The organism is Mesorhizobium sp. BHbdii (assembly GCF_053848045.1).
In genome coordinates this window covers 114,133-170,751 of the sequence record NZ_JBSPKX010000004.1, presented here as the reverse complement: position 1 = coordinate 170,751, position 56,619 = coordinate 114,133, and the positions used below count along the sequence as shown (strand labels likewise).

At 63.0% G+C, this 56,619-nt stretch carries 54 protein-coding genes, 1 other RNA gene and 1 pseudogene (2 of these 56 cut by a window edge); 14 read left to right on the top strand and 42 right to left on the bottom strand.

From position 1 onward, the window contains the following. From dnaA to ACWTU8_RS21460, 5 genes are all read left to right on the top strand, one after another. A protein-coding gene (gene dnaA, locus ACWTU8_RS21480) for a chromosomal replication initiator protein DnaA (protein WP_245316063.1) crosses the window boundary here: on the top strand, positions 1-366 show its 3' portion. The gene continues 1,107 nt to the left of window position 1, outside the view; 366 of the gene's 1,473 nt are visible here — the last part of the coding sequence; its start codon lies off the left edge, out of view; it ends in the stop codon at positions 364-366. Between the two features lie 191 nt (positions 367-557). Next, positions 558-1,676 carry a DNA polymerase III subunit beta gene (gene dnaN, locus ACWTU8_RS21475; RefSeq protein WP_455849750.1) on the top strand — a complete coding sequence of 373 codons (1,119 nt, stop codon included), beginning with the start codon at positions 558-560 and terminating at the stop codon, positions 1,674-1,676. 25 nt (positions 1,677-1,701) lie between these two features. After that, a complete protein-coding gene (gene recF, locus ACWTU8_RS21470) occupies positions 1,702-2,868 on the top strand; it encodes a DNA replication/repair protein RecF (protein WP_455849749.1) in 1,167 nt (388 codons plus the stop codon). A 120-nt stretch (positions 2,869-2,988) separates the two neighbouring features. Then, a complete protein-coding gene (locus ACWTU8_RS21465; RefSeq protein WP_455850019.1) occupies positions 2,989-3,744 on the top strand; it encodes a molybdopterin-synthase adenylyltransferase MoeB in 756 nt (251 codons plus the stop codon). A gap of 3 nt (positions 3,745-3,747) precedes the next feature. Continuing rightward, on the top strand, positions 3,748-4,230 hold the full coding sequence (locus ACWTU8_RS21460; RefSeq protein ID WP_455849748.1) for a GNAT family N-acetyltransferase: 483 nt from the start codon (positions 3,748-3,750) through the stop codon (positions 4,228-4,230). Between the two features lie 29 nt (positions 4,231-4,259). Here ACWTU8_RS21460 and ACWTU8_RS21455 read toward each other — a convergent pair whose 3' ends face one another. Then, positions 4,260-5,261: a 2-hydroxyacid dehydrogenase gene (locus ACWTU8_RS21455; RefSeq protein WP_029356930.1), complete on the bottom strand. Its 1,002-nt coding sequence runs from the start codon at positions 5,259-5,261 to the stop codon at positions 4,260-4,262. A gap of 158 nt (positions 5,262-5,419) precedes the next feature. Between ACWTU8_RS21455 and ACWTU8_RS21450 the strand changes: the two genes are divergently transcribed. Next, on the top strand, positions 5,420-5,977 hold the full coding sequence (locus ACWTU8_RS21450; protein WP_029356932.1) for an SH3 domain-containing protein: 558 nt from the start codon (positions 5,420-5,422) through the stop codon (positions 5,975-5,977). A gap of 63 nt (positions 5,978-6,040) precedes the next feature. On the opposite strand, the gene irrA is transcribed toward ACWTU8_RS21450, so the two are convergent. Continuing rightward, entirely contained in the window at positions 6,041-6,472 is a 432-nt protein-coding gene (gene irrA / locus ACWTU8_RS21445; RefSeq protein WP_029356934.1) for an iron response transcriptional regulator IrrA, read from the bottom strand. Between the two features lie 241 nt (positions 6,473-6,713). Between irrA and fabA the strand changes: the two genes are divergently transcribed. The 3 genes from fabA to fabI all read left to right on the top strand — a co-directional run bounded on the left by fabA (position 6,714) and on the right by fabI (position 9,387). Next, entirely contained in the window at positions 6,714-7,232 is a 519-nt protein-coding gene (gene fabA, locus ACWTU8_RS21440) for a 3-hydroxyacyl-[acyl-carrier-protein] dehydratase FabA (RefSeq protein WP_023802127.1), read from the top strand. Between the two features lie 109 nt (positions 7,233-7,341). Then, positions 7,342-8,562: a beta-ketoacyl-ACP synthase I gene (gene fabB / locus ACWTU8_RS21435; RefSeq protein ID WP_455849747.1), complete on the top strand. Its 1,221-nt coding sequence runs from the start codon at positions 7,342-7,344 to the stop codon at positions 8,560-8,562. Between the two features lie 12 nt (positions 8,563-8,574). Then, on the top strand, positions 8,575-9,387 hold the full coding sequence (fabI, locus tag ACWTU8_RS21430) for an enoyl-ACP reductase FabI (RefSeq protein WP_455849746.1): 813 nt from the start codon (positions 8,575-8,577) through the stop codon (positions 9,385-9,387). A 104-nt stretch (positions 9,388-9,491) separates the two neighbouring features. Here fabI and ACWTU8_RS21425 read toward each other — a convergent pair whose 3' ends face one another. The 10 genes and pseudogenes from ACWTU8_RS21425 to rimP all read right to left on the bottom strand — a co-directional run bounded on the left by ACWTU8_RS21425 (position 9,492) and on the right by rimP (position 21,805). Then, complete coding sequence (locus tag ACWTU8_RS21425) at positions 9,492-10,505, bottom strand: class I SAM-dependent methyltransferase (RefSeq protein ID WP_455849745.1); 1,014 nt, start codon at positions 10,503-10,505, stop codon at positions 9,492-9,494. 92 nt (positions 10,506-10,597) lie between these two features. Then, complete coding sequence (gene pnp, locus ACWTU8_RS21420) at positions 10,598-12,745, bottom strand: polyribonucleotide nucleotidyltransferase (RefSeq protein WP_455849744.1); 2,148 nt, start codon at positions 12,743-12,745, stop codon at positions 10,598-10,600. A 407-nt stretch (positions 12,746-13,152) separates the two neighbouring features. Then, positions 13,153-13,437: a 30S ribosomal protein S15 gene (gene rpsO / locus ACWTU8_RS21415; protein WP_407660271.1), complete on the bottom strand. Its 285-nt coding sequence runs from the start codon at positions 13,435-13,437 to the stop codon at positions 13,153-13,155. Between the two features lie 167 nt (positions 13,438-13,604). Next, a pseudogene (gene corA / locus ACWTU8_RS21410) lies at positions 13,605-14,572 on the bottom strand (magnesium/cobalt transporter CorA). 170 nt (positions 14,573-14,742) lie between these two features. Beyond that, entirely contained in the window at positions 14,743-15,705 is a 963-nt protein-coding gene (truB, locus tag ACWTU8_RS21405) for a tRNA pseudouridine(55) synthase TruB (protein ID WP_455849743.1), read from the bottom strand. Next, entirely contained in the window at positions 15,705-16,142 is a 438-nt protein-coding gene (rbfA, locus tag ACWTU8_RS21400) for a 30S ribosome-binding factor RbfA (protein ID WP_029356951.1), read from the bottom strand. Before rbfA ends, truB begins: the two co-directional genes overlap by 1 nt. 122 nt (positions 16,143-16,264) lie before the next feature. Further along, complete coding sequence (infB, locus tag ACWTU8_RS21395; RefSeq protein ID WP_455849742.1) at positions 16,265-18,832, bottom strand: translation initiation factor IF-2; 2,568 nt, start codon at positions 18,830-18,832, stop codon at positions 16,265-16,267. Then, entirely contained in the window at positions 18,829-19,479 is a 651-nt protein-coding gene (locus ACWTU8_RS21390; protein WP_029356953.1) for an RNA-binding protein, read from the bottom strand. Before ACWTU8_RS21390 ends, infB begins: the two co-directional genes overlap by 4 nt. Before the next feature lie 38 nt (positions 19,480-19,517). Next, positions 19,518-21,113, bottom strand: a complete 1,596-nt coding sequence (gene nusA, locus ACWTU8_RS21385) for a transcription termination factor NusA (RefSeq protein ID WP_455849741.1) — start codon at positions 21,111-21,113, stop codon at positions 19,518-19,520. 47 nt (positions 21,114-21,160) lie between these two features. After that, positions 21,161-21,805 (bottom strand): ribosome maturation factor RimP, encoded by a 645-nt coding sequence (gene rimP, locus ACWTU8_RS21380; protein ID WP_455849740.1) that lies wholly within the window; start codon positions 21,803-21,805, stop codon positions 21,161-21,163. 282 nt (positions 21,806-22,087) lie between these two features. Between rimP and ACWTU8_RS21375 the strand changes: the two genes are divergently transcribed. Then, entirely contained in the window at positions 22,088-22,252 is a 165-nt protein-coding gene (locus tag ACWTU8_RS21375; protein WP_095517012.1) for a hypothetical protein, read from the top strand. Between the two features lie 75 nt (positions 22,253-22,327). On the opposite strand, the gene trmB is transcribed toward ACWTU8_RS21375, so the two are convergent. The 17 genes from trmB to ACWTU8_RS21290 form a co-directional block, all read right to left on the bottom strand. Then, a complete protein-coding gene (trmB, locus tag ACWTU8_RS21370; RefSeq protein WP_065005889.1) occupies positions 22,328-23,029 on the bottom strand; it encodes a tRNA (guanine(46)-N(7))-methyltransferase TrmB in 702 nt (233 codons plus the stop codon). 11 nt (positions 23,030-23,040) lie between these two features. After that, positions 23,041-24,330 carry a methionine adenosyltransferase gene (gene metK, locus ACWTU8_RS21365; protein ID WP_455849739.1) on the bottom strand — a complete coding sequence of 430 codons (1,290 nt, stop codon included), beginning with the start codon at positions 24,328-24,330 and terminating at the stop codon, positions 23,041-23,043. A gap of 356 nt (positions 24,331-24,686) precedes the next feature. Continuing rightward, positions 24,687-25,106 carry a helix-turn-helix domain-containing protein gene (locus ACWTU8_RS21360; protein ID WP_029356958.1) on the bottom strand — a complete coding sequence of 140 codons (420 nt, stop codon included), beginning with the start codon at positions 25,104-25,106 and terminating at the stop codon, positions 24,687-24,689. 137 nt (positions 25,107-25,243) lie between these two features. Beyond that, a complete protein-coding gene (gene lnt, locus ACWTU8_RS21355) occupies positions 25,244-26,836 on the bottom strand; it encodes an apolipoprotein N-acyltransferase (RefSeq protein ID WP_455849738.1) in 1,593 nt (530 codons plus the stop codon). A gap of 204 nt (positions 26,837-27,040) precedes the next feature. Further along, positions 27,041-28,114: a hemolysin family protein gene (locus ACWTU8_RS21350; protein WP_455849737.1), complete on the bottom strand. Its 1,074-nt coding sequence runs from the start codon at positions 28,112-28,114 to the stop codon at positions 27,041-27,043. Positions 28,115-28,141: 27 nt separating this feature from the next. After that, the gene (ybeY, locus tag ACWTU8_RS21345; RefSeq protein ID WP_455849736.1) at positions 28,142-28,648 is read right to left on the bottom strand and encodes an rRNA maturation RNase YbeY; all 507 of its coding nucleotides are present in this window, start codon (positions 28,646-28,648) and stop codon (positions 28,142-28,144) included. Positions 28,649-28,660: 12 nt separating this feature from the next. Further along, complete coding sequence (locus tag ACWTU8_RS21340; RefSeq protein ID WP_287305617.1) at positions 28,661-29,653, bottom strand: PhoH family protein; 993 nt, start codon at positions 29,651-29,653, stop codon at positions 28,661-28,663. Positions 29,654-29,736: 83 nt separating this feature from the next. Next, positions 29,737-31,146 carry a tRNA (N6-isopentenyl adenosine(37)-C2)-methylthiotransferase MiaB gene (gene miaB / locus ACWTU8_RS21335; RefSeq protein ID WP_455849735.1) on the bottom strand — a complete coding sequence of 470 codons (1,410 nt, stop codon included), beginning with the start codon at positions 31,144-31,146 and terminating at the stop codon, positions 29,737-29,739. A 90-nt stretch (positions 31,147-31,236) separates the two neighbouring features. Next, complete coding sequence (locus ACWTU8_RS21330) at positions 31,237-32,037, bottom strand: lysophospholipid acyltransferase family protein (RefSeq protein ID WP_095521145.1); 801 nt, start codon at positions 32,035-32,037, stop codon at positions 31,237-31,239. 87 nt (positions 32,038-32,124) lie between these two features. Beyond that, entirely contained in the window at positions 32,125-32,619 is a 495-nt protein-coding gene (gene rimI / locus ACWTU8_RS21325) for a ribosomal protein S18-alanine N-acetyltransferase (RefSeq protein WP_455849734.1), read from the bottom strand. Next, complete coding sequence (gene tsaB / locus ACWTU8_RS21320) at positions 32,619-33,323, bottom strand: tRNA (adenosine(37)-N6)-threonylcarbamoyltransferase complex dimerization subunit type 1 TsaB (RefSeq protein ID WP_455849733.1); 705 nt, start codon at positions 33,321-33,323, stop codon at positions 32,619-32,621. The genes rimI and tsaB overlap by 1 nt, the downstream gene beginning before the upstream one ends. A 183-nt stretch (positions 33,324-33,506) precedes the next feature. After that, on the bottom strand, positions 33,507-34,613 hold the full coding sequence (locus ACWTU8_RS21315) for a DUF1513 domain-containing protein (protein ID WP_455850018.1): 1,107 nt from the start codon (positions 34,611-34,613) through the stop codon (positions 33,507-33,509). Positions 34,614-34,845: 232 nt separating this feature from the next. Further along, positions 34,846-35,925, bottom strand: a complete 1,080-nt coding sequence (locus ACWTU8_RS21310) for an imelysin family protein (protein WP_455849732.1) — start codon at positions 35,923-35,925, stop codon at positions 34,846-34,848. Further along, entirely contained in the window at positions 35,925-37,532 is a 1,608-nt protein-coding gene (locus tag ACWTU8_RS21305; RefSeq protein ID WP_455849731.1) for a di-heme oxidoreductase family protein, read from the bottom strand. The genes ACWTU8_RS21310 and ACWTU8_RS21305 overlap by 1 nt, the downstream gene beginning before the upstream one ends. A 12-nt stretch (positions 37,533-37,544) precedes the next feature. Continuing rightward, positions 37,545-38,030, bottom strand: coding sequence for a bacterioferritin (bfr, locus tag ACWTU8_RS21300; RefSeq protein WP_023802097.1), 486 nt, complete (start codon positions 38,028-38,030; stop codon positions 37,545-37,547). Beyond that, positions 37,996-38,307, bottom strand: a complete 312-nt coding sequence (locus ACWTU8_RS21295; protein WP_455849730.1) for a (2Fe-2S)-binding protein — start codon at positions 38,305-38,307, stop codon at positions 37,996-37,998. Before ACWTU8_RS21295 ends, bfr begins: the two co-directional genes overlap by 35 nt. 127 nt (positions 38,308-38,434) lie before the next feature. Next, positions 38,435-39,724 carry an imelysin family protein gene (locus ACWTU8_RS21290; RefSeq protein ID WP_455850017.1) on the bottom strand — a complete coding sequence of 430 codons (1,290 nt, stop codon included), beginning with the start codon at positions 39,722-39,724 and terminating at the stop codon, positions 38,435-38,437. A 450-nt stretch (positions 39,725-40,174) separates the two neighbouring features. Here ACWTU8_RS21290 and ACWTU8_RS21285 point away from each other — a divergent pair, with 450 nt between their 5' ends. Continuing rightward, complete coding sequence (locus ACWTU8_RS21285) at positions 40,175-41,434, top strand: NAD(P)/FAD-dependent oxidoreductase (RefSeq protein WP_455849729.1); 1,260 nt, start codon at positions 40,175-40,177, stop codon at positions 41,432-41,434. 207 nt (positions 41,435-41,641) lie between these two features. On the opposite strand, the gene ACWTU8_RS21280 is transcribed toward ACWTU8_RS21285, so the two are convergent. The 12 genes from ACWTU8_RS21280 to ffs form a co-directional block, all read right to left on the bottom strand. Beyond that, complete coding sequence (locus tag ACWTU8_RS21280; RefSeq protein WP_455849728.1) at positions 41,642-42,919, bottom strand: 4-aminobutyrate--2-oxoglutarate transaminase; 1,278 nt, start codon at positions 42,917-42,919, stop codon at positions 41,642-41,644. Positions 42,920-43,058: 139 nt separating this feature from the next. Beyond that, entirely contained in the window at positions 43,059-43,808 is a 750-nt protein-coding gene (locus ACWTU8_RS21275; RefSeq protein ID WP_455849727.1) for an ABC transporter ATP-binding protein, read from the bottom strand. Beyond that, positions 43,805-44,638 (bottom strand): ABC transporter ATP-binding protein, encoded by an 834-nt coding sequence (locus ACWTU8_RS21270; protein WP_455849726.1) that lies wholly within the window; start codon positions 44,636-44,638, stop codon positions 43,805-43,807. Before ACWTU8_RS21270 ends, ACWTU8_RS21275 begins: the two co-directional genes overlap by 4 nt. A gap of 25 nt (positions 44,639-44,663) precedes the next feature. Beyond that, positions 44,664-45,584 carry a nickel transporter permease gene (gene nikC, locus ACWTU8_RS21265; RefSeq protein ID WP_029356978.1) on the bottom strand — a complete coding sequence of 307 codons (921 nt, stop codon included), beginning with the start codon at positions 45,582-45,584 and terminating at the stop codon, positions 44,664-44,666. Continuing rightward, the gene (locus tag ACWTU8_RS21260) at positions 45,581-46,648 is read right to left on the bottom strand and encodes an ABC transporter permease (protein WP_455849725.1); all 1,068 of its coding nucleotides are present in this window, start codon (positions 46,646-46,648) and stop codon (positions 45,581-45,583) included. Before ACWTU8_RS21260 ends, nikC begins: the two co-directional genes overlap by 4 nt. A gap of 18 nt (positions 46,649-46,666) precedes the next feature. Then, on the bottom strand, positions 46,667-48,310 hold the full coding sequence (locus ACWTU8_RS21255) for an ABC transporter substrate-binding protein (protein WP_455849724.1): 1,644 nt from the start codon (positions 48,308-48,310) through the stop codon (positions 46,667-46,669). A 222-nt stretch (positions 48,311-48,532) separates the two neighbouring features. Continuing rightward, complete coding sequence (locus ACWTU8_RS21250) at positions 48,533-49,789, bottom strand: lytic murein transglycosylase (RefSeq protein ID WP_455849723.1); 1,257 nt, start codon at positions 49,787-49,789, stop codon at positions 48,533-48,535. A 28-nt stretch (positions 49,790-49,817) separates the two neighbouring features. Continuing rightward, on the bottom strand, positions 49,818-50,423 hold the full coding sequence (gene recR / locus ACWTU8_RS21245; RefSeq protein ID WP_128340509.1) for a recombination mediator RecR: 606 nt from the start codon (positions 50,421-50,423) through the stop codon (positions 49,818-49,820). Between the two features lie 84 nt (positions 50,424-50,507). After that, entirely contained in the window at positions 50,508-51,413 is a 906-nt protein-coding gene (locus tag ACWTU8_RS21240) for a cell wall hydrolase (RefSeq protein WP_455849722.1), read from the bottom strand. A 257-nt stretch (positions 51,414-51,670) separates the two neighbouring features. Then, positions 51,671-51,994, bottom strand: a complete 324-nt coding sequence (locus ACWTU8_RS21235) for a YbaB/EbfC family nucleoid-associated protein (protein WP_029356983.1) — start codon at positions 51,992-51,994, stop codon at positions 51,671-51,673. Positions 51,995-52,079: 85 nt separating this feature from the next. Next, on the bottom strand, positions 52,080-53,903 hold the full coding sequence (locus tag ACWTU8_RS21230; RefSeq protein WP_455849721.1) for a DNA polymerase III subunit gamma/tau: 1,824 nt from the start codon (positions 53,901-53,903) through the stop codon (positions 52,080-52,082). A 105-nt stretch (positions 53,904-54,008) separates the two neighbouring features. Beyond that, positions 54,009-54,105: signal recognition particle sRNA small type (ffs, locus tag ACWTU8_RS21225), an RNA gene on the bottom strand. A gap of 249 nt (positions 54,106-54,354) precedes the next feature. On the opposite strand from ffs, the gene ACWTU8_RS21220 reads away from it, so the two are divergent. The 3 genes from ACWTU8_RS21220 to ACWTU8_RS21210 are packed head-to-tail and all read left to right on the top strand — an operon-like array spanning position 54,355 to position 56,065. Continuing rightward, complete coding sequence (locus ACWTU8_RS21220; protein WP_029356985.1) at positions 54,355-54,774, top strand: HIT domain-containing protein; 420 nt, start codon at positions 54,355-54,357, stop codon at positions 54,772-54,774. 36 nt (positions 54,775-54,810) lie between these two features. Continuing rightward, on the top strand, positions 54,811-55,752 hold the full coding sequence (gene nudC / locus ACWTU8_RS21215; protein WP_455849720.1) for an NAD(+) diphosphatase: 942 nt from the start codon (positions 54,811-54,813) through the stop codon (positions 55,750-55,752). Between the two features lie 19 nt (positions 55,753-55,771). Beyond that, the gene (locus ACWTU8_RS21210; protein ID WP_455849719.1) at positions 55,772-56,065 is read left to right on the top strand and encodes a Dabb family protein; all 294 of its coding nucleotides are present in this window, start codon (positions 55,772-55,774) and stop codon (positions 56,063-56,065) included. 45 nt (positions 56,066-56,110) lie between these two features. Here the strand turns inward: ACWTU8_RS21210 and ACWTU8_RS21205 are convergent, their stop codons facing one another. Continuing rightward, positions 56,111-56,619 carry the 3' portion of a glutathione S-transferase family protein gene (locus tag ACWTU8_RS21205; protein WP_455849718.1) on the bottom strand. It continues 145 nt past the right edge of the window, so the window shows 509 of its 654 coding nt (coding positions 146-654); its start codon lies beyond the right edge, outside the window; the stop codon is at positions 56,111-56,113.

Sequence of the window (56,619 nt, the reverse complement as noted above, 5' to 3'; positions counted from 1 at the left end):
TTCGAACCGCAGATCACCATCGACCGCATCGACGAGATCCTCGGCCACATCTATCGTTCGGGCGAGCCGAAGCGGGTGCGAATCGAGGACATCCAGCGCATCGTCGCGCGCCACTACAATGTGTCGAAGACAGAACTTCTGTCCAACCGGCGCACGCGTACGATCGTCAAGCCGCGGCAGGTCGCCATGTACCTGTCCAAGGTGATGACACCGCGCTCCTTGCCGGAGATCGGACGGCGTTTCGGTGGCCGCGACCACACGACGGTGCTGCATGCCGTGCGCAAGATCGAGGATCTTTCAGGCGTCGACAACACGCTGGCGCAGGAGCTCGAATTGCTGAGAAGACTGATCAACGATCAGGCCTAACCGGCCCGAAAAACGCCGGCTAGCGGACTTCGCCAGTTTTATCCCCAGAAAGCCCGAGTAACCGGTCCGAACCGGTAGCGCGGGCTTGCGTTTACGGTTTTTTTCCTGTCAGTTTCTGAGCCTGTTCAGACCTTTCGCGGGTTGCCGCTTGCCGGAGACCCGCTCATTCGTTCAAGCGAGCCTGTTTCGTCATGCGTGTTATCCTGGAACGGTCAAATCTCCTGAAGTCGCTCAACCACGTTCATCGCGTGGTCGAGCGGCGCAATACCATACCGATCCTGTCCAACGTGCTGCTGAGCGCCGAAGGCGCCACCCTCGAAATGAAGGCGACCGACCTCGATCTGGAGGTGACGGAAGCCACGCCCGCCAAGGTGGAGCGCGGCGGGGCGACGACGGTTCCGGCGCATCTGCTCTACGACATCGTGCGCAAGCTCCCGGACGGCGCGGAGGTCATGCTGAAGACCGACGAGGACGGCAACGCCATGACGGTGACGTCGGGCCGCTCGAGCTTCCGTCTCCAATGTCTGCCGCAATCCGATTTCCCGGCGCTTTCGGCCGGATCGTTCTCGCATATCTTCCGGCTCGATTCGGTCGCGCTCAAGGGCCTGATCGAGAAGACCCAATTTGCCATCTCCACCGAAGAGACGCGCTACTACCTGAACGGCATCTACCTGCACACGCATGAAGCCGACGGCAAGCTGAAGCTGCGCTCGGTAGCGACCGACGGCCATCGGCTGGCGCGCGCCGAGATCGACGCGCCGGCAGGATCCGAAGGCATGCCGGGCATCATCATTCCGCGCAAGACGGTCAGCGAGCTGCAAAAGCTTGTCGATGACCCGGACGTCGCCGTGACCACCGAATTGTCCGACACCAAGATCCGTTTCACCATCGGCAGTGTCGTTTTGACCTCGAAGCTAATCGACGGCACCTTCCCGGATTATCAGCGGGTCATCCCGACCGGCAACGACAAGAAGCTGATCATCGACCGCCAGAGTTTCGCCGCCGCCGTCGACCGCGTCTCGACCATTTCGTCGGAACGCGGCCGGGCAGTGAAGCTTTCGATTGGAGAAGGCCAGGTCACGCTTGCGGTCAACAATCCGGATTCGGGTAGCGCCACAGAAGAACTGGCCGCGGACTATTCGTCCGACGCGATCGAAATCGGCTTTAACGCCAAATATCTGCTCGACGTCGCCGCCCAGTTGACCGGCACTGAGGCAAAATTCATGCTGGCGGACGCCGGTTCGCCGACGCTGATCCACGACATGGCCGACGAAACCACGCTCTACGTGCTGATGCCGATGCGGGTATAGGCCCGAACGAGGCCATCTTGTTGTCATGACCGGAGTTGCGAAGCAGTCTGAGCGCGACCAGCAGACTCATATAAGTAAGCTGTCACTTACGAACTTCCGCAATTACGCAACACTGTCGATCGACCTCGACCCCGGCGCCGTGGTTTTTTCCGGTGACAATGGCGCCGGCAAAACCAACCTGCTGGAAGCGATTTCCCTGCTGACGCCGGGTCGCGGCCTACGCCGTGCACCTTATGCCGACGTGGCGCGTGAAGGCGGGGACGGCGGCTTTGCCATCCATATCCGGCTCGATGGGCCGGACGGACCGATCGAGATCGGCACCGGCATTGCAGGCGGCGATGCCGCCGGCGAGGGCGGCCGGCGGGTGCGGATCAATGGCGCGGCAGCGCGCTCGGCGGAGGACATGCTGGAATGGCTGCGCGTCGTCTGGCTGACACCGGCGATGGATGCATTGTTCACCGGGCCGGCCGCAGACCGCCGGCGCTTTCTCGACCGGCAGGTGCTGGCGATCGATCCGGGCCACGGCCAGCGCGCGCTGGACTACGAAAAAGCGATGCGCGGCCGCAATCGGCTGTTCGCCGAAGGCTCGCGTGACGGAGCCTGGTTCGATGCGATCGAGACGCAAATGGCCGAAACCGGTGTCGCGATTGCTGCGGCGCGTGCCGAGCTGGTGCGCCTGCTCGCCGCCATGATCGACAGGCTGCCAAGCGCCGGCCCGTTTCCGCAAGCCGACATCGGCCTGTCGGGCACGTTGGAAAGCGAAGTCGGCACCACCGCGGCTGTCGATGTCGAGGAGCGGTTCCGCCAAGCGCTTGCCGAAGGCCGCGATCGCGACCGCGCCGCCGGGCGCACGCTCGACGGCCCGCACCGTTCGGATCTCGTAGTGCGGCACCGGCCCAAGGCGATGCCAGCCGAACTGTGTTCGACCGGCGAGCAGAAGGCGCTGCTCGTCGGCATGGTCCTGTCGCATGCTCGGCTGACCGGCGAGATGTCGGGCATGACGCCGATCCTGCTGCTCGACGAGATCGCCGCCCATCTCGACGGCGGCCGGCGTGCCGCGCTGTTCTCGATCCTCGAAGAGCTGAACTGCCAGGCTTTCATGACCGGAACCGATGCGGCGCTGTTTTCCAGTCTTAAGGGACGCGCGCAGTTCCTGACCGTCGATCATGGCATGGTTAGCCCAACCATTTGACTTCTTGGATATCGTTATCCCAAGACTGCTGCGCACCCTCTGGCCAAGCCCGAGGGCAGGCTTTGTGGGTGACGTGAATTGACGCCTGACAAGGTTTTTCTTCCGCTATATGGTCCGGCGATGATCACCACCACGCTAACCGACGAAGAACTCGAACGCTACGCCCGCCACATCGTGCTGCCCGAAATCGGCGGCGCAGGCCAGCAGCGACTGAAGCGGGCGCGGGTCCTGGTCATCGGCGCCGGCGGGCTCGGAGCGCCGGTGCTCGAATATCTGGCCGCAGCCGGCGTCGGCACACTCGGCATCGTCGACGACGACAGCGTCTCACTGTCGAACCTGCAAAGACAGGTGATCCACGGCACCGATGCTGTCGGCATGGCGAAAACCGACAGTGCCAAAACGGCGATCGCCCGCATCAATCCCAACGTCGCCGTGGAACTGCACAATCTCAGGCTGACGGCGGACAACGCCCCTGACCTCGTTGCCCGCTATGACATCGTCGTCGACGGCTCCGACAATTTCGAAACACGTTATGCGGTGGCCGACGCCTGCGCCGCGGGAAAGCGGCCGCTGGTCCATGCCGCGGTCGGCCGCTTCGACGGCTCGGTGACCGTGCTGAAACCGTTCGAGACCGGCACGGACGGCAAGCCAAATCCAAGCTATCGCGATCTTTTTCCGGAACCGCCGCCGTCCGGCCTGGTGCCGTCCTGCGCCGTGGCCGGCGTGCTCGGCGTGCTGACCGGCGTCGTCGGCACGCTGCAGGCGATGGAGGCGATCAAGCTGATCGCCGGCATCGGCGAGCCGCTGGTCGGCCGGCTGCTGCTTTTCGATGCGCTGGCGGCGCGCTTCGACACGATCCGCTACAAGAGAAGCTAGATCTTGGGCAGCGTGGTTTCCGTCGCGCAGCTTCCGGCCGATTTCGACCGTTGGGACGAGGTGCTGGCGCTGATCATGCGCGCCTTCGCCTCGATGGACGGCGTCATCGATCCGCCATCCTCGGCGCATCGGCTCACGGTCGAAAGTCTCCGGGACAAGGCGCGGCAAGAAACGGGCTTTGCGGCGCTGAAGGACGGCAGGATCGTCGGCTGCGTTTTTGTTCTGGAACGGGCCAACGATTTCTATGTCGGAAAGCTCGCGGTCGAACCAGACTTTCAGGGACAGGGCCTGGGCAGGCAGCTGATGCAGGCTGTCGAGAATCTCGCCCGCAGTCGCGGCAAGCCTGCGATCGACCTTCAGACGCGGATCGAACTGACCGGAAATCACGCAGCCTTTGCCCGCCTCGGCTTTAGCGAAACGGAACGGACAGCGCACAAGGGCTATGACCAACCGACCTCGATCACCATGCGCAAGGTGCTTTCGTAAGCCCTCGCTGACTTAAGGTGGCAACCACGTCACGTCCGTAGCGGCAGTACGCGATCCGGCGGCCGGTGGCCATCGAAGAAGGCGCGGATGTTGATGATCACCTTCTCGCCCATGTCGATGCGGCCTTCGAGCGTCGCCGACCCCATATGCGGCAACAGCACGACCTTGCCCTTGGCCGCGAGCTTCAGCAATTTGCTGTTCAGCGCCGGCTCATGCTCGTAGACATCGAGGCCGGCGCCGGCGATCTTGCCGTCTTGGATCAGCTTGACCAGAGAGTCCTCGTCGATGATGTCGCCGCGCGCTGTGTTGACGATGTAAGCGGACGGTTGCAGAAGCGCCAGCCGCCGCGCCGAAAGCAGATGGAAGGTCGCCGGCGTCGACGGACAATTGACCGATATGATGTCCATGCGGGCAAGCATCTGGTCGAGGCTTTCCCAGTAGGTCGCCTCTAGCTCATCCTCGACCGCCGGCAGCACGCGATGGCGGTTGTGATAGTGGATCGACAGGCCAAAGGCCTTGGCCCGCCGGGCGACGGCGGTGCCGATGCGGCCCATGCCTACAATGCCGAGGCGTTTGCCCCAGATACGTCGGCCGAGCATCCAGGTCGGCGACCAGCCGGCCCATTTCTTGTCGCCGGTCAGCACATTGGCGCCTTCCGCCAGCCGCCGCGGCACCGCCAGCATTAGCGCCATGGTCATGTCGGCCGTATCCTCGGTCAACACGTTCGGCGTGTTGGTGACGGAAATGCCCTTCTTCGCTGCTGCCGCCACATCGATCTTGTCGACGCCGTTGCCGAAATTGGCGATCAGCTTGAGGTTGTCGCCAGCCTGAGCGATCAGCGCTGCGTCGATATGATCGGTTATGGTCGGCACCAGCACGTCGGCTTCCTTGACCGCCGCGACCAGTTCCGGCTGCGTCATCGGCCTGTCTTCGACATTCAGCCGGGCGTCGAACAGCTCACGCATACGGGTCTCGACCGGGTCGGGCAGCTTGCGCGTGATGACGACGAGGGGCCTTTTTCTGCCTACCATTGTTTCCTCGAAACCCGACCTCGTTGAGACCTCTTTAACCAAGACAGGCGAAACTGCAGGCCGGTCGCGGTGCCAGTTCTCCATGTAACAAGAGGTTCCGCCGAAGACAAAGAAAAAGGGGCGCCAAGGCCGATGAGCCGGCGCCGAAAGGAATGAAAGTGTCTGGTTTCGCGTCGCTCCGCCTGGCCCTCAGCGCAGCATTTCTCGGCGCTCTCCTTTATTCCCCTCATGTGGCGGCACAGAACGCAGCAGCACCCGCCCAGAGCGCAACGCTCGGGCCGAGCGGCCTGCCGCTGCCGCGTTTCGTCAGCCTGAAAGCGGGCCGCGTCAACTCCCGCGTCGGACCAGGCGTCAACTATTCCGTCGACTGGATGTATATGAAGCCCGGCCTGCCAATGGAGATCATCCAGGAATTCGACACCTGGCGTCGTGTGCGCGATGCCGACGGCTCGGAAGGCTGGATCAACCAGTCGCTGCTTTCAGGCCGCCGCACGGCGATCGTAGCACCCTGGCAGCGGGGCAAAGATGCCCGAGTCAACCTTCTCGACGACCCGGAAAAGGATGCCAGCATCGTCGCGATCATCGAGCCGGGCGCCATGGGCACGATCAAGTCCTGTGACGGCCAGTGGTGCGAGATGACCTTCAACGGCCACACCGGCTGGCTCGCCCAGTCGCTTGTCTGGGGCGCCTATCCGGGCGAACGGGTCAAGAACTAACCTCTTCTTGGCGGTTCGAGGATCCCGGCCGAGACGGTATCTCACGGCCTCACGAAGCGCCAATCAGTCGCGGCGTTTGGGGCGCAGTCTCACCACGATGTCGACATTGGCGATCTCCATGCCTTCCGGCGGCTCCGGCAGGTTGGAAACCGTGACAGGACCGCTGGCGATATCGAAGATCCTGTTTTCACCTTCAATGTAGAAATGGTGATGATCGGAGGTGTTGGTGTCGAAGTAGGTCTTCGACCCCTCGACGGCCAGGATGCGCAGAAGGCCCGCCTGGGTGAATTGATGAAGGGCGTTGTAAACGGTGGCGAGCGACACCGGCACGCCGGCGGCGATCGCCTCCTCGTGCAGTTCCTCAGCCGACAGATGGCGGTCGCCCTTGGCGAAAAGCAGATCGGCCAGCGCAATGCGCTGACGCGTCGGCCTCAGGCCAGCTTCGCGAACCCGCTTGTCCACAGCGACATTTTCCTTTCGGCAGCCCAGATCCATCTACCCGTCCAAGCTCACAGTTTCGCCTCAAGACATGCCCAGAATGGCAAAAACCGAACATCGACCGAAACTGGACACCCCCGACATATATTCTGTCGACCGAATACGATCAATAGCGCGCATTGACCCAGGCAGACGGGCAGGTTAAGCGCAAACGCCGGTTTCCGGCCTGAAATAGATTGTGTTAGGAAACCAACGACAAGGGCGCGCTACCGCCCGGACGATTACGGGGACGAGATTGATGGCGGTTTCGAAATCCAGCTATGATTACGAAGAACTGCTTGCCTGCGCCCGCGGCGAGCTGTTCGGACCTGGAAACGCCCAGCTCCCCTATCCGCCGATGCTGATGTTCGACCGCATCACCGAAATCAGCGAGACGGGCGGTGCCTTCGACAAGGGCTTCATTCGCGCGGAATTCGACATCAAGCCGGACCTGTGGTTTTTCGCCTGCCATTTCATCGGCAATCCCATCATGCCGGGATGCCTGGGCCTCGACGCCATGTGGCAATTGACGGGATTCTACCTCGGCTGGCTCGGTGAGCCGGGCAAGGGGATGGCGCTCTCGACCGGCGAGGTGAAATTCAAAGGGATGGTGACGCCGTCGGTCAAGAAGGTGGAATATGGCGTGGACTTCAAGCGCGTGATGCGCGGGCGGTTGGTGCTTGGTATCGCCGATGGCTGGCTGAAGGCGGATGGCGAACCCATATACGCAGCAACGGATCTCAAGGTGGGTCTATCCAAGCAATCGGCCGCCGCCTGACCGGCGCCTCCACAGCGCCGCGAGTGCGCAAAAGGAAGCTGCAGAACTTTAATTTGCGCATGATCCTTGTCCGACAGGTTTCGGGCTCATGCGCTGGAAGGAGTTGCGAATGAGACGGGTCGTAGTTACAGGCCTCGGCATCGTGTCGTCGATCGGCAACAATGCCAACGAGGTGCAGGCCTCGCTCCACGACGCCAGATCCGGCATCAGCTTCTCCGATTCCTTCGCCGAACACGGCTTCCGCTGCCAGGTCTGGGGGGCGCCGACGCTCGACCCCTCTGCGCTGATCGATCGTCGCGCCATGCGCTTCCTGTCGCAAGGTGCGGCTTGGAACCATGTCGCCATGGACCAGGCTATCGTGGACGCTGGACTTGGCGAGAACGACATCACCAATGAGCGCACCGGCATTGTTATGGGATCGGGCGGACCATCGACCCGAACCATCGTCGAGGCCGCCGAAACCACGCTCAAGAACGGCAGCCCCAAGCGCATCGGCCCGTTCGCCGTGCCGAAGGCGATGTCGTCGACCGCTTCGGCGACACTCGCCACCTGGTTCAAGATCCACGGCGTCAATTATTCGATCTCTTCGGCCTGCTCGACATCGGCGCATTGCATCGGCAATGGCTACGAACTGATCCAGTGGGGCAAGCAGGACATGGTCTTCGCCGGCGGCCATGAGGATCTCGACTGGACGATGTCGGATCTGTTCGACGCGATGGGCGCCATGTCCTCCAAGTTCAACGCCCGGGCATCGGCCGCCTCGCGCGCCTATGACGTTGATCGCGACGGCTTCGTCATTGCCGGCGGCGCCGGCGTGCTGGTCCTGGAAGAGCTCGAGCACGCCAAGGCGCGCGGCGCCAAGATCTACGCCGAGGTCGTCGGCTATGGCGCGACCTCCGACGGCTACGATATGGTGGCGCCCTCGGGCGAGGGTGCGGTGCGCTGCATGCGGCAGGCGCTGGCGACTGTCTCTTCGCCGGTCGACTACATCAACACGCACGGCACCTCAACGCCGGTCGGCGACTCCAGGGAAATGGGCGCGATCCGCGAGGTGTTCGGCGAAAACATGCCTTTCATCGCCTCGACGAAATCACTGACCGGCCATTCGCTGGGTGCGGCCGGCGTGCAGGAATCGATCTACTCGATCCTGATGATGCAAGGCGGCTTCATCGGCGAGAGCGCCCATATCGAGCAGCTTGATCCGGAATTCGAAGGCATGCCGATCGTGCGGGAACGCATCGACGATGCCAGGATCGACACCGTTTTGTCCAATTCGTTCGGTTTCGGCGGCACCAACGCAACGCTGATTTTCCAGCGCTATTCCGCATAAGGATTGCCGACCATGGACGGATTGATGAAGGGCAAGCGCGGGCTTGTCATGGGTGTCGCCAACGACCATTCGATCGCCTGGGGCATCGCCCGGAAATTGTCCGAACATGGGGCGGAACTCGCCTTCACCTATCAGGGCGAAGCCTTCGGACGCCGGGTCAAGCCGCTCGCCGACAAGCTCGGCGCGTCGCTGGTCGTCCCTTGCGACGTCGAGGACAGCGCATCGGTTGCCGCTACCTTCGAGACCTTAGGCGAGGCCTGGGGCGGACTGGACTTCGTCGTCCACGCCATCGGCTTTTCCGACAAGAACGAGCTGAAGGGCCTTTACGCCGACACCAGCCGCGACAATTTCGTCCGCACCATGGTCATCTCCTGCTACTCCTTCACCGAGGTCGCCCGTCATGCCGCCGCGCTGATGAAGGGCAGCGGCTCGATGATCACGCTGACCTATGCCGGTTCCGTCCGTGTCATGCCGAACTACAACGTCATGGGCGTTGCCAAGGCCGGTCTGGAAGCCAGCGTCCGCTATCTCGCCAATGACTACGGCCCGCGCGGCATCAGGGTGAACGGCATATCGGCGGGACCGGTGCGGACATTGGCGGGCGCCGGGATTTCCGATGCGCGCCACATGTTTTCCTACCAGCAGCGCAACTCGCCGCTGCGCCGTACAGTGACCATCGACGAAGTCGGTGGTTCCGCGCTCTACCTCCTCTCCGACCTGTCGTCGGGCGTCACCGGCGAAATCCACTATGTCGATTCCGGCTACCACATCGTCTCGATGCCGGCGCTCGACGAGCTGAAGCGGACCGACAACGTACGAGATTAATTCGGCCCGTAAAAATGCGGCGGCCTTGCCGGCAAGCAGACTGGTCGAAGAGCGCGGCCATAGATTCGCGAACGGCGCCTGCCGATCTGCACTGAACTCCGCGTTCAGCGGCGCGCCGCGAGAACCTTGAAGAGGCCATCGCGGGCGATCTCGGCATGGCTGGAGAAGGCGGCCGCCAGCACCGGCTCGTAGGGAAGCTGACGGTTCGCCACCATGAACAGCCGCCCACCCGGCTTCAGCGCCTTTGCCGCGGCGCGGATCATGCCGGCGCCGATCTCCGGCTCGGCTGCCCGGCTGCGATGGAAGGGCGGGTTCATGACGATGGCGTCATATCGCCGCTCTACCGGCTCGCTCAAAAGATCGATCCAGAAGAAATTTGGTTCCGCCGCTGTATTGCCGATATTGCCTTTCGCCGCCTCCAGCGCATCGAACTCCGCCTCGTAGAGATCGAGCGCCGATATGCCACGTGAGCGAGCGACGACCTCGGCCGCCACATAGCCCCAGCCGGCGCAGAAATCGGCAACGCTGCCACGCAGATCGCTAGGCAGGTTGTCTACCAGCAATGTCGAACCTGTATCGATCTTGTCGAAAGAGAACATGCCTGGCGCGGTGCGGAAACGGCCCTCGACCAGAAGGGTTGGATTGGCGGCGCAAAGCGCTGCCGCTACCGCGGCGTTGGCCGGTCGACGGAACCAGAAGGCGATGCCGTGATGCTTCGGCAAATGGCCGTCGAGCGGCACAAGTTCGTCGATGCGCTTGCGCAGGCTGGCAATGCCATCGTCCTTGGCGCCGGCGACGACAATCGATCCGCGCGGCCTCACACGCTCGATCGCCTCAGCGATGCGCAATTCGTTTTGCCCGCGATGACGGCCGGCAAGCACCAATGCCGCGTCGAAACCTTCGCCTTCCAGGCGCGGCATTACCGCGAAGCCCGCCCCCTGCAGCGCGCGAAAATGCGGGCGGAAGCCTTGCACCAGATGCAGTGCTGCATCGAAGCCTTCGGGCAGGCGGAAACCCGGTTCGGCGCCCAGAAAGAGGACACGCTCGCCCTTGCGCGGCAGGGAGACAGCCTCGGCCTCGAACGGATGGAACAGTGTCTTCAGCGGCTCGGCGGACATTCTTCGACCTCGAAATGCAGCTGGGCTTGTCGTGAAAATGAAAACGGGCGCGACCTGTCGGCGCGCCCGCTTCGATTGTACCGTCAGATCGCTCAGGCGGCGTCTTCTTCGCCTTCGGCCTTCTTGTCGCGGGCGATTTCCTTGCCGGTGGCCTGGTCGACGACCTTCATCGACAGGCGGACCTTGCCGCGCTCGTCGAAGCCCATCAGCTTGACCCAGACCTTGTCGCCTTCCTTGACGACGTCAGAAGTCTTGGCGACGCGGTCATTGGCGAGCTGCGAGATGTGGACGAGGCCGTCACGCGGACCGAAGAAGTTGACGAAAGCGCCGAAGTCGGCGGTCTTGACGACCGTGCCCTCGTAGATCTCGCCCACTTCCGGCTCGGCGACGATGGTATGGATCCACTTCTTGGCCGCCTCGATCTCTTTGGCGTTGGACGAAGCGATCTTGACCGTGCCGTCGTCCTCGATGTTGATCTTGGCGCCGGTCTTTTCGACGATCTCGCGGATGACCTTGCCGCCCGAGCCGATCACGTCGCGGATCTTGTCGGTCGGGATGTGCATGACCTCGATGCGCGGCGCGAATTCGCCGAGTTCGGAACGCGCGCCGGAGAGCGCATGGCCCATTTCGCCGAGGATATGCTGGCGGCCGTCCTTGGCCTGGTCCAGCGCGATCTTCATGATCTCCTCGGTGATGCCTTCGATCTTGATGTCCATCTGCAGCGAGGTGATGCCGTTGGCGGTGCCGGCAACCTTGAAGTCCATGTCGCCGAGATGATCCTCGTCGCCGAGAATGTCGGAGAGCACCGCGAAGCGCTCGCCTTCCTTGATCAGACCCATGGCAATGCCGGCGACCGGCTTGGCCAGCGGCACGCCGGCATCCATCAGCGCCAGCGAGGTGCCACAGACGGTGGCCATCGACGACGAACCGTTGGACTCGGTGATCTCCGAGACGACGCGCAGCGTGTAGGGGAACTGGTCTGATGTCGGCAGCATCGGGCGGATCGCGCGCCAAGCCAGCTTGCCGTGGCCGATTTCGCGGCGGCCGGGCGAACCCATGCGACCGGTTTCGCCGACCGAATAGGGAGGGAAGTTGTAGTGAAGGAGGAACTTCTCCTTATACATGCCGGTCAGCGAATCGACGTACTGCTCGTCTTCGCCGGTGCCGAGCGTGGCGACGACCAGCGCCTGTGTCTCGCCGCGGGTGAACAGCGCCGAGCCATGGGTACGCGGCAGGACGCCGACTTCGGAGACGATCTTGCGGACCGTCTTCAGATCGCGGCCGTCGATGCGCGAACCGGTGTCGAGGATGTTCCAGCGCACAACCTTGGCCTGGAGCTCCTTGAACACGGTGCCGATTTGCTCGGACGTGTATTTTGCTTCTTCGCCTTCTGCGGGTGCGAACGCAGCCTTGACCTTCGCCTTCACGGCGTCCACGGCGGCATAGCGCTTCTGTTTGTCGGTGATCTTGTAGGCGTCGCGAAGCTCGCCTTCGACGATCTCCAGCATCTCGGCTTCAAGCGCCGAATAGTCTGGCGCGGTGAAATCGCGCGGGTCCTTGGCGGCGACCTCGGCCAGCTTGATGATTGCGTCGATCACCGGCTGGAAGCCGCGATGGCCGAACATGACGGCGCCGAGCATCAGATCCTCGCCGAGCTCCTTGGCTTCGGACTCGACCATCAGCACGGCGTCAGAGGTGCCGGCAACGATCAGGTCAAGCTTTGATTCCTGCATCTCGTCGATATGCGGATTGAGCACGTATTCGCCGTTGATGTAGCCGACGCGGGCGCCGCCGATCGGGCCCATGAAGGGGACGCCGGACAGCGTCAAGGCCGCCGAGGTGGCGACGATCGACAGGATATCCGGATCGTTTTCGAGATCATGCTGGACGACGGTGACAACGATCTGCGTGTCGTTCTTGTAACCGTCAGCGAAGAGCGGCCGGATCGGACGGTCTATGAGACGGGAGACCAGCGTTTCCTTTTCGCTCGGGCGGCCTTCGCGCTTGAAATAGCCGCCCGGGATCTTGCCGGCGGCATAGGTCTTTTCCTGGTAGTTGACGGTCAGCGGGAAGAAATCGAGGCCGGGCTTCGGCTCCTTCATGGAAACAACGGTGGCGAGAACCTTGGTTTCGCCGTAGGTGGCGAGCACCGCGCCGTCAGCCTGGCGCGCAATCTTGCCGGTTTCGAGGATGAGCGGACGGCCGCCCCATTCGATTTCCACTTTGTGGTGATTGAACATGTCTTGTCCTTCATATGCGGAAAGGGCCGCGCCGTTTCACGTGCGCGAGTGCCCCTTTCCCTTGGCTTCGTTTCTCGGGCAGCCACGGGCAAGACAACGGGAAGCTCGGGTAAATCCGGCGCGGCTGCCGGGCGAGCGTCCTGCAATCCTGCCCCATGACCGTCCATGGGCGGTTTCGAATGGCCCTGTGCTATCTCGAAACCGGGTCTGGCCAGTCGATTCGACTGACCTTGCGCGTGGCCCCGAAAACCGCGGCTCTCGGAAAATGCCTTGCACAAATTCAAAGTTTCAGAGCGTCCTATTTGCGCGTCCAAATCGATGCGCGGCGCTCTACTTTCTTCATTAGAGCAATGGACTGCTCCAATGCGCGACCGGCGGGCTCTCGAAAGAACCCGCCGGCCAATTGGTCAACGGCGCAGACCGAGCTTCTCGATCAGCGTCTGATAGCGCGCGTCATCCTTGCGCTTGAGATAATCAAGCAGGCTGCGGCGCTGGGAGACGAGAGCGAGCAGACCACGGCGGGAATGGTTATCCTTCTTGTGGTCCTTGAAATGGTCGGTCAGGTTCTTGATGCGCTCGGAAAGGATGGCCACCTGGACTTCCGGAGACCCGGTATCGCCCTTGGCGGTTGCGAATTCACCCATCAATTCCTTCTTGCGCTCGGCAGTAATCGACATCGTGTTTTTCCTTATCTGTTTGAGGAAACGGGACGCCCTCGGCCGGGATGTCGTCCAGCAGGGGCCGGTACAAGCAAGGTGTCATTGCACGATGCTGCGGCGCATATAGTGCAATTCAGGCAAAAACACCAGCCCAATTCACAAGCCGGCTTTTTGCTGCATAAACGAAGATTTCCCTTCGGCTAAAGCCACTTCTTCCATCTGAAGAAAGCGACAAGCCCGAGCGCGACAACGGCCATGAACACGAGCGCCGCCGGATAGCCGTATTGTGCCTTCAGCTCCGGCATGTTCCATGGCGAGGTTTCGGGATCGAAGTTCATGCCCCACACGCCAGCGAGAAAGGTGAGCGGGATGAAGATCACCGAGACGATCGTCAGATAGCTGATGACATCGCTGGTGCGTGCCTGGCTCAGCGACACATGCATCTCGATCAGACCGGTCAGCATGTCGCGCTGGGTCTCGACCAGTTCGATGAGCCGAAGCGAGTGATCGAGCGTGTCGTTCAGGAAGATCTTGGTCTCGGGCTTCACGTAGGACACTTCGTTGCGGATCAGCGTCGCCAGCGCATCGCGCATCGGCCAAAGTACCCCCTTCAGCACATTGGCGTCGCGCCGCAACTCGTGAAGCCGCCGCATCTGGTGCTTGTCCGCCGCGCGCAGCATCTGGTCCTCGATGCTGTCGACCAATTCGCCGGCAGTCTCGATCGGCGGGAAATAGCTGTCGACAATGGCGTCGATCAGCGCATAGGCGAGATAGTCAGCGTCGCGTGCGCGCAGCCGGTTGGGCATCGAGCTTTCGATGCGCTTGCGCACGGGATCGAACGGATCGCCTTCGCGCTCCTGGAAGGTGACGACGAAGTTCCTGCCGAAGAAGACCGCGATCTGCTCGTAACATGCGCGGTGACGTCGTCGATCATCCTGACGACGACGAAGGCATGGTCCTCAAAGAAATCCACCTTCGGCCTCTGGCCGGTGTTGACGACGTCTTCCAGCGCCAGCGGATGCAGGCTGAAAATCCGGCCGATCTCCTCAATCAGCGGGATGTTGGCGAGACCGGTGCAATCGAGCCAAATGACCGGCCATGCGTGGCAATGAGCGTTGACGTCGTCGATGCTGGCATTTTCGACTGTCTCGAATTTGTCGGGCGACATCAGTGTCAGTCGCAGTTCGCTGCGCCGCGCCGCCGGGTCGGCGATCAGTGTGCCGGGTGATGCGCCGACCGGCGGCCGCCTTGCAGTCACCGGCGCCCGCTTCTTGATTGTCTCGGCCTTTGCCATGTGCCCCTCGGATGCTGCGTCCGATCGAGATTAGACGACGGGACTCACCCGGCAAAGACCCGCTTCGGCTTGAACATGCCTTGCTCGATGGCGCCGATGGCGACCAGCTTGCCGCGCGCCGTAGCGCAGGCTTCCTCGGCTTCCACTGGCGCGTCGCGGCCACGGATGATGACCGGATTGCCGAGGCGGATTTTTGTTGCAGCGTCGTCGCTGATCGCGATCTGCGGCAGGCAGTCGAGCGCGGCTGATGTGTCGACCAGAAGCGCGTCGATGGCGTCGAAATCGACCGGCACCGTGTCCGCTGAATCCGAACGTTCATCGCCCTGCTCGCCGAAGCGCGCGGTTTCCAGCTCGGCGATGGTGACGAAGTCTTCCTGCATGAACGGCTCGACTTCGATTCGGCGCAGTTCGGCGATGTGACCGAAACAGCCGAGGTCGCGGCCCATGTCGCGGGCCAGCGAGCGCACATAGGTGCCCTTGCCGCATTCGACCTCGAAAATGGTGCGATCAGCATTGTGCTCGATCAGGTCGAGACGGCCGATCTCGACTTCCCGCGCCGGGATGTCAACCGTCGCGCCGTCGCGGGCAAGGTCATAGGCGCGCTCGCCTGCGATCTTGATGGCCGAAAACTGCGGCGGCGTCTGCATGATGACGCCGGTGTATTTCGGCATCAGCAAAAACACATCGGCTTCAGCCGGACGCTGGTCGGAGCTTTTCGTCACCGGCCCTTCGAGGTCATCGGTCGAACGCTCCTCACCCCAGGCAACTGTGAAGCGGTAGACCTTGGCGCCATCCTGGACATAGGGCACCGTCTTGGTCGCTTCGCCGAGCGCAATCGGCAGCATGCCGGAAGCGAGCGGATCGAGCGTGCCGGCATGGCCGGCCTTTTCCGCCTGGAACAACCATTTGATCTTGGAGACAGCCTCGGTCGAACCCATGCCGACCGGCTTGTCCAGCACTAGCCAGCCGGAGATCGGCCGACCCTTCTTCTTGCCCCGACGCGCCACTATTTTTCGTCCTTGTAGTTGCCTTTGTTCTGGTCGCCAATCTGGGCGTCTGGGCCGAGATCGCGCGCCACTTCGGGCGAGTGCAGCAATTCGTTGATCTTCTGGAAATTGTCGTAGCTGGTGTCGAGCCGGAAGCGGAACTCGGGCATGTACTTCATCTGCCGAAGCGCGCCGGAAACGCGGCCGCGCACGAATTTCGCGTGCTTGTTGAGCGCCTCGACCACCGCATCGGCATCGCCAGCGCCGAGCGGCGAGACGAAGGCGGTGGCGATCTTCAGATCGGGCGACATGCGCACTTCCGAGACCGAAACCACTGCGTTCTCGATCAACGGATCGAGGATCTCGCCACGCTGCAAGGTTTCCGACAGCGCGTGGCGCACTTGTTCGCCGACGCGCAGCATGCGCTGGGATGGACCTGACGTGGTTGAACGGGGCATTTTTCCCTATCCTGAAATCGTGAGGCACGGGATGGACCGCGCCGCATGTCTCATATGCTTTGGGCGGCAGCCTTTCGACCACCGCCCGGTCTCAGTAGATGCTCAACTCAAGACACTCGAACTCAGAGCGTCCTGGTCACCATCTCGACGCGGAAGCACTCGATGACGTCGCCGACGCGCATGTCCTCGTAGTTCTGGAAGGCCATGCCGCATTCCTGGCCACCCGGGACCTCCGCCACTTCGTCCTTGAAGCGCTTCAGGGTCTTCAGCGTGCCTTCGTGGATGACGACATTGTCGCGGATCAGGCGAACGCCCGCACCGCGCTCGACCTTGCCTTCGGTGACACGGCAGCCGGCGATCTTGCCGACCTTGGTGATGTCGAAGATCTCGAGGATCTCCGCATTGCCGATGAAGGTCTCGCGACGCTCCGGCGACAGCAGGCCCGACAGCGCCGCCTTCACGTCATCGACGAGATTGTAGATGATCGAGTAGTAGCGGATCTCGATGCCTGCCGCCGCGGCAGCCGCGCGCGCCTGCACATTGGCGCGGACGTTGAAGCCGATGATTGCGGCCCCCGAGGTTTCCGCCAGCGACACATCGCTTTCGGTGATGCCGCCGGCGCCCGCATGGACGATGCGCGCACGCACCTCGTCGGTGCCGAGCTTGTCCAGCGCCGCGTTGATCGCCTCGATCGAGCCCTGCACGTCGCCCTTGATGACCAGCGGGAATTCCTTCAGCCCGCTCGTCTGCAGTTGCGACATCATCTGTTCGAGCGAGCCACGCTGGCCGGCATGCTTGGCCACCGCCTTCTCGCGCGCCAGACGCTGACGATATTCGGTGATCTCGCGGGCGCGGGCTTCATTGTTGACCACGGCGAAGCGGTCGCCGGCCTGCGGGGTTCCCTGCAGACCGAGCACCTCCACCGGCATCGCCGGCGGCGCTTCCTTGATTTGCCCGCCGCGGTCGTTGACCAGCGCGCGCACCCGGCCCCATTCGTTGCCGGCAACGAGGATATCGCCGGGCATCAGCGTGCCGGTCTGGACCAGCACGGTGGCGACGGGGCCGCGGCCCTTGTCGAGCTGGGCTTCGATGACGACGCCCTCGGCGGTGCGGTCCGGATTGGCCTTCAGGTCGAGGATTTCGGCCTGCAGCAGGATCGCTTCGAGCAGCTTGTCGAGGTTGGTGCCCTTGGTCGCCGACACTTCGACGTCCAGCACCTCGCCACCCATCGATTCGACGAAGACTTCGTGGCGCAGCAGTTCCGAGCGCACCTTCTGCGGGTCGGCGTCATGCTTGTCGATCTTGTTGATCGCCACGATGATCGGAACGCCAGCCGCCTTGGCATGGCTGATCGATTCGATCGTCTGCGGCATCACGCTATCGTCGGCCGCCACCACGAGGATGGCGATGTCTGTAGCCTGAGCGCCGCGGGCGCGCATCGCCGTGAAGGCGGCGTGGCCGGGCGTGTCGATGAAGGTGATCTTGTGACCGTTCTTCTCGACCTGATAGGCGCCGATATGTTGGGTGATGCCGCCGGCCTCGCCGGACACGACATTTGCATTACGGATGGCATCGAGCAGAGACGTCTTGCCGTGGTCGACATGGCCCATGATGGTCACCACCGGCGGACGCGGCTCGAGATCTTCGGGACGATCGGCGATGTTGAAGAGGCCTTCCTCAATGTCGGACTCGGCGACGCGGCGAACCGTGTGGCCGAATTCGGTGGCGACCAGTTCGGCCGTGTCGGCGTCGATGACGTCGCCCGGCTTCAGGATCTGGCCCTGTTTCATGAAGAACTTGACCACATCGACGGCGCGCTCGGACATGCGCTGGGCCAGTTCCTGGATGGTGATGGTTTCGGGCAGTATCACTTCGCGCATGACTTTCTCGCGCGGTTCGTTATGCAGCGCGCGCTTGAATTTCTCCTGGCGCCGACGCATCGACGACAGCGAACGCGCACGCGCATCCTCATCGGAAAGTGCGGCATTCAGCGTCAGCTTGCCGCGGCGGCGATCTTCCTCGCCTTTGGTCGGCTTAGCCGGGCGTGCCACTTCGGGCGTGACCGGACGGCGCACCGGGGCACCGGCGCCGGTCCGCTTCGGCTTGATGTCCTCGTCGTCGACTGTCGCCAGTTCGGCGGCCAGCGGCGCGCGGCGACGCGCCTCTTCCTCGGCACGCCGGCGGGACTCGGCCTCGGCCTGCAGCCGGGCTTCTTCCTCGGCCTGGCGGCGCGCGGATTCCTCGCGCTCGCGACGGCGGCGCTCTTCATCCTCAGCGCGGCGCTTGGCCTCGTCGATGGCGCGCTGGCGATCCTCGACATCGCGCACCTTCGAACCCTCAAGGGCCCGGCGGCGCGCCTCCATCTCATTGCGCGACAATTCGTTCAGCACCATGCCGCCGCGTTCGACCGGCGGCGGAGGCGGCGGCGCCTTGGGCGCTTGCTGCACAACGGGCGCTGCCGCGAGCGGCGGCTTCGGCGTGAACACGGACACAGGGGCAGCGGCCGGCTCCGGCTTGTCGCCGGGCAGCGAGAACTTGCGCTTCTTAGTCTCGACCACGACCGCCTTGGTGCGGCCATGCGAGAAGCTTTGGCGCACGGTGCCCTGTTCCGTACCGGGGCGCTTCAGCGTCAAGGTCTTCTTCGGCGTCACACTCAACGTCTTGTCGTCGCCCGATTTCGTATCGCTCATTCCATATCCTCTGCGGCATCATCTTCGTCAGCAACGGCCGCAAGCATTGCCAGATCGTCCGGGGAACCGCCCCGATACCGGTCGAGCGCAACCATGCGCTTCTGGACCGCCCTGCCCGCGTCTCCCGCGAGAACGGCAGCATGTATCACATTTGTACCCCCCAATGCCAAGCTCAACTCGGCCTCGGAGAAAAGTTTGTAGGCGAGGATGGCGGGGCCGCCAAGGTGGACGGTTGCCCGTCGCGCCTGGCGGATCTTGCGGACGCCGTCATCTGACGCTTCGGTCGCATGCAACACGAAAAGCGCCAGCCCACCACGCACCGCGCTCTCGACCTTGGTGGCGCCGAGCGCGATCGCACCTGCCTTGCGGGCAAGACCAAGCATGCCCAGAGCAGATCTGGAAAGCAGCCCGTCAACCATGCCGCCGAGATCGGTCGGCACAGTCACCTGCGCCTTGAAGGCGCGAGCGAACAGGTTCTTCGCTGCCGCCTTGTCGATATGTAGGCGGTCGGCCGTCACCCAGCAACCGCGGCCGGGCAGGTTTTTCTTGATGTCCGGAACGACGGCCGAATCCGGGCCGACGACGAAGCGGATCAATTCATCCGGTTCGGCCTGTCTGCGCGTGACGATGCAAGTGCGATCGTTCATCTCGTCCAAGGGCGGGTTGTGTGCGATGCGGTTTCACCTCACGCACCAACAGCTTCGTCAGCCGGCACGTCTTCGGCTGCAAGCTCGTCTTCGGTGATCCAGCCGGCCTTGAGGCGGGCGGCCAGAACCATCTGCTCGGCATCGGCGCGCGACACGCCGTGACTGGCGAGCACGCCGGGGAACACCTTCGTCTCGCCGTCCTTGCGTTCTTTCCAGCCGGTCAGGTCATCGGCCGCATAGCCGGCGAAATCCTCGATCGTCTTCACGCCGTCCTCGCCGAGCGTCACCATCATGGCGGTGGTCACGCCAGGAATCTCACGCAACTCGTCCTTGACGCCGAGCGCCTTGCGCTTCTCGTCATGCTCGGCTTCGATCTTCTCCAGATACTCGCGGGCGCGGGCCTGGATTTCCGAGGCGGTGTCCTCGTCGAAGCCGTCGATCGACGCGATCTCGTCGGCATCGACATAGGCGACTTCCTCGACGCTGGTAAAGCCTTCGGAGGCGAGCACCTGGCCGACCATCTCGTCGACGTTGAGCGCATCCATGAACAGCGCCGAGCGTTCGACGAACTCCTTCTGGCGGCGCTCGCTCTCTTCCTGCTCGGTCAGGATATCGATATCCCAGCCGGTGAGCTGCGAGGCCAGCCGGACGTTCTGGCCACGGCGGCCGATAGCCAGCGACAGCTGGTCGTCCGGCACCACGACTTCGATGCGTTCGGCATCCTCGTCAAGCACGACCTTGGCGACTTCCGCTGGCTGCAGCGCGTTGACGATGAAGGAAGCAGCCGAAGGCGACCACGGAATGATGTCGATCTTCTCGCCCTGCAATTCGCCGACCACCGCCTGAACGCGGCTGCCGCGCATGCCGACGCAGGCGCCGACAGGATCGATGGAATTGTCACGCGAGATGACGGCGATCTTGGCGCGCGAACCCGGATCGCGGGCGACCGACTTGATCTCGATGATGCCGTCGTAGATTTCCGGCACTTCCATGGTGAACAGCTTCGCCATGAACTGCGGATGGGTGCGCGACAGGAATATCTGCGGACCACGCTGCTCGCGGCGCACGTCGTAGACATAGGCGCGGACGCGATCGCCATATTTGTAGTTCTCGCGCGGGATCAGCTCGTCGCGGCGGATGATCGCCTCGCCGCGGCCGAGATCGACGATGACGTTGCCGTATTCGACGCGCTTGACGGTGCCGTTGACGATCTCGCCGATGCGGTCCTTGTACTCGTCATACTGGCGGTCGCGCTCGGCCTCGCGCACCTTCTGCACGATGACCTGCTTGGCCGACTGGGCGGCGATGCGGCCAAAATCCATCGGCGGCAGCTGTTCGGCAATGAAGTCGCCGAGCTGGGCGTCGGGATTGCGCTCGCGCGCGGAGGAAATGGCGATCTGCGTCGCATAGTCGTCGACTTTCTCGACCACTTCCATCAGCCGCTGCAGCTTCATCTCGCCGGTATTCGGATTGATGTCGGCACGGATGTTGGTTTCCTGGCCATAGCGCGAGCGCGCAGCCTTCTGGATCGCATCGGCCATGGCGGCGATGACGATCGACTTGTCGATCGACTTTTCACGCGCGACCGCGTCGGCGATCTGCAGCAGTTCAAGCCTGTTGGCGCTTACAACCATCGTTTTTCTCCCGAGCTTGTTGCCGAGCCTTTGCGCCGGCAGCCCAATCACATTTCCTGTTCGGTTTCATCTTCCGCGCCCGCTTCTGCGCCCTCTGGCGCGTCTTCGGGTTCGCCGCGGCGCTTCTTGGCTTCCTTGCGCGCCCTGTTGTCTTTCGACAGCGCGTCGCGGATAAGGTCATCGGTCAGGATCAGCCGTGCCTCGGCAATCGCATCGTAGGGCACACGCACCGTCGGCTCTTCGCCATAGGCCGCCTTGTCGCGCTCGATCAGCACGCCGTCCGCGTCGCTCTCGGCGATCTTGCCCTTGAAGCGCTTGCGGTCGGCGACAAGGACCGAGGTTTCCATCTTCACCAAATGACCCGTCCAGGTCGCGAAATCCGACTTGCGGACCAACGGCCGGTCGATACCCGGCGACGAAACTTCGAGATGATATGCCTTTTCGATCGGATCATCGACATCGAGCGCAGGCGACACCGCCCGGCTGACCTCTTCGCAATCCTCGACGGTCATGGTGCCGTCCTCGGGCTCGGCCATGATCTGCAGCGTCAGCCCGTTCTGGGCCGTCAGATGCACCCTGACTAGGCGGAAGCCGATGGCACGCAACACCGGCTGCACGATCAGCGCGATGCGCGCATCGATGCCGCTTTCACGGATGATGCGGTCGTCGCTGTCGGGTACCGTTGCAGTCATTCGATTCCTGTCCCTTCATCGGCGGTCGGAAGGTAACAAAAAAGAGCGGGACCGGGTGGACCCACTCTTCGCCATACCGACCAAGAATTTGAGCTTGATATAGACGATCGCGGCCGCCGTTTCAAGTCCGCATGCAGGGTATGGTGAAAGTGCCGGGGGGAGCGTTGCATAGGGCGCATGGCGGCCATGCGGCAACGTCCCTGTGATATCAGGCGAAAGCGCCTATCTTTGTTGCGCTGCACAAATTCAATCACGCATTGCAGCAGGCGAAAGGGCATAATCATGACCAACCGCAAAGTTTTCTCGGCCATCGGCGATTTCTTCACCGTGTTCGGCAGCGCCGTCGCCGCGTCGCACGCGGTCGAAGCCGGCCGCAAGCCACGCGCGCGCGATCTGCGCAATCTCGGCATGGATCCGGCCGCCTTCAACAAGATCGGCCGCTTCTAAGACCGGCGACGCAGCGCGACGACATCTTTGGTCCTCGTCGACGGCAAAGCGCGCGACGCGCGCTGCTGAGTAGGACTATCTCCGGACGAAGGTGAGATAGGCCGGCCGCCGGCCTTCGCGAATGGCCTTCGCCTCGTAGCGCGTACCCGGCCAACCCTCATAGGGCCGATGCCAGTCGGCGGCCTCTTCAGCCTGCCACGCAAACGCATCATGTACCCGGCAATGCAGCAGCGTCCAGTTCACATAGCTATCGATATCGGAAGCAAAGCGGAATTTTCCGCCTGACTTCAGGACGCGCGCGAAACGGTCGAGATTGACCGAACTGACGAAGCGTCGCTTCCAGTGTTTCTTCTTCGGCCAGGGATCGGGATAGAGAAGGTCGATCCCGTCGAGCGAGGCTTGCGGGAGCCAGTCGAGCAGGCGCGTGGCGTCGTCGTCATAGACGCGAAGATTGGCAAGCGGCCGTTCCCTGACGGCCATCATCATCTTGGCCATGCCGTTGACGAAAGGTTCGACGCCGACAAAACCGGTTTCAGGAGCCGCCGTCGCCCGATGCAACAGGTGTTCGCCGCCGCCGAAACCAATTTCGAGATGAATGGCGCAGACATCGGCTTCGAACAGGCTGCGCAATTCGGCCGGCGGTCCGGCCGTCAGATCGAGCCGGTAGGTGCTGAAGCCGCTTTCCAGTGCCGCCGCCTGCTGCGGACGGATGGTCTTGCCGCGCCGGCGACCGAAAAATGCTTCGGTCGCACGGCTTGGCCGGTCTTTCGGATGCATGGACGCCGCGGCTAGGCCGCGACTGCTTCGGCGGGCGCTTCGGCGAGTGCATCCTTGAGCGCCTTGGCGAGGTCGGTCTTTTCCCAGGAGAACGACCCGTCACGGCCGGCCTTGCGGCCGAAATGGCCATAGGACGACGTCTTCGCGTAGATCGGCTTGTTGAGATCGAGGTGGCGGCGGATGCCGGACGGCGACAGGTCCATCACGGTGCGCAGCGCCTGCTCGAGCTTTGCCTCATCGACCTTGCCGGTGCCGTGCAGGTCAACATAGACAGACAGCGGCTGGGCGACGCCAATGGCATAGGAAAGCTGGATGGTGCAGCGATCGGCGAGCTTGGCGGCCACCACATTCTTGGCGAGATAGCGTGCCGCATAGGCTGCGGAACGGTCGACTTTGGTGGTGTCCTTGCCGGAAAAAGCACCGCCGCCATGGGGCGCAGCACCGCCGTAAGTGTCGACGATGATCTTGCGCCCGGTCAGGCCGGCGTCGCCGTCTGGCCCGCCGATGACGAACTTGCCCGTCGGGTTTATGTACCAGTTGCAGCTGTCGGCGATCTTCAGCTCGCCGAGCGCCTCGCGAATATAGGGTTCGACGACATTGCGGACCTTCTTCGAATCCCAGCTGGCGTCGAGATGCTGGGTGGACAGCACGATTTGCGTCACTTCCGCCGCCTTGCCGTCGATATAACGGACGGTCACCTGGCTCTTGGCGTCCGGCCCGAGCCGGCCGGCATCGCCGTTGCCCTCATGGCGCGCGGCGGCCAGCAATTCGAGGATCTTGTGGCTGTAGTAGATCGGCGCCGGCATCAGATCCGGCGTCTCGCGGCAGGCATAGCCGAACATGATGCCCTGGTCGCCGGCGCCTTCCTCGCCTTGCCGGTCGGAGGCGTTGTCGACGCCTTGCCCGATATCCGGCGACTGGCCGTGCAGCAGAACCTCGATCTTTGCTGTCTTCCAGTGGAAACCGGCCTGCTCATAGCCGATCTCGCGGATCGCCTTGCGGGCGGCCGACTTGAACTTCGCCGGATTGACGACGGGATGACCGGCGGCATCCATCAGGATGTTGCCGGCCTTGTCCTTCTTGAGCAGAGTCTCGGGGACGCGGACCTCGCCGGCGATCACGACGCGATTCGTGGTCGCCAGCGTCTCACAGGCGACGCGGACCTTCCAGGGGTCCATGCCGGTCTTTCTGGCCTCGCGATAGACCAGATCGACGATCTCGTCGGAGATACGGTCGCAGACCTTGTCGGGATGACCCTCGGCAACGGATTCCGAGGTGAATAGATAGTTTTGCCGCGTCACGGGTGTCCCCTCTTGAAAAAATATCGGCACGCTGCCGATTGGCGCGCCACGTGTTAGCTGTGCCGGGCGGCGCTCGTCAAGCGGTGCGGCCATTCTGGTATGAAAATCGCGCTATTATCTTGTACCACTGTGACCGGCGGCAGGATGCCGCAAGCGCGCTTAGCTCCAGCACCTTGCTTAGCTTCAGCACGTTGATGAAAAAGACTTTGAGCATGGGTGTCGAGTAAAATCGATCCGCTCTCCGGCATGCCTATGGAATGTAAATTCCACGGTGCGCGAGATCGCGAGAATTTGCCTGCCCCGCTATGACGGCCTCGCCATTTCCGGGTTTTCAACGGCCAAATCAATCGGCCCAATCAATCGACTTCGTCGGTGGAAAGGGCCTTCACAAGCTCGATGATCTTGCGGCGTATCTTCACGTCGGCGATCTTGACGAAGGCCCGGTTGAGTTGAAGACCTTCAGGACTGCCGCAGAATTCGACGGCAAAAGCCATTGATGTATCCTCGGCAAATCCGCGGTTGCCCACGGTCTCCTGGCCCGGCGCGTCCTCGAAAAAGAAAGCGACAGGAACGCCGAGTATCGAGGCGATTGCCTGCAAACGGCTGGCACCAACGCGATTGGTCCCCTTTTCGTATTTCTGTATCTGCTGAAAAGTTATGCCGAGGTTCTCGCCCAGCTTCTCCTGACTCATTCCCAACATATTGCGACGAAGCCTGATGCGACTTCCGACATGAATGTCGATAGGATTCGGCTTCTTCTTGTTTTCTTCTGCCATTTTTTCCTCGCCGAATTTTTCCGGCTTTTTGTGTTTTTCTGCCCAAACGAAGCCGGCGGCCGGTGCCCCAACACAACGACGTACCGACTTCGAGAAATTTCAGGCCGTTACAGTATGAGTTTCTAATGTGTCGACTGTCAATTCGCCCGTAGCTTTTGCCTTACATTCGATGTGAAAGCGGCCAGGGCAAACAGCAACAAGATCATCAGTCCGTTAATGCGTCTTTGGCGGGAAGAAACGATGGCTTGATCGGAAATCGGCACATGTACATCGATGGCTCCGCGTGCGTCGATCGCCAGCGCGTCGAGGATGCGCCCGCGCGGATCGACGACAGCGGAGATGCCGTTGTTGGCCGCGCGCAACAAGGGCACCCCGTTCTCCACAGCACGAATCTGCGCCTGCCTGAAATGCTGGTACGGACCCGGCGTGTCACCGAACCACGCGTCGTTCGTGACATTCACAATCAGCTCGGCTGACGTAGCGTCAATCGCCACCAGATCGGGAAAGATGACTTCATAGCAAATGAACGGAAGCACGCGGATGCCGCCGGACAGCGCGATCGGATGCCGCTCATTGCCGGCCGCGTAGGTCGTCGGCCCGGCGACGAGCTGTTTGAGCCCGAAGCGGCCAAGAAGGTCGGCAAGAGGCAGATACTCGCCAAAGGGCACCAGATGAACCTTGTCGACAGCATCTGCGATTTCGCCCTTGTCGTCGATCGCCACCACCGAATTGTAGTACCGCCTGTCGGCATCTGCCGCCGAGCCGCCCTCCTCCCGGACGACGCCGGCGATCAGCATCTGGCCATCGTCAAGCATCTCTCCCAGCGCGGTCAGCGCATCGGGACGTTCGGCGAAAAAAAACGGCACGGAGGTTTCCGGCCACAGGATCAATTGCGGCTTGTCATGGCCGGCCTCCGGCGCCTTGGCCGAAAGCCCCATCAGCGTAGCGAAGATCCGGTCGGGCACCGAAGCGTCCCACTTCTCGCTGAGGTCGACAGCCGGCTGCACAATGCGGACGTCGAGGCCGCGCTCCGCCGGCTTCTCGGGAATAGTAAGCCGGATATAGCCGAAGCCGACATGGGCCGCGACGAGAACGGCAAGCAGTGCAGCTCCCAGGCGGACATGCCGGCGCGCCGCAAGCAGGGCCGGCAATGCAAAGACGAAGACCGCCAGCGCGTTCATGCCGACCATGCCGGTCACCGACACGCTCTGCATAAGCAAAGGCACCGGCATCGCCAGGTAGCCGACGGCATTCCACGGGAACCCGGTGAACAGAAAATCGCGCAGCCATTCCGCCAGGCCAAAACCGAAGGCAAGGGCAGCGATGCGGCCGATGTCGTTGCTCCACAGCAGCCGGGCAACCGCTGTTGCGAAGCCGTAGAAAAAGGCGAGGGCCAGCGGAATTCCGACCACTGCGAAGGGAAGCGCCCAGGCGAAACTGTCGGCCTCGACCAGAAGTGCCGAGCCGATCCACCACAGGCCGGCGAGAAAATAGCCGAAGCCGAACCACCAGCCGATGGCGAAAGCCGGCCGCAAACGCCAGAACCAGACATCGGAGGCTTCGCCGGTCGCGCCGTCGAGGAGCCAGACCAGCAGCGGAAACGAAATAAAACAGACGGCGAAGAAATCGTAAGGCGCCTGGGCAAGAACCGCCAGCGCGCCAGCAAGAAACGCCACAAGCGTGCGGCGCCAACCCCACAGCAGAATTATCTGGCCGGCCAGACGCTTCATCAATGCTTCCGAGTCGTGCGAATCACCGAGCAAGATTTATCAGGCCGCGGTCCGCGCTCCAAACGGCGACCGCTTCAGCCAGCGTGCCGCACTGAATTTCGGCGATCGAACCGTTGCGGACTCAAAAGCAGGGTTCGCAGACGAAGTGAGAAGCGCAAGGTTGAGCTTGAACGGATCGTCGATCGATCGGGCGAGCCGCGTCTTTCAAGCCTGCTCGGCGCGCACCGCGCGCCGGCGGCGCTCGCCCTTCTGGGTTTCCATGATGCGCACGCGCTTGACGCGGCGCGGATCGGCGTCGAGCACATGGAATTCGAAGCCAGGGATGGCCTGCACCACTTCGCCGCGGGCCGGAACCCTGCCAAGCGTGTTGAAGATCATGCCGCCGATCGTGTCGACATATTCGCCATGCTCGCCGGCGGCGAAATCCTCGCCGATCATCTTGGCGACATCGTCGATCTCGGCCTTGCCGTCGACGACGAACACACCCTCGCCGGTCTGGGTGATCATCGGCTCGTCCTCGTCATGCTCGTCCTCGATGTCGCCGACCACCATCTCGACGATATCCTCGAGCGACACCAGACCGTCGGTGCCGCCATATTCGTCGATGACCAGCGCCATCTGGGTACGCATCGCCTGCATCCGCCCCATGAGATCGGAGGCGAGCATCGACGGCGGCACGAAAAGCACCGGGCGGATCAGGGTCAGGTCGCCTATGGTGCGCGTGAGATCGACCTTGGCGAGATCGAGAAACGTGGCGGCGGCGGTTTTCCTGGTCGTCCTGCCCTTCCTGACACGGGCGATCTTGGTGATGTGCGCGAGCACGTCGCGGATGTGGACCATGCCGCGCGGGTCGTCGAGCGTCTCCGAATAGACCGGCATGCGGGAATGGCCGGACTGCTCGAACAGCCCCAGAAGATCGCCCAGGTTTGTCGTGATCTCGACCGCCTCAATGTCGGCGCGAGGCACCATGACGTCCTCGACGCGCACCTCGCGCAAGCGCAGGATGTTGTTGAGCATGGCCCGTTCGCCGGGCGAAAAGGCGCCGGCATCGCTCGCCGTTTCGGCAAGTGCGTCGGCGATCTCCTCGCGCAGGCTGGCGCCGTTGCGTTGCCTGAACAGGCCGAGCACGCGATCGAACAGGGAAGGACCGGCAGGCGATGGCTCGCTGGCGAAGCTGCCGGTCGTGGTACTCGGACTCGAGCTCTCTTCCATCTGTTCGGATGGCTTGGTCGCACTGCCGGCGTCTGGGCGGGCGGCAGTCTCTGGTTTGTCGTTCATCGTCGTCCGGTCATTTGATCTTTTTAGTTACGCGTAGGGATCGGGAATGGCAAGCCTCGCAAGTGCTGCGCGTTCGACGGCTTCCATTTCCTCGGCCTCGGCGTCGGTCTCGTGATCGTAGCCCAGCAAATGCAGCAGGCCGTGGATGACGAGATGGATGATATGGTTGTCGACAGGCTTGTCTTCCAGTGCGGCTTCCCGCGCAACCGTCTCGGCGGCCAGCACGATGTCGCCCAGCATGGGCGGCAGCGGGCCGCCCGTTGTGAGCGGAAAAGCCGGGAAAGACAGGACGTTGGTCGGTCTGTCCTTGCCGCGCCAGCCGGCATTGAGGCTGCGGATATGGGCATCGTCAGAAAAGACGATGCTGAGTTCGGAACGGCCGGCTACGCCGGTTTCGGCAAACGCAGCGGCAACGGCGCGATCGACCAGCCGCGTCAGCGCAGCCTCTTCCGGCCAGTCGCCCGCTTCGACCGCTATATCGATGTCGACGGGAACCGGAAGATCCTCGCCTCCGGATTTCTTGTCCTCAGCCATAAGGCTGCATCATCAGCCTTCGGCGCCCAGGCCCCGGGCCAGCTTGCCGTCGCGGTCGTAAGCCTTGACGATCTCGGCGACCAGCGGATGCCTGACGACGTCGCCTTCGTTGAAGCGCACCGTCACCATGCCGGTGACGCCGTCAAGGATCCTGAGCGCCTCGACCAGACCGGATTTGGTGTTTTGCGGCAGGTCGATTTGGGTCGGATCGCCGGTGACGATCATGCGAGAGTTCTCGCCGAGACGGGTCAGGAACATCTTCATCTGCATCGGCGTGGTGTTCTGCGCCTCGTCGAGGATGACGGCGGAGTGCGCCAGCGTGCGGCCGCGCATGAAGGCCAGCGGCGCGATCTCGATCACCTCGGCGGCTATCGCCCGCTCGACCTTGTCGGCCGGCATCATCTCGTAAAGCGCGTCGTAAAGCGGCCGCAAATAGGGATCGACCTTCTCCTTCATATCGCCGGGCAGGAAGCCGAGCCGTTCGCCGGCCTCGACTGCCGGCCGCGACAGTACGATGCGCTCGACCATGCCACGTTCGAGCAGCATCGCCGCATGCGCCACCGCCAGGAAGGTTTTTCCCGTGCCAGCCGGGCCGATGCCGAAGACGAGTTCGGACCGCTCCAGGGCGCGCATATAGGCGTCCTGGTTGAGCGAACGGGCATAGATCGTCTTCTTGCGCGTCGATATCTGAGCGGCTGACACCTTGCCCTTGCGCTCCAGCGTCGGCAGCGTCAGCTGGTCGTCGGCGGCGATCGCCATGCGCACGGCGCCGTCGACGTCCGACTGGCCGATGTCAGCGCCTTTCTGGAGAATGCCGTAGAGATTGTCCAGGGCGCGGCGCGCCTGCTCGGCGGCCGAGGCGGAGCCCTTGATGGTCAGTTGGTTGCCTCGCGAGCGGATATCGACGCCAAGCTTCTGCTCCAGCCTGGCCAGATTCTCGTCGAACTGGCCATAAAGGGCGCTGGCAAGCTTGTTGTTGTCGAAAGTCAGAACGATGTGCGCCATGTCCGAGGCCCCCGATGGTAGGTTCTGGGGCAGGTTCTTCACTTCCGCAGCGCTCAACCGTCTCTCCTCATCTGCCGAGACCTTCAGGCCAATTCGGCGAACAGGCTGTTGTAACCCGTCTTCGTGATTCGTACCTGGATAATCTCACCGATTTCGCCGGACTTTTCATCAACAATAACCGGCTGCAGCCACGGCGAGCGGCCGACCTTCTGGCCAGCCTGGCGGCCCGGCTTCTCGATCAGCGTGTCGATGGTGCTGCCGACCAGGCTCGCGCCGAAATCCTGCTGCTGCTTCAGCAGCAGCGCCTGCAGTCGCTGCAGGCGCTCGTCCTTGACGGCTTCCGGCACATGATCGGCCATTTCCGCGCCCGGCGTGCCAGGGCGCGGCGAATATTTGAACGAGAAGGCCGAGGCATAGTTCACCTGGCGGACAAGGTCCATCGTCGCCTCGAAATCCGCATCCGTCTCGCCGGGAAAGCCGACAATGAAGTCGCCTGAAAGCGCGATATCGCTCCGTGCGGCGCGGATCCGGTCGAGCAGCGTCAGATAATCCTTTGCCGTATGCCTGCGGTTCATCGCCTTGAGGATGCGGTCGGAGCCGGATTGCACAGGCAAATGCAGATAGGGCATCAGCGCCGGCAAGTCACGATGGGCGGCGATCAATTCGTCGTCCATGTCGCGCGGGTGGCTGGTGGTGTAGCGCAACCGCGCCAGCCCGGGAATCTCGGCCAGCCGGAACAGCAGGCGGCCAAGACCCCATTCCTCGGCGTTTTCGCCCTCGCCATGCCAGGCATTGACATTCTGGCCAAGCAGCGTCACCTCGCGCACGCCGGCTTGCGCCAGCCGCTCGGCCTCGGCGACGACCTGCGCCACCGGCCGCGACACTTCCGAGCCTCTGGTATAAGGCACGACGCAGAAGGTGCAGAACTTGTCGCAGCCTTCCTGCACGGTCAGGAACGCGGTGACGCCGCGCTTGATGATCTCGGCGCGTTTCGGCTGCGGCAGGTGCTCGAACTTGTCCGCGATGGCGTAGTCGGTCTCGACGATCTTTTCGCCGCGGCGCACCCGTGCCAGCACGTCGGGCAACCGGTGATAAGTCTGCGGGCCGATGACCAGATCGACGGCCGGCGAGCGGCGGATGATCTCGGAGCCCTCTGCCTGCGCCACGCAGCCGGCGACACCGACCAGCATCTCGCGGCCGGCCTGAGCCCGTTCGGCCTTCATCTCACGAATGCGGCCAAGTTCGGAATAGACCTTCTCGGCGGCTTTCTCACGGATATGGCAGGTGTTGAGCAGCACCAGATCGGCCTCACCGATGGCGTCCGTTGCCACATAGCCGTCGGCGGCCAGCGCATCGGTCATGCGCTGCGAATCGTAGACGTTCATCTGGCAGCCATAGGTCTTGACGAAGACCTTCCTGGTCGCGGCAGATGGTACGACCGCACTTTCGGCCGCAGTTTCGATGTCGTCCCGTTCGATCGTGTTCAAGTCCATCTGGCGGCTTCTAACGCCTTTCGCCGACAAAAAACAGACGATTCCGCGCAAGACGCTGGAGCACTTGATTGGCGCAGTAGCTATTCCGGTTTACCGGCTCGGGCGCGGATCGGCGAGCGCCGCCTGCACCATATCACGCACCTGACTTTCCATCAGCCTTGCCGTTTCCTTGCGGCTGGAGCCCTTTGAAAAGGCGACCGGCTCACCGAAATGCACTTCGACATCGAGCCCGCCTTCCGCCATCAGCACCTTGAGATGCGGCATCAAATCCTCGTCACCGATCCAGGCGGCAATCGGCCGGTGCCTGCGGCCGAGCGGCACGCCATGCAGGCGCGTATAGACGATCGCCACCGGCTGGATGAAGACCGTTTCGGCCGCCCCTTCCGAAATTGCCATCGAGGCGGCGCCGAATAGCGTGCTCTTGAACGGCAAGATCATGTTGCCGTCGCCGGTCGAACCTTCGGCAAACAGCACCATGGCGTCGCCCTTGGCCATGCGGTTGGCGATCTCGCTCGCCTGGTCGCCCGACGAACGCTTGCGCTCACGCTCGATGAAGACAGTGCGCTGCAGCTTCGACAACATGCCGATCAATGGCCAACCGGCCATGTCAGCCCTGGCGATGAATTTCACGTCGACCATCGACCCCAGTACCATGATGTCGGTCCAGGAGATGTGGTTCGACGCAACCAATAGAGGGCGCTGGCTGGACAGGGTCCCCTTGACATGGATACGCATGCCCAGCGCCCTGATGATGAGCCGGTGCCAGATCTTCAGGACGAACGTCTCGCGCCAGAGCCCGGTCTTCATCGACAGGATCTGCAACGGCACGAGAATCAACGAGCCGACGACAACGAGGCCCAGTGCCAGGAAAATCCTGATTTTTCCGATCATTTTGCTCCAGGCCCTGCCCACGTATGGCCAGAGCGATGTGCGTCCAATTGGACGCACAACGTACGCTCTAGCAATTTTGAATCTGCGCTACCGAAGATCGCGGCGCATGACAAGCGCGCCGGTCGGGCCGTGCTCGGGCGACCTGTAATAGTTGGGACGCTTGCCGACCTCGCGGAATCCCAGCCGCCGGTAGAGCGCGATCGCGGCAACGTTGGTCTCGTCGACCTCGAGGAAAAGCGCCTCGGCGCGTTGCGCGTGCAGTTCGCGCAGAACGGCATCCATCAATTGCCAGCCGAGCCCCTGGCGGCGATGGGAGCGCGCCACCGCGACAGTCAGGATCTCGCCTTCACCGGCAGCCAGGCGCGCCAGGACGAAGCCGACCGGCGGCTTGGCACCCTGTCCGGCCTCGCGCGCGGCATAGCCGAACACCGCGTCCTGCTCGAGCAGTGCGGCGAATTCGTCGTCGGTCCACGGCCGAACGAAATCCTCGCGATGCAGCACCGACATGGCCGCGCTGTCGGCAATCGTCAGCGGCTCGAGCGCAAAATCCCTGCGGCGCGGCTGGAGGAAAGGAATGCGCATCAGGTTTTCTTCCCGGCTTTCTTCCTGGACAGGATAAAGCCGGCCTGCGGCTTGGCGTCGGCGCCGCGCAGATAGAGCGGTTTCGGCTTTTCGCCTTCAGCCTTTTTGCCGGCAGCTTGGGCGGCAGCCAGCCGGGCATAGACGGCGATGTCGGCCGTGGCACTTGTCGGGCCGATATCAAAGGCGCGCCCGGCCGAGGCGGCAATTTGCGTGGCAGCTGTGCCGGCCAGAACCGGAGAGAGATCTACCGCCATGGCGACGGCTTGCGAAAGCGTGGTCACGGCCGGACCATAGCGCAGAACCGACTCTTCATCGTAAAGCGCGGCGTGGATCTCGTCGCGCCCGGCGTCGAGCGCGGCCAGCACAGCGCGGCCGGGAAATGTCTCTTTGGCTTGCGCCGCCAGCGCTTCCAGCGTCGTCACCCCGATAGCCGGGATTTTCAGCGCCAGCGCAAGACCCCGCGCCGCCGAGACGCCGACGCGCAGGCCGGTGAAGGAGCCCGGACCGGTGGAGACAGCGATGGCGCCGACGCCGGCATAGTCGGTTCCGCCGGTCTTCAACGCCTCTTCGATGACGGCCATCAGATGCTCGGCATGGCCCTTGCCGAGATCGAACACCGAACGGCCGAGCTCTTTCCCGGCCGCCGCGTCGTAGACACAGGCGGAGCAGAGATTGGCGGCACAGTCGATGGCGAGCAACTTCATGAGGCGGCCGGTTGGAGCACCCACTTGGGCGCAGGGGTTCGAAAAAACAAATTCCCTGTGCCTGCCATGGCTCATCGCCGCAAGGGGATAATGCATAAATCGTTTGGCGGCTTTGCTTCGACCTCGCCTGAAGGCGGTAACTTCTAACGAACGTAACCGTCAGGGAACCGGTGCCGGACGCGCCTATTCGGCCTCCTCGATGCGCAGCATGTGATTGTCCCAGACATAGCCCGACTCGGACCGTGTCGCGCCGCCGGCTTCGAGGATTTCGCCGGTGCCAGTCGTCGCCATGAAGCTCGGCCCGTCGGGCGCCACGCCGCAGACCTCGGCCAGTGCGCTGATGGCGACGATCCGGCCGCTGGCCGCATCGATCACCGCCAGCGAATTCCCTTCCGGCGAGGACACGGCGACGGTGCCGGCGGCGAGGTTGGCGGCGACCGAGCCGATGTAGTTCCTGAAGCCGGAAAGCACGTCCTGCGGCATGTCGAGCAGTTGCAGATCCTTGCCGCGCGCGGCGCGGCCGACCAGCAGCGGACGATCGGTGCCCGGCCCCCTGTACTGGCAGCCGAACCAGACCGTGCCGGATTTATCGGCAGCGATGTGACGGATCGACAGCTGGTGCAGCTTCGGCGGCAGTTCGTGCTTTTCGAGAAGGTCGCCGGTCAGGCGGTCGACCAGCACATAGGATGGCTTCATCGTCGCGATGTTGAGCTCGGCGCGGCCGTAATCCGGATGCGTCTCGATGCCGCCATTGGCGACGGCAATCGTCCTGCCGTCGCCCAACAACAGAAGCTCGTGCGAACCCATGCCGTAGGTCGGGAACTCACTGATGCGCTTGAATTTCGCACGCGCGTCATAGACACCGACCACACCGGCGGCATTGTCGAAATCGTTCTCGGTGGCGTAGAGCAGCGCACCGTCGGTCGAAAACACGCCGTGACCGAAGAAATGCCGTCCACTGACGCTGGCAATGGTCCGTGGTTCGTCGCGACCTGTGTGGTCGAAGACCACGGCGAAGGTGCCGGGCTGCCTGGCAAAGACCACGGAGCGCTTCGACACCGGATCGAAGGTGACGTCGTGACCGCGGGCGGGAAGGTCGATGGCATGCAGGACCTTGCCGGCCTCGGACAGGATGGCCGCGCCATAGCTGCCGTCACGCCTGACGAAAGCGGTGGCGAAGACGGCGTCGGCCGCAAGTGTCTTCGCCCATGCGGACGGCGCCATCGCGGCAACAAAGCCTGTCCCGGCGGCCCTGAGGAAATCACGGCGATCGATCAGCGGCGTCTTCAGGATACGATCTCCGTTCGAGCATGATCTTGTCCAAAAAGTCTGCAACTTTTTGGCATCATGCTCGGTTTCTTTGCCGCAGGATCTTGTCCAAAAAGTCTGCAACTTTTTGGGATCATGCTCGGTTTCTTTGCCGCATGATCTTGTCCAAAAAGTCTGCAACTTTTTGGCATCATGCTCGGTTTCTTTGCCGCAGGATCTTGTCCAAAAAGTCTGCAACTTTTTGGGATCATGCTCAGTCTCCGTCGAGCGACGAGAAACCGGCGGTCAGGCCGAATTCGGCTGTCAGCCTGGTGCCGATCAGGGTCGACAGGCTGGATGTCACCAGCGAGAAGTGGTCGAGCTTCTGGCGCAGCGCCGGGTCGGCGAGCGCCTTGTCGATCGGACCTCTGATGGCCGTGGCGTCGGCGGCCCCGTTGACGAGCTGGATGTGGATCGAATCTGCCATCCAGCGCGCGTCGGGCGACAGCGCTTCGCCAAGCTGGGAGGCCTGGAACAGCGCGTCCATGCCCGAAAGATTGGCGGTCAACGAGCGCGCGGTGTTTTGCGAGCGCCAGTAGATCGCCTGTTTCGGCTTGTCGGCTTGCGGATTGCTGCCCAAAAAGCCCTTTAGGCGCACGTCGCGGACCATTTCCAGCTCGTTGATGAAGACGCCGACCAGTTCGGTCACCACTTCGGTGCCGTCGCGGTAGAGCGCGTTTTGCGGGCCCGGATTGGCCCAAAGCGCGGCAAAACCGTCGGGCTTGTTCCAGGCGTCGCTGACCTCGGCGGCAATCGTTTCGATGTTGCCAGCGACGGCCGCGCCGTAAGCACAGCGATAGGGATCGTCCTTACCGGCGAGCCGCTCGGCGCTATCGCCGTAAAGCACGAACTCCAGCGCGCCGAGCCCTTGCATGGCGACGCTCTTTGTCGCCAGCTGGGCTGGATCGGCGGCGGTGCGATCTTTATTAGCCAGCGCCGCCTGGAGCTGCCTCAGGCCGATGCTCTTGCGGTCCGGCCAGAACAGCATGCGCTCCAGCCGGTTGTTCTGCGTGATCGGTCCGATGCGGATGATCTCGACGACCGACCAGGCATCCACGGTGCCGGAGAATTCGGCGCGCGCCGCATCGAGATAATCCTGCGAAGGCGCGTCGCAAAGCCTGCGCATCGCCTTGGTCAGGCTGTCCGCATGGTCATGCAGCCGTGCATAGGCCGGGCGGACAAAGCCGTCGATGGCCTGCTGGATCACGTCGGAGGCCTTTGCCGCTGCGGATGCCGGCAACGCGCCGGCGAGGACCAGCGGGAGAACCAGGACAAGCGCAAGACGCTTCGACATCAGAACGACTCCAGGAATTTGACCAGTGCGTCGCGATCGGCCGCATCGGCGGCGGCAAAGCGGTCGCGCGCCTTCTGCCCCTCGCCGCCATGCCACAGGATCGCCTCGGCCAGGGTGCGCGCGCGCCCGTCATGCAGGAAGAAGCTGTTGCCGTTGACGGTCTGGGTAAGACCGCTGCCCCACAGCGGCGGCGTGCGCCATTCGCTGCCGGTAGCCTCGCCCACCCCTTGCCCATCGGCGAGACCCGGCCCCATGTCATGCAGCAGAAAATCGGAATAGGGCCAGATAAGCTGGAAGGCCTGCGCCTTGTTGGGCGTGCCGCGGCGGGTGACGAATTTCGGCGTATGGCAGGAAATGCAGCCCATGTCGTAGAACAGCTTCTTGCCGGCCAGCACATCGGGCTCGTCGAGATCGCGCCGCGCCGGCACGGCGAGGTTTTGCGAATAGAAGGTGACGAGGTCCATGACCGGCGGCGGCGCCTCGACCGGGCCGAGGCGCTCCTGCACGCCGTTGGGCATGGCAAGGCAGGTCTTTTCGGCCGCGGTGCAATCGCCCCAGTGGTTTGGCACTTCCGGCGTCGAAATGCCGATGTCACCGGCGAATGCGTCCGCCGCTTGCTGGCGGATCGACGGCGTCTGCGCCTTCCAGCCGAAGCGGCCGAGCGTCAGTTCGCCGCTCTGGCCATCGCGCACGATGTTGGGCTTGCCGGAGATGCCGTCACTGTTCCGATCGTCCGGATCGGCATGGGCGAGAATGTCCGCCGGTGCGATCTGCTCGACCAGGCCGAGCCCGATCATCGGCGGCGTCATACGCGGCGAAAGCGTCGTGTGCGGATCGAGCGGCCCGTTGGCAAGATCATCGACCGAATAGCTCGGCTTGCGCAGCCAAACCACGGTACCGTCCGGCAGCGTGACTTTCTGCTCCTGATAGTCGACACGCATCCGGCCTTCGCCCCGAAGACCCGGCACGGCCAGGTCCTGCAATTGCGAGCCGTAGACCGGATCGGGGAAGTTGAGCACCTTTCGGGCGGCCAGCGCTGCTCTCTCCTCATCGGTGCTCGCCTGCCGCGCCAGCCGCAGGAACATCGAGGTGGTACCGCTGTCGCCTTCCGGCGGACGACCGCGACCGTCCTTCAGATGGCAATTCTGGCACGCCCGCTCGTTGAACAGCGGCCCAAGCCCGTCCGACGCCTGCGTCGACGAGGGCGACGAAACCCAGTTCTTGCGGAAAAGGGCATTGCCGAGCTTGAAGGTGCCTTCTTCCTCGAAGGTGATATTGGCGGAAGATTGCGAGAAAGCGTCCTTGTTGGCATCTTTCCGTGACGTGCCGGCGCCGCCCTGCATCGGCTCGAACTGCTCGGGCTTGGAAAAATCCTTGGTCGGCCGGGTGATGGCGATGACGCGCGCCAGATCCTTCGGCGTCAGATCGGTACGACTGGTGGCGAGGCCCGCCGGTTCGGGCGCACCGGCCATCGCCGAGGCCGTAAGTGGGACCACTACGGCAAGCGAAAGCCCGCGAAGCCAGCTGTATCGCGGGTTTTGCTGGGACGGCAGGCCGCAATCCTCGGCCCGCCGCAGGCGGCGCAAGAAATCTAAGCGGCGCCGCATTCCCGCATGTCCCTAATCCGCCTCGTCGGCCGATGCGGCGTTGAGCTGGCCGTATTTTTCCTCGCCGATCGAGGCGAGCAGGTCGAGTTGCGTCTCGAGGAAGTCGATGTGACCTTCCTCGTCGGACAGCAAATCCTCGAACAGCTTCATCGTCACGTAGTCGCCTGCTTCGTCACAAATCTCGCGCGAGCGTTTGTAGGCAGTGCGCGCGTCATATTCACCGGCAAGATCGGATTCGAGCACTTCCTTGACATTCTGTCCGATGCGCAGCGGCGCTACCGACTGCAGGTTCGGATGACCTTCAAGGAAGATGATGCGGGCCACGAGCCGGTCGGCATGGTGCATCTCCTCGATCGATTCCGCGCGTTCCTTCTTCGCCAGCTTGGCGTAGCCCCAGTCTTCCAGCAGCCGGAAATGCACCCAGTACTGATTGACCGCTCCAAGTTCCAGAAACAGAGCTTCGTTAAGCCGCTCTATGATCTGCTGTTCGCCTTTCATGGGTTCTGCTCCCGTATTGGACGCGCAGGCCTCTGACGCGATCCAGGTGTGAAACAACATCCACGCCGCTCGCCTCCGAGCGGGCGTGGTAATTTTCGGTTACCCGAATGATCGTTTCGACCACATTTGGGAAGCAGCCGCAACAGCGACCACGCTTCTGCATGGCATGATAGATCTTCGCCGGCACGATAAGTTGCCAGGGATCCTGATCCAGCAGCCAGACGATCGTCTGCTCAATCTCCTTCTCGGTGATGATGTTGCAATGGCAGATCAGCATTATTTGCTCTGTATGGCTGACGGCGTGCTCGGCGCCGTGTGGCTTATTTTCTCAATCGAACCGAAAACCGCTTTCCACTTTTTACGCGGACCTTCGGTTCGGGATCGTGCTAGAGGCTCTTGACGCCTTATTGGAACACCTTGTCTGGAGCATCGAGGCTGTCCGAGCCCTCGAAGGCGATGGCATTGAGTTTCAGGGTGCCGACGGCGCGTTCGATCGACTTGGTCTGGTCGACCAGCGCATCGATCGCCGCCTGGACTGTGGCGTTGCCTTCAATGTTGCCTTCGCCGATCTGCTGGTCATAAGCCTCGCCGCCAAGCGCCCGCGCCTTGATGGCTTCCATCTTGGCGACGGTGACATCGAGCTTGTCCGACAGTTCCTTGTCGATCGCCGGATCGGCCTCCTTGACTATGTCGGATACCGAGGGGCCTTCGACGACGGTGCCGTCGAGGCGCGTGTAGCTGCCACGATAGGCGGCACGAATGCCGACGGCATCGTAGAGATGGGAATCGTAGGTGTTGTCGGAGAAGCAGTCGTGCTCCTCTTCCGGATCGTGCAGCAGCAGGCCGAGCTTCATGCGCTCGCCGGCAAGTTCGCCATAGGACAGCGAGCCCATTCCGGTGATGATGGTCGAGATGCCTACTTTCGGCTCGCCATCGATAAGGTTCTTGCGGGCGGCGCCGCCATCCTTCCACTCGTTGACCATGTCCTGCAGATCGGAAACCAGAAGGTCGCTCGCCGACTTCAGGTACTGCGCCCGACGATCGCAATTGCCGCTGGTGCAGTTGGCGAGATCGTAGTCCGTATAGGGCCGTTCGCCCGCGCCCGGGCCAGTGCCGTGCAAGTCCTGGCCCCACAGCAGGAATTCGATAGCGTGGTAGCCGGTCGCCACATTGGCCTCGATCCCGCCGGCTTCCTGCAACGTGCCGGAGAGGAACTCCGGAGTAAGATTGGTGGCGTCGATCTTCTTGCCGTCGACCTCAATCGACTTGTTGGCGATCACATTGGCGGTGTAGAGTGCATTCGCATCCGACTCGGTGCCGTAGCCGGCAGCGACATAGTCGATCAGGCCTTCGTCCAGCGGCCAGGCGTTCACCTTGCCTTCCCAGTCGTCGACGATGGCGTTGCCGAAGCGGTAGACTTCGGTCTGCTGATAGGGAACACGCGACGCCTTCCAGGCCTCGCGGGCGGCGGTCAGCGTTTCCACCGAAGGCTTGGCAAGCAGCGCGTCGACGGCCTTGTCGAGCGCCTGCGCCGTCGTCAGCGAATCCTCATATTTGGCGAGCGCAATGTCGGAATAGGTCTTGATGACAGCCTTGGCATCGGTTTCCGCCTTGGCCGGCAGCACGAATATCGCCGCCGTCAATGCCGCCGTGGCGCCGATCGCGGCGAGCCTGCCATATCGTGCCGTGATCATCGCTCTCATGATTGTCATCTCCTCGGAATTCAGTGAAATGCCGGCGCCAAAGGCGCGTCGGCAGGCAATCGGCACCAAGGCAGGTCCATGCCATTGGCCGAGAAACAGGCCGCGGCATAGCGCGGTTTGCGGAAGAAAGACATCGAAATGCCTCCAATCGAAAGGGTTCAAGGCCCAGACATCAAAGGGATGCGCTTGACACGCAAGGTTCCATAAAGCGATGAAGGCGCCCGAAGTCAACCGATTTCAGAGAGAAAAGCCAATCGAAACAACAGTTTAGAATTATTCTAAACTGCAAGTGTCAACTTTAGCCGCATTTTAGCTTATTGATGGACCGCCATTCCGGGTGCGACCCGCAAAGGTGGTCTTGCGGCGGGGTCAGACAATTGCCACGTGGCGAGACGTCCTAGACTTGGACGAAGAATTGGGGATGAGGAAATTGGGGCTGCGATGAAAAACGGTGTGGTCATTGTCGGTGCGGGTCATGCGGGCGTGCAAGCGGCCGCCAGCCTGCGCGAGGACGGTTACGACGGACCCGTGATCCTCGTCGGCGACGAGAATGAACTGCCCTATCACAAGCCGCCGCTGTCGAAGACCTTCATCAAGGATCAAGAGGCCAAACCGCAGCCGCTGCGCGGCGAGACGTTTTATACCGCCAGTACCATCGACTACCGGCCGGGCATCAGGGTCGACCGCATCGATGCCGGACGCAGGCTGGAGCTATCAGGTGGCGGCGTGCTGCCTTTCGACCGACTGATCCTGGCGACCGGTTCGCGGCCGCGAATCCTGCCGCTGCCGGGTTCGGAGCTTTCAGGTGTGGTGTCGTTGCGCTCGCTCGCCGACGCGCGGCTGATCCGCGCGTTGAGCGCGCAGAGCGAGGATGTGGTCATCCTCGGTGGCGGCTTCATCGGAATGGAGATCGCCGCGACGCTCAAAGCGGCCGGCCGCGAGGTCACCGTGGTCGAGGCGGTCGACCGGCTGCTCGGCCGGGCAGTGGCGCCGGTCATCGCGAGGCACGTGCGGCAACGGCTGGAAGCGACTGGCGTGCGCATCCTCACCGGCACCATGATTGCGCGGCTCGAAGGCGAGAACGGCTATGTCTCGGCCGCGATCACCACATCCGGCGAGCGCCTGCCGGCGCAGATGGTCATCGTCGGTATCGGCGTCGTGCCGAATGTCGAACTGGCCCAGGCCGCCGGCATCACAATCGCCAACGGCATCCGCGTCGACCAGCAGATGCGCACGTCGGTGCCTGAAATCCTCGCCATCGGCGATGCCGCCTCCTACCGGCACTGGCTCACCGGCAGCGATGTGCGGCTGGAATCGGTGCAGAATGCGACCGACCAGGCGCGTCTTGCCGCGCGCACCATCGTCGGCCATGCGGACGCCTTTGCGGCGGTGCCATGGTTCTGGTCCGATATCGGCGACATGAAGCTGCAGATGGTCGGCCTGATTTCGGGCGGCGACAGCCATGTCGTGCTGGGCGACGTCAACGAGAACAAATTCTCGATCTACCATTATGCTGGAAATCGTCTCCTCGGCATTGAATCGGTCAACCGGCCGGGCGACCATATGCTTGGCCGCAAGATGCTCGGCGCCGGCTTCTCACCAACGCCGCAGACGGTTGCGGCGGGGCCGGATGGACTGAAGGCGGCGCTCGCCGCCTTCCAGCAGGAGAGCCTGTCCGCGCCGCTGAATAGGATATGTTGATATTCAGGTGATGCCGGCTTGCGAACGGTGGTTTCCTGCGCTTCCAGCGTCGACCGCCAATTTGCCGATCTCGGCGCTGCCCCTTCATGCCGGGCACTTCTTCCCGCAAAGCACGGGGAGAAGGGCTGATCGGAACGCTGGGGACCCCTCTCCCTGTTTTTCACGGGGAGAGGGTGAGGGGTGGCGCAAACACCGGCGAGATCCGCTCTAGCTGGCGCGGACCTCACGGATCGAGCTTTCCAGGATGTCGAGCGCTTCGTTCATGACGCCGTCCTGGATGGTGATCGGCGCCAGGAAACGAATGACGTTGCCGTAGACGCCGCAGGTGAGCAGGATCAGGCCCTTATCGAGCGCCTTCAGCCGGACGGCATTGGCGATCTCGGCCGACGGCAAGCCCTTTTTGACTTCATTGAACTCAATCGCGTTCATGAAGCCGGGGCCTCTGATATCGACGATCTCCGGCGTGTCGTCGCGGATCGATTGCAGCCGCTGCTTCAGCCGGTTGCCCAGCGTGTTGGCGCGGTCGCAGAGTTTCTCCTCATCGATGACGTCGAGCACCGCATGCGCCGCGGCGACGCCTATCGGGCTGCCGCCATAGGTGCCGCCGAGCCCGCCCGGGTTCGGCGCATCCATGATCTCGGCACGCCCGGTGACCGCCGACAGCGGGAAGCCGCCGGCGAGGCTCTTTGCCATGGTGGTGATATCGGGCGCCACTTCGTGGTGATCCATAGCGAACATCTTTCCGGTGCGAGCAAAGCCGGTCTGCACCTCGTCGGCGATCAACAGCATGCCGTGCTGGTCGCAGATCTTGCGCAGCGCCGTCATGAACTCGCGCGGCGCTTCGTAGAAGCCGCCCTCGCCTTGCACCGGCTCGACGATGATCGCGGCGACTCGGGCCGGATCGACATCGGCCTTGAACAGCCGGTCGAGCGCGGCCAGCGAATCGGCGATCGAGATGCCGTGCAGCGCCACCGGGAACGGCGCGTGGAAAACATCGGCCGGCATGGCGCCGAAGCCGATCTTGTAGGGCACGACCTTGCCGGTCAGCGCCATGCCCATGAAGGTGCGGCCATGGAAGCCGCCGGCGAAGGCGATGACCGCCGGCCGACCTGTGGCGTTGCGGGCGATTTTGACGGCGTTCTCCACCGCCTCGGCGCCGGTGGTGACGAAGATGGTCTTCTTTTCGAACTTGCCCGGCAGCATGCTGTTCAGCCGTTCGGCCAGCCTGACATAGCTCTCATAGGGCACCACCTGGTGGCAGGTGTGGGTGAAGCGGTCGAGCTGCGCCTTGACCGCCTCGATCACCTTCGGGTGACGATGGCCGGTGTTGACGACGGCGATGCCGGACGAAAAGTCGATGTAGCGGCGGCCTTCGACGTCCCAGATTTCCGAGTTCTCGGCGCGGTCGGCATAGATTTGCGTGGTCATGCCGACGCCGCGCGAGATCGACTGGTTCTTGCGTTCGGAAATGGCTGAATTCTTCATTTTGTCCCTCGCCGGGCCGGCGCCCGTTCTCGTTTGGATGATTGCCGGGAATTGTTCTGATCTTATTTCATGTTTTCCTCAAGTTGGCACCGCTGCCGGGTCGTTGGGCCTGCTGCCGTTAGCGACGCTGAAATTTGATTCACGCCGTCCTGACAAACCCGTCGCTGGCCCGCAAGAGATTGCGCGTGTAATCCTTGGTCACGTGACGCTTGACGAGGTCGTCCGCGGTGAGGTGCTCGACCGCCTCGCCGTTCTGCATCACCATCAGCCGCTCGCACATATGGGTGATGATGGCGAGGTCGTGGCTGACCATCAGGAAGGTGAGCTTGCGCCGCCGCCGGATCTCCTCCAAGAGGTTGAGCACTTCGGCCTGCACCGACGCGTCGAGCGCCGAGGTCGGCTCGTCGAGCAGCAGGATCGACGGTTCGAGGATCAGGGCGCGCGCAATCGCCACGCGCTGGCGCTGGCCGCCCGACAATTGATGCGAATAGCGGAAGCGGAAGCCGGTGCCGAGCCCGACTTCGTCCAGCGCCCGCTGGATGCGCTTTTCGCCATCGGCAAAGCCGTGGATGGCGAGCGGCTCCTGCAGCAGGCGATCGACGGTCTGGCGAGGATGCAGCGAGCCGTAAGGGTCTTGGAAGACCATCTGCACCTCGCGATAGAAAGCCTTGTCGCGGCGCGCGCCGAGTTTTTTTCCGTTGACCGTGATGCTGCCCGAAGCGATCGGCGCGAGACCGGCGATTGCCCTCAGCAGCGTCGATTTGCCGGAGCCGGATTCGCCGACCAGGCCGAAGGATTCGCCTGATTGCACTTCGAGGCTGACGCCCTTCAGCGCGCGATATCGGTCGAAGACCACCTCCAGCCTGTCGACGGAAAGCGCTGATGTCATGCCGCCCACTCCGGCTTGCGGTCGAGCACCGGCAGCGGGTGACGGTCGGCGCCGATCTTGGGCATGCAGTTGAGCAGGCCGCGCGTATAGGGATGCTGGGCACGGCCGAGTTCCGACGCCGCCAGCTGCTCGACGACCTTGCCGGCATACATGACGATCACCCGGTCGCAGAAGGACGAGACCAAGCGCAGATCGTGCGAGATGAAGATCAGCCCCATGCCGCGCTCGCTGACCAGCCTGTCGAGAATGCCGAGCACGTCGAGTTGCACAGTGACATCGAGCGCCGAGGTCGGCTCGTCGGCGATCATCATTTCCGGCCCGGCGATCAGCATCATGGCGATCATGGCGCGCTGGCCCATGCCGCCCGACACCTCGTGCGGATGCAGGTCGAAGACACGGGCGGGATCGCGGATCTGCACCGCCTCCAGCATGGCGAGCGCGCGGTCGCGGGCTTCGGCCTTGCCGACCTTCTCATGCGTGCGCAGCGTCTCGACGATCTGACGGCCGATGCTCATCACCGGGTCGAGCGAATATTTCGGATCCTGCAGGATCATGGCGATGCGTTTTCCCCGCAACGCACGGCGGTCGCGGAGCGAGGCCGTGAGCAGGTCGATGCCGTCGAAAGCAAGTTTCCTGGCGGTGACCTCGGCCTGCGGCGGGGTCAGGCCCATGATGGCGCGGCCTGTCTGCGACTTGCCGGAACCGCTCTCGCCGACGATGCCGAGCCGTTCGCGGCCGAGCGAGAAGGAGACGCCGCGCACCGCTTCGATGCGGCCGGTACGCGTCGGAAAGGTGACGCGCAGATCGTCGACGTCGAGAAGCGTGCTCATTGATCACGGCCCATGGGGTCGCCGCTCATTGGTCGCCACTCCGGGGGTCGAGCGCGTCGCGGAGGCCGTCGCCGAGCAGGTTGAAGCCGAGGCTGACGATGAGGATGGCAAAGCCCGGTGCGCCGGCCACCCACCACTGGTCGAGCACGAAGCGGCGGCCCGACGCGATCATCGCGCCCCATTCCGGCAGCGGCGGCTGTGCGCCGAGGCCGAGGAAGCCGAGACCGGCGGCGGTCAGGATGATGCCGGCCATGTCGAGCGTCACCCTGACGATCAGCGACGAGATGCAGAGCGGCATGATGTGGCGAAGCACGATGCGGAATGGCGAAGCACCCATCAATTGCACCGCCTTGATGTAGTCCGAATTGCGCACGGTGAGCGTTTCGGCACGGGCAATACGCGCATAGGGCGGCCATGAGGTGATGGCGATGGCGAGCACCGCATTCTCGATGCCGGGGCCAAGTGCGGCGACAAAGGCCAGCGCCAGGATCAGCTTCGGAAACGCAAGAAAGATGTCGGTGATGCGCATCAGGATCGCATCGATCCAGCCGCCGGCATAGCCGGCGACGGTGCCGACCAGCAGGCCGATAGGGGCGGCAATGACGGCGACGAGAATGACGACGTAAAGCGTCCATCGCGAGCCGAAGATGACGCGCGAAAGGATGTCGCGGCCGAGGTCGTCGGTGCCGAACCAGTGCTCGGCGCTTGGCGCCAGCAGGCGCGAGCCCTTGAGGTCGCCGAACGTCGGCGAATAGGGCGCCAGCACATCGGCAAGGGCGGCGACCACCAGCAAAGCGATGATGATGAGCAGGCCGAGAAACGCCAGCCGATTGGCGGAAAAGCGCCGCCACGCGACATAGGCGCGGCCGAGCCTTGCCTGCATGCGCGACGCCGGCCGCTCGCTGAGCAGCCAGTCGCGACGGCTCTGGATTGCTTCAGCGCTCATCGTACCTTGGTCCTTGGGTCGAGCACCCTGTAGAGCAGATCGGACAGGAGATTGATGCCGATGAAGACCGAGCCGATGATGATGGTGCCGCCGAGCACCGCGTTCATGTCGGCGTTCTGCAGGGAATTGGTGATGTAGAGGCCGATACCCGGCCACGAAAACACGGTCTCGGTCAGCACCGAGCCTTCGAGCAGGCCGGCATACGAAAGCGCGATCACGGTGACCATCGGCACCGCAGCGTTGCGCAGTGCGTGGCCCCAGATGATGCGTGTTTCCGACAGGCCCTTGGCGCGCGCCGCCACGATATATTCCTGGGCAAGCTCGTTCAGCATGAACGACCGCGTCATGCGGCTGATATAGGCGAGCGAGAAATAGCCAAGCAGCGAGGCCGGCAGGATGATGTGGCGGAAGGCATCGAAAAACACATCCCACTGCCGCTGCCACAGTGCATCCAGAAGATAAAAGCCGGTGATCGGCGTGAAGGTGTATTCGTAGACGATGTCGAGGCGGCCGGGAAAAGCCACCCATTGCAGCCTGGCGTAGAATAGCACGAGCGCCAGCAGTCCCAGCCAGAAGATCGGCACGGAGTAGCCGACCAGGCCAATGATGCGCACGATCTGGTCGATGATGCTGCCGCGCCGGACCGCGGCCAGCACGCCGAGCGGTACACCAAGGAATGCACCGATCAGCGTCCCCAGCGTCGCCAGCTCGATCGTCGCCGGAAAGGCGCGGCGAATGTCGGTCATGACAGGATTGGTGGTCAGCACCGAGGTGCCGAAATTGCCGTTCAGGGCATTTTTCACATAGATGTAGAACTGCTCGACCAGCGGCAGGTCGAGACCCATCTCGCGGCGGGTGCGCTCGACGACATTGGCAGGCGCCCGGTCGCCGAGCACTGCCAGCACCGGGTCGATCGGGATCACCCGGCCGATGAAGAAGGTCACCGCAAGAAGACCGAGATAGGTGGTTATGGCGATGACCAGGAAGCGGGCGATCACCGACGCGACAGCGACAGCACGGGCGCTGCCGCGCCCTGCCGTCGCTTCGCTTTCAACAGTGCTCATGCGGCAAGTCCGCCGATATCACTCCTTGGATATCTGGCCGACGAAGTTGGTGTCGAAGCTCGGGCCGAGCGCAAAGCCCTTGAGGTTCTTGCGCAGGCCAGCCACTTCCAGCTGCTGGTGGATGATGATGAAAGGACTGGTTTCGAGGACCTTCTTCTGCAGATCCTGGTACATTGCGGCGCGCTTGGCCGCATCCTTCTCGAGCAGAGCAGCCTCGGTCTCTTTGGTTAATTCCGGGATGTCCCAGGCGTTGCGCCAGGCCAGGGTCTTGGTCTTGCCTTCATCCGAATTGTCCGGGTTGCTGGCGAAGGTCTGCGCATTGGAGTTCGGATCAAAATAATCCTGGCCCCACTGGCCGATATAGATATCGTGGTTGCGGGCGCGGTATTTGGTCAGCGTCTGCTTGCCGTCGCCGGGAATGATCTCCAGCTTGATGCCGGCCTGTCCCAGCGTCTGCTGGAACGATTCCGCCATGCCGGTCACCGGCTGGGTGTTGCGTACGTCCATGGTGACGCTGAAGCCGTCGGCCAAGCCAGCCTTGGCAAGCAGTTCCTTGGCCTTGGCGACGTCCAATTTGAACGGATTCTCGTCCAGCTCGCCGAGCACGCCTTTCGGCAGGAAGGTCTGGTGGATCTCGCCAATGCCCTTGAGGATGGTCGAGCTCAAGGCATCGTAGTCGACAAGATATTTGAAGGCCTGGCGAACCTCGGGCTTGGCGAGGTTCGGGTTCTTCTGATTGAGGCTGATGTAGAAGACCGTGCCCTTCGGTGCGCTGGTGGTGGTGAGATCGGCGTTCTTGGCGATGGCGTCGAGATCGTTCGGCTCGAGATTGCGGGCGACGTCGATGTCGCCGGCTTCCAGCGCCAGGCGCTGACCCGAGCTTTCCTTCATGTTGCGATAGATGACGCGGGCAAGCTTGGCCTTTTCGCCGTGATAATTGTCGTTGCGCTCCATGACGACGACCTCGTTGGCCCGCCATTCGCGCAGCTTGAAGGCGCCGGAGCCGGCATAGCCGGTCTTCAGCCACGCGTTGCCGAAGTCATTGTCGTATTTGTAGTCGGCACTCGGCGTCACCGCCGCGACATGCTCCTTGACCAGCTTGGAGTCGACGACCGAGGCGACGGTTGCCGACAGACAGTTCAAGACGAAGCTCGGCGCATAGGCCTTGTCGACCGTGAACTGGAACGTCGTGTCATCGATGGCCTTGGCCTTCTCAGTGACGTTGTCGCCGTTGATGCCGAACTGCCCGATGATAAAGGCCGGGCTCTTGTCGAGCTTGATGGCGCGCTCGAACGAATAGGCGACGTCCGCCGCCGTGATCGGGTTGCCCGAGGCAAATTTCAGGCCGGGCTTGAGCTTGAAAGTGTAGGTCAGGCCGTCGTCTGAGACGCTCCAGCTTTCGGCGAGATCGCCCTTGACCTTGGAGGGATCGCTGAGATCGAGGCGGACAAGAAGATCGTAGGTGTTGCCGGTGACCTCGGCGGTCGACAGCTCGAACGCCTCGCCCGGATCCATGGAGATGATGTCGTCGATGGCGAAACCCTCGACCAGCGTGTCGGCGGGCGTGACCGCAAAGGCCGGCGCGCCGGCCAGAAGCAGCGCGGACATGGCTGCGCCCGCGAGCAAGAAGCGGGAGCGTAGAGCAAACTTTTCCATCATCATTTTGATTGTTCCCTGTTTTGTTGACCTGAGTTCCCGGCCCAGGCTTGTGGCGTTCTCTTGCCAAATCAACGGTGATCCCAGAACCGGTTGTCTTGGCAACTTTTATCCAGTTCCGCCTCACCATATCCGGCGGTTTCAAGCGCGGCAACGAGCATTTGCAAAGCTGTTGGTTGGACCAGATCAGCCAGCCGCCACCGCCGGGAACGAACCCCGGGGGGTGAGCTATTTCAATGCGGTGACCAGGTCGGCATCGGGAAAACAGGTGGCGGCTCGACTGTTCCTGGCCTGCCACTTACCGATCGAGCGGCGGGTCTTGAAGCCGGGCAGGCCGTCGGCACTGCCGACATCATAGCCCTCGGCCTCCAGGGCCCGCTGCAGGGTGGCGATGTCCGACCTGTGGAGCCCGCCGACCGCGCCCCAGCGCCCTGAAAAATTGCTGTCGCCACGGGCGATGCGGTCGGCGCCGTGGCCGATGAACAGGGCATACAGATCGCTGGTGTTGTATTGCTTCAGCACGTAGAAATTGGGCGTGACGATGAAGGCCGGACCGCTGCGCCCGGCCGGCATCAAAAGAAAGCCTTCAGCCTTCAGCTCACGCGCCGGAAACGATCCTGCCGCGACACGCTTGATGCCCATATCAGCCCACTCGGAAATCCTCTTGCCCTGGTCCGGACCTTCGAGCGAACAGGAGACCGCTTCCGGTACAGTCACCTCGAAGCCCCAGCCGCGACCCTTCACCCAGCCATGGTGGACGAGATAGTTGGCGACCGAGGCCAGCGTGTCCGGCACCGAATTCCAGATATCGGCCCGACCGTCGCCATCGAAATCGACGGCATGGTTCAGGAACGAACTCGGCATGAACTGCGGCTGGCCGAGCGCGCCTGCCCAGGACGATTTCATCGCGCCGACCGGGGCCAGCCCACGCTCGACGATCTCGAGTGCTGCCATAAGCTCGGTGCGAAAGAAGTCCTTCCTGGCCGCCATGAACGCCTTGGTGCCCAGCACTTCGAAAGCGTCGTAAGGCATCTTCGCCGCGCCGAAGCCGCTCTCGCGGCCCCAGATCGCCAGCAGCACCTCGCCCGGCACGCCGTAGCGCTTCTCGATCGCGGCAATGGTCCTGGCATTGGCCGCCTTGCGCGTGCGGCCACCGGCGGTTACGGCGCGAACCGTCTTTTCGGCGAAATAGGCGCCGGGCGAACCGAACTCCGCCTGATGCTGCTTCTGCGGCGTCGTCGCCTTTTTGCCCGGCATAACCAGGTCGGGCAGTTTCAGGTTCGGTTTGACGCCGTCGAAGGCGGCATCGAAGGTTTTTCTGGAGATGCCTTTCGCGTTCGCCTCGGGCCAGAGATCGCCTCGCAGCCAGGCGCGGAATTGGTCGTCGATTTTTGCTGCGGAAGCAGGGGTGGGGAGGAGGCCGATCAGTGCGGCCAACAGAAATACAATGCAGAGTATGCAAGGGCAGCGTTCCTTCGCAGTCATCTCAGAAGCATCCTTCCCGCCAGCCACTTCAAAACGCCGTCCGCGAGCGCAGCGCCGCGGCCAGCGTGCCTTCGTCAAGATAATCGAGTTCGCCCCCGACCGGCACGCCATGCGCCAGCCGCGTTACTTTGATGTCGAAGCCGGACAATTGGTCGGTGAGATAATGCGCGGTGGTCTGGCCCTCCACCGTGGCGTTGACGGCGAGGATCACCTCCTTGACCTCGCCGCCGGCGACACGGTCGACCAGCGATCGGATGTTGAGCTGCTCGGGGCCGACGCCGTCGAGCGGCGACAGCGAGCCGCCGAGCACGTGGTAGCGGACATTCATGGCGGCCGCCCGCTCCAGCGCCCACAGGTCGGCCACGTCCTCGACGACGATCAGCGTGCCGGCGTCGCGGCGCGGATCGGTGCAGATCATGCATGGGTCGGACGTATCGACATTGCCGCAGGTCGAGCAGATGCGCACCTTGTCGACCGCCTCGCCCATGGCGGCGGCGAGCGGCGACAGCAACTGCTCCTTCTTTTTGATGAGGTGAAGTGCTGCCCGCCTGGCCGAACGGGGCCCGAGCCCCGGCACCTTGGCCAGAAGCTGGATCAGGCGTTCGATCTCGGGACCGGCGATTCGCTTCGACATCGCATCGGTTTATGATTTTTCCGCACGCTTTGGAACAGTTCTGCGGGCGAGCGGTCTGTTCAGCGCGTATGGATGCTGCTGCCGTCAGTATGCTTCCAGCGGCCGGCTCTGGCCGGCGATCATCGCACCGATGGCGTCGGTGTTCTCGGGTGTCGATTCAAACGACATCGTCGGCTCGGCCGGCGCCGCCGGGAATGACGTGACAGGTTGCGCACCGGCAGTGCCGCCAAAACGGGCCGCGTCCGGCTCCTGCATCGGCTCTTGCATCGCCACAAGGGTCGCCTTCTCTGGCGTCGCCTTCTCCAGAGTAGCCTTTGCCGGTTGCGTTGCGACCGCGGTCACATAGGTTGCCTTGGCGAATTTTGCCTTGGCGACCGGAGCGGCGGAGGCCACGAGCGTCACAGGCGCTGCGCGCGCCGACCCCCGCGGCGTGGACTGTGCCACCGCGACCGTCGGCTCGTCCGGCAACGGTTTCCAGTTCCGGCCGCGCTTTTCATAGAAGGCGTTGCCGCCGGCAACCATGGTGTAGTGCATGTTCTTGTAGGGGAAACGCAGGCCGGCGGTGTGAAAAAACATCGTGTTCTTCAGCTTGGCCTTGCGCTCGCCCCTGAGCACCGCCTCGGCGGCCTCCTCGACGTCGGGCATCGCCTTCGAATTCATCTGCCGTGTCATCACGCCCGGTGCGAACTGGCCGCGCTCGCCGACCACCTGGCAGATGGTGTTGCCGTGCTTGCCGGAACGCAGCCGGTTCATGACCACCGTGCCGACGGCAATCATGCCGTCACGGCTCGACCGGTTGGATTCGAAGAACATCGCGCGCTTGAGGCACTCCTTGTCCTTCAGTGTATGACGGTAGGGCCAGGACCTGGCGGCATCGGTCAGGCTGGCCACCGACAGGCTGTGCGAGGTGGTCTGACTGCAAGCGGCCAAGAACAGCGGAGAGGTGATGACGCCGAGCAATAACGGCGTCTTCCATCGGGTCGCGATCAAAGATATCCCCTCATTCTGTCGCCAGCCCGCCCCTGGTTGCGGCAAGAATGAGACACTTTCAGGCAAAAAGATGGCTAAAGCGTTATTAAGTGCGCGGAGTTGCCTAATGGACACACCGGTGGAGCAAGCGACCGCCGAATCGCGGCACAGCACTCCATGGCCACTATAACGGCATGGGTCCTATCCTAGGATACCAGGAGGGAGCCTTCCCAAGGCTCGAGCAATGGGTTCAGTCGACCGGCATAGCTATCAACACCTTAGAACGGCAGCTTCATTCCCGGCGGTATCGGCAGTCCTGCGGTCAGTGCCTGGGTCTTTTCCTGCATCATCTGCTCGACCTTCGCCCTTGCGTCATTGTGGGCGGCGAGAAGCAGATCCTCCAGAATCTCGACCTCCTCCTCCTTGAACAGAGACGGGTCGATCTTCAGCGCCTTCATCTCGAATTTGCCGGTCAGCGTCACGCTGACCAGGCCGCCGCCGGCCTGTCCGGTGGCTTCCAGCGTGGCGATCTCGTCCTGCATGGCCTGGAACTTGGCCTGCATTTCTTTCGCCTTGCCCATCAGGCCGAGAAGATCTTTCATCGCTTGGTCCTCTACGATTGATCGTGTATCTTTGGTTGAGCATGATCTTCTCCGAAAACCGGCTCCCACTTTTCGGGATCATGCTTTAGGTTTCGTCTTCGTCTGTCGCCGGCTCGATCGGAAGCTCTGCCTCCACCGCATCGGCTTCCGGTGCGTCGGGAATGCGCACGTCGATGATCTTGGCGCCGGGAAAACGCGCCAGGATGGCGGCGACGGTCGGGTCGCTCTTGGCGTCGAGGAGGGCGCTTTCGCGTTTGGTCGATTCCATCTCGGCCAGCGTCTGGCCGCCCTCTTCCTTCGACAGCGACACCAGCCAGCTGCGGCCGGTCCAGGCGCGCAATTTGGCGGTCAGGTCGTTGAGCAGCATCTTCGGCGCATCATCGGTCAGGCTGACGTCGATGCGGCCGGGCTCGATGCGCACCAGGCGCACGCAGCGCTTCACCAGCACCTTGAAGGCCATATCGCGCTGGGCGTCGGCAAGCGCGACGATGTCGGCCAGCGATTTCACCGGCACCGGCGGCGCATCCGCAACCGGCTCCGGAACGAAGGCTGCAGGCATCGGCGCGGGTTCGACCAGCCGCATGGTCTGCGCGCCGCCATTGGCCGTCGGCATTCGCGTCTGCGCCACAGCGCTGGCGCCGCCATTTCCGGGACTTGCTGGGCCGGGATTTGCGACGACAGAGCTTGCGGGCGCACCATTCGCGCGTGGCGCGCCGTTGGGCACCGACGCTCCGCTCTCCAGCGATTTCAGCGCCTCGTCCAGTGTCGGCAGGTCGGCGGCATGCGCCAGCCGGATCAGCACCATTTCGGCGGCACTGACCGGCCGGTTGGAGGACTGCACCTCGGGAATGCCTTTCAACAGCATTTGCCAGGTCCGCGACAGCACCCTGACCGACAGCGCCTTGGCGAAATCGGCGCCGCGCCGGCGCTCGTCCTCCGACAGCGACGCGTCCTCAAGGGCCGTCGGCACGAAGCGCAACCGGGTGACGAGGTGGTTGAACTCGGCCAAGTCGGTCAGCACCGCGGCCGGATCGGCGCCGGTATCGTACTGGTTGCGGAACTCGGCCACTGCGGACGCCACATCGCCTTTCATGACATGTTCGAACAGGTCGACGATGCGGGCGCGGTCGGCGAGCCCGAGCATGGCGCGTACCGCTTCGGCGCTGACAGCGCCGCTGCCATGGGCGATCGCCTGGTCGAGAATGGACAGCGAATCGCGCGCCGATCCTTCGGCCGCACGGGCGATCATCGCCAGTGCGTTGTCGTCGACCGCAATGCCTTCTTTGCCGGCGATCGAGGACAGATGCGCGACCAGCGTGCCGGCATCGATACGCCTGAGGTCGAAGCGCTGGCAACGCGACAGAACGGTGATCGGAACTTTTCTGATTTCGGTGGTGGCGAAGATGAATTTGACGTGCGGCGGCGGCTCTTCCAGCGTCTTCAGCAGGCCGTTGAAGGCCTGGGTCGAGAGCATGTGCACTTCGTCGATGATGTAGACCTTGTAGCGCGCCGACACCGGGGCGTAACGCACGCGCTCGATGATGTCTCTGATGTCGTCGATGCCGGTATGCGAGGCGGCGTCCATCTCGATGACGTCGACATGGCGGCCTTCCATGATCGCTTGGCAATGCTCGCCCAGCACGGCAAGGTCGACCGAAGGCTGGTCGACGGTGGCGGTCTTGTAGTTGAGCGCCCGCGCCAGAATGCGCGCCGTCGTCGTCTTGCCGACACCGCGCACACCGGTCAGCATCCAGGCCTGGGCGATGCGGCCGGTGGCGAAAGCATTGGTGAGGGTGCGAACCATCGGCTCCTGGCCGATCAGTTCGGAAAAATTAGCAGGACGGTATTTGCGCGCCAGAACGCGATAGGCGACTGCCTTTTCCGTTCCCGAATTTCCGGCTTCGCTCATTCGCCCGTAAAGCTCCAAGGGCCGCGCCTGCAGGCGGCCGATTCCTGCGCATAGTTTCGCCCGCAGGGCTTGGCGCCGTCAATGTCGCGGGAGAAAGGCGAAGAGGTGGGAGGCTGGAACAATGACCCGTTCCGGGCTCGTTAGGGCTGCTTCCTTCCGGACCTGACCCGGTTGGCGAGTGGACCGTCCACCACCAACCTCCCGCTTCCATATCGGCAATCCGGCGATGAAATGCAAGGGCGCAGGATTCAATCAGCCGGGAGTGGCGCCGAATGCTGAAACAGAAAACTCGCCTCGGGGCGGGTCATTGGCGCAAATCAGCACCATGGCTGAACCACTAGCATAACTGCCGTCACAAAGCAACGATTCGCTTGCCGCCTCTTGCGGGCCACCGGCAGCCGCTTTAGCGTTCAAAAGTCTAAAAAACATGACAAAAGTGAAGGAAACGCCGATGTTGCCGGGCCTCAAGGCCGGATTTACGCTGGATGCTCGTCTGGAGGCGGACAGCGAGCAATTGATGTGGCTCGGCCTATGCGAGCTGCGGGTGATGAACGACCGCCGCTGGCCGTGGCTGCTTCTGGTGCCGCAGCGACCGGGCGTGGAGGAAATCCACGATTTGACGCCGCTCGACCAGGCGATGCTGACCTTCGAGACCAATATGGTGGCGCAGGCGCTGAAGAGGGTGAGCGGCTGCACCAAGATCAACAGCGGCGCCCTCGGCAACGTCGTGCGCCAGTTGCATGTCCATGTCGTCGCCCGCTCGGAAGGCGATCCCGGCTGGCCGGGCCCGGTGTGGGGGCACGGCATGCGCGAGCCCTACCAGCGCTCGGACCTTCGCCGGTTTGCGCAACAGATAAAGGCGGCGCTATAAGCCTGTCCCGTGTCCATCCTGAACCTTGAGTCTCCCATGAGCATCCGCCTGTTTGACGCGCCCTTGCGCGAGCCGAGCCAGTTCGTCGGCTTCGCCGGCAATGTGATCGACCGGCAATCGGAAAACCGCGCCGACGATTCCGTCGAAATGGCGCTCGCCGATCCCTCGGTCAGGCTTTTGCTGATGCATGGCGGGCGGCTCTACCTGAAGCTCAGGGATGGCGGCTTCGACCCCTGGTTCGGCGCCGAGGAAAGCCAGCCGCTCCAGGTGTCGCTCGACCATGGCGTCCTGCTCGGTTTTTCCGACAGCGGCCCGGTGCTCGCCGTGCCGGCCGGGCTCGATCCCGAACAATTGCCGGAGTCGATCAAGGCCATAGACTATCGCTCGGTCTATATGCAGGGGCTGATCGACGAGGCGGCGGCCGGCGCGATGGCGCAAGGAGCAGCGCTGCTCGCCTGGCATGCCAGCCACCGGTTCTGCAGCAAATGCGGCACCGAAGCCGAAATACGGGCTGGCGGCTACAAGCGACTTTGCCCGGCCTGCGCGACCGAGCATTTTCCGCGCACCGACCCGGTGGCGATCATGCTGACGGCGACCCGCGAAAAATGCCTGCTTGGCCGCGGCCGGCATTTCGCACCGGGCATGTATTCGGCGCTCGCCGGCTTCATCGAACCCGGCGAGACGATCGAGGCGGCGGTGCGCCGTGAAACGCTGGAGGAAGCCGGCATCCGGCTTGGCCGCGTCGTCTACCATGCCAGCCAGCCCTGGCCGTTTCCCTATTCGCTGATGATCGGCTGCTTCGGCGAACCGCTCAACGACGACATCCAGGCCGACCTCAACGAACTCGAAGACTGCCGCTGGTTCTTTCGCGACGAGGTGCTCTCGATGCTGGCCCGCGAGCATCCGGGCGGCCTGGTCACCCCGCCGAAGGGGGCGATCGCCTATAACCTCATCCGCGCCTGGGCCGACAGCGCATAAAAACTCATAGGGGGAGCAAGTGATCCGTCACACAGTGGTGTTCAGGCTGAAGCACAAGGACAGCTCAGTCGAGGAGGCAAGATTCCTCGCTGATGCGAAAATACTGGCTGCGATACCGGGCGTCGAAAAGTTCGAGCAGCTGCGTCAGGTAAGCCCGAAGAACGATTATCGTTTCGGCTTCTCGATGGAGTTCGCCGACCAGGCCGCCTATACAGGTTACAACGACCATCCCGACCACATCGCCTTCGTCCGCGACCGCTGGATCCCCGAGGTCGAGGCGTTTCTCGAGATCGACTACGCGCCGCTGTCCTAAGATCAGAGTTCTGAACGAGCAAGTTCGTCCCCATAGCAGCCCTCATCAGCCGGTCGGTGACTTGCCAGTGAAAACCGCCAGTTGAGCGGCGAAAGCACGCTTGTAGGCCGGCCGGGCTTCGCCCCGGGCGACATAGGCGAAGAGGTTCGGATATTCGTCCAGTATACCCGACCCGCTCAACCTTAGCAGCACGTGCACCATCATCAGGTCCCCCGCGCTGAACGCACCATCGAGCCAGTCGGCATCGCCCAGGCGATCGGAAAGTTCGCCCAGCCGGTCACGGATGCGATCCTCGACCGTAGGCAGGCGCTGTTCGTGCCAGGTCTCATCGCGCTCCAGGAGCACGGCGGTTTGGCGCTCAAGGATCGGCGGCTCCACCGTGTTGAGCGCGGCAAACATCCATGTGATCGCGCGCGCCCGCGCATTCGCATCGTCCGGCAACAGGCCCGCATGGCGCTCGGCGATATGGAGTACGATCGCCCCCGACTCGAACAGGGCGAGATCGCCTTCCTCATAGGTCGGAATCTGTCCGAAAGGATGGAGTGCTCGATGCG

Coding starts and splice junctions, on each gene's coding strand:
- rimP (WP_455849740.1), bottom strand. CDS start 21,805: ATGACTGCAACGGTACCCGACAGCGACGACCGCATCATCCGTGAAAGC.
- dnaN (WP_455849750.1), top strand. CDS start 558: ATGCGTGTTATCCTGGAACGGTCAAATCTCCTGAAGTCGCTCAACCAC.
- ACWTU8_RS21295 (WP_455849730.1), bottom strand. CDS start 38,307: ATGCTGATCTGCCATTGCAACATCATCACCGAGAAGGAGATTGAGCAG.
- ACWTU8_RS21270 (WP_455849726.1), bottom strand. CDS start 44,638: ATGAGCACGCTTCTCGACGTCGACGATCTGCGCGTCACCTTTCCGACG.
- infB (WP_455849742.1), bottom strand. CDS start 18,832: ATGAGCGATACGAAATCGGGCGACGACAAGACGTTGAGTGTGACGCCG.
- nudC (WP_455849720.1), top strand. CDS start 54,811: ATGAGCATCCGCCTGTTTGACGCGCCCTTGCGCGAGCCGAGCCAGTTC.
- ACWTU8_RS21285 (WP_455849729.1), top strand. CDS start 40,175: ATGAAAAACGGTGTGGTCATTGTCGGTGCGGGTCATGCGGGCGTGCAA.
- nikC (WP_029356978.1), bottom strand. CDS start 45,584: ATGAGCGCTGAAGCAATCCAGAGCCGTCGCGACTGGCTGCTCAGCGAG.
- ACWTU8_RS21275 (WP_455849727.1), bottom strand. CDS start 43,808: ATGACATCAGCGCTTTCCGTCGACAGGCTGGAGGTGGTCTTCGACCGA.
- ACWTU8_RS21260 (WP_455849725.1), bottom strand. CDS start 46,648: ATGAGCACTGTTGAAAGCGAAGCGACGGCAGGGCGCGGCAGCGCCCGT.
- ACWTU8_RS21280 (WP_455849728.1), bottom strand. CDS start 42,919: ATGAAGAATTCAGCCATTTCCGAACGCAAGAACCAGTCGATCTCGCGC.
- fabA (WP_023802127.1), top strand. CDS start 6,714: ATGGCGGTTTCGAAATCCAGCTATGATTACGAAGAACTGCTTGCCTGC.
- ACWTU8_RS21390 (WP_029356953.1), bottom strand. CDS start 19,479: ATGAACGATCGCACTTGCATCGTCACGCGCAGACAGGCCGAACCGGAT.
- ACWTU8_RS21310 (WP_455849732.1), bottom strand. CDS start 35,925: ATGTCGAAGCGTCTTGCGCTTGTCCTGGTTCTCCCGCTGGTCCTCGCC.
- rbfA (WP_029356951.1), bottom strand. CDS start 16,142: ATGCCCCGTTCAACCACGTCAGGTCCATCCCAGCGCATGCTGCGCGTC.
- ACWTU8_RS21465 (WP_455850019.1), top strand. CDS start 2,989: ATGATCACCACCACGCTAACCGACGAAGAACTCGAACGCTACGCCCGC.
- nusA (WP_455849741.1), bottom strand. CDS start 21,113: ATGGTTGTAAGCGCCAACAGGCTTGAACTGCTGCAGATCGCCGACGCG.
- ACWTU8_RS21340 (WP_287305617.1), bottom strand. CDS start 29,653: ATGGCGCACATCGTTCTGACTTTCGACAACAACAAGCTTGCCAGCGCC.
- ACWTU8_RS21330 (WP_095521145.1), bottom strand. CDS start 32,037: ATGATCGGAAAAATCAGGATTTTCCTGGCACTGGGCCTCGTTGTCGTC.
- tsaB (WP_455849733.1), bottom strand. CDS start 33,323: ATGAAGTTGCTCGCCATCGACTGTGCCGCCAATCTCTGCTCCGCCTGT.
- ACWTU8_RS21425 (WP_455849745.1), bottom strand. CDS start 10,505: ATGTCCGCCGAGCCGCTGAAGACACTGTTCCATCCGTTCGAGGCCGAG.
- recF (WP_455849749.1), top strand. CDS start 1,702: ATGACCGGAGTTGCGAAGCAGTCTGAGCGCGACCAGCAGACTCATATA.
- ACWTU8_RS21255 (WP_455849724.1), bottom strand. CDS start 48,310: ATGATGATGGAAAAGTTTGCTCTACGCTCCCGCTTCTTGCTCGCGGGC.
- ACWTU8_RS21250 (WP_455849723.1), bottom strand. CDS start 49,789: ATGACTGCGAAGGAACGCTGCCCTTGCATACTCTGCATTGTATTTCTG.
- miaB (WP_455849735.1), bottom strand. CDS start 31,146: ATGGACTTGAACACGATCGAACGGGACGACATCGAAACTGCGGCCGAA.
- lnt (WP_455849738.1), bottom strand. CDS start 26,836: ATGAAGCGTCTGGCCGGCCAGATAATTCTGCTGTGGGGTTGGCGCCGC.
- trmB (WP_065005889.1), bottom strand. CDS start 23,029: ATGCATCCGAAAGACCGGCCAAGCCGTGCGACCGAAGCATTTTTCGGT.
- fabB (WP_455849747.1), top strand. CDS start 7,342: ATGAGACGGGTCGTAGTTACAGGCCTCGGCATCGTGTCGTCGATCGGC.
- pnp (WP_455849744.1), bottom strand. CDS start 12,745: ATGTTCAATCACCACAAAGTGGAAATCGAATGGGGCGGCCGTCCGCTC.
- irrA (WP_029356934.1), bottom strand. CDS start 6,472: ATGGATCTGGGCTGCCGAAAGGAAAATGTCGCTGTGGACAAGCGGGTT.
- recR (WP_128340509.1), bottom strand. CDS start 50,423: ATGTCGAAGCGAATCGCCGGTCCCGAGATCGAACGCCTGATCCAGCTT.
- ACWTU8_RS21375 (WP_095517012.1), top strand. CDS start 22,088: ATGACCAACCGCAAAGTTTTCTCGGCCATCGGCGATTTCTTCACCGTG.
- ACWTU8_RS21350 (WP_455849737.1), bottom strand. CDS start 28,114: ATGAACGACAAACCAGAGACTGCCGCCCGCCCAGACGCCGGCAGTGCG.
- ACWTU8_RS21360 (WP_029356958.1), bottom strand. CDS start 25,106: ATGGCAGAAGAAAACAAGAAGAAGCCGAATCCTATCGACATTCATGTC.
- ybeY (WP_455849736.1), bottom strand. CDS start 28,648: ATGGCTGAGGACAAGAAATCCGGAGGCGAGGATCTTCCGGTTCCCGTC.
- fabI (WP_455849746.1), top strand. CDS start 8,575: ATGGACGGATTGATGAAGGGCAAGCGCGGGCTTGTCATGGGTGTCGCC.
- ACWTU8_RS21290 (WP_455850017.1), bottom strand. CDS start 39,724: ATGATCACGGCACGATATGGCAGGCTCGCCGCGATCGGCGCCACGGCG.
- ACWTU8_RS21230 (WP_455849721.1), bottom strand. CDS start 53,903: ATGAGCGAAGCCGGAAATTCGGGAACGGAAAAGGCAGTCGCCTATCGC.
- bfr (WP_023802097.1), bottom strand. CDS start 38,030: ATGAAAGGCGAACAGCAGATCATAGAGCGGCTTAACGAAGCTCTGTTT.
- ACWTU8_RS21305 (WP_455849731.1), bottom strand. CDS start 37,532: ATGCGGCGCCGCTTAGATTTCTTGCGCCGCCTGCGGCGGGCCGAGGAT.
- rimI (WP_455849734.1), bottom strand. CDS start 32,619: ATGCGCATTCCTTTCCTCCAGCCGCGCCGCAGGGATTTTGCGCTCGAG.
- ACWTU8_RS21455 (WP_029356930.1), bottom strand. CDS start 5,261: ATGGTAGGCAGAAAAAGGCCCCTCGTCGTCATCACGCGCAAGCTGCCC.
- ACWTU8_RS21235 (WP_029356983.1), bottom strand. CDS start 51,994: ATGAAAGATCTTCTCGGCCTGATGGGCAAGGCGAAAGAAATGCAGGCC.
- ACWTU8_RS21220 (WP_029356985.1), top strand. CDS start 54,355: ATGTTGCCGGGCCTCAAGGCCGGATTTACGCTGGATGCTCGTCTGGAG.